Genomic DNA, 57671 nt, shown 5'->3' with positions numbered 1-57671 from the left:
GCTCTGCACCGTGATCACGCCCAGCACGCGGCTGCCGACGAGGATCGGCACGCACAGCAGCGAACGCGGCGCCGCGAGCATGACGTCGTCCGCCTGCGCCGGCTCGGCCCCGAGCACGTCGCGCACGAGGCCCGCGAACCGGGCGTAGTCGCGCGCCAGGTCGCCGATCAGGATCTCCTCGCCCGTCGCCACGCAGTACTCGGCGAGCCCGCGCACGCGCGCCGGAAAGCGTCCCGCCCCGGGCACTCGGCGGCCGTCGGCGACGACGTACGGATACTCGAGCGGGCCGTTCGGGCGCGCCACGCCGATGGCGAACAGCGGCGCGTCCATCAACTGGCGCACCTGCCCGAACACGTTGGCCATGATGGCTTCGCCGTCCAGGTTCGCCGTCAGCTCGCGGCCGATGTCGGACAGCAGCGCGATGTTGCGGCGCGCCTGCTCCACCGCTTCCTTCTGAGCTTCCGCTTCCCGCTTGCGCCGCTCCGCCTGCTCCTTCTGCAGCATCAGTTCCGCCGTGCGCGCGCCGACCTGGCGCTCCAGGCGCTCCTTCTGCTGCACGAGCACGCGCACGCGCAGCCGGTACAGCGCGACGGCGCAACCGGCCAGCACGCTGGCCGCGAGCAGGCGGAACCACCACGTCATCCAGAACGGCGGGGTGATCGAGATCGCAAGCGTGGCCGGCTTGTCGCTCCACACGCCGTCCTTGTTGGCGGCCTTCACCTCGAACACGTAGTCGCCCGGATCGAGGTTCGTGTAGGTGGCGAAGCGCTTGCGGGCATCCGTCTCCGTCCAGTCCTGGTCGAAGCCGCGCAACCGGTAGGCGTAGCGGTTCGCCTGCGGATCGGCATAGTGCAGCGCGGCGAATTCCAGCGTGAACACGGTGTCGCGGTGGCTCAGGCGGATGGCGCGCAGGCGGTCGATGGCCACGGGCAGCGCGCGCGGCCGGTTGAACACGAGGAAGTCGGTGATGACGACCGTGGGCGGAAACGGATTGTCGCGGATGTCCGCCGGCTGGAACGACGTCATGCCGTCGATGCCGCCGAAATGCAGCTCGCCGTCCGCGTCGCGCGCGGCCGAGCCGACGAAGTAGGAGCCGTCCGTCAGGCCGTCCTTCGCGCTGTAGCTCTTGTAGCGGCCCGTCTCCGGATCGACGCGGGTCAGGCCGACCGTCGTGCTGGCCCAGATCCGGCCGTCGCCGTCCTCGAGGATGCCGCCGATCGGCACCTGTTCGCGCATGGCCGTGACCGGAAACAGCCGGAACGCCACCTTGCCGCCGGGCCTGCGCTCCATGCGGAGCAATCCGCCCGCCGTGCCCACCCACAGGTCGCCGCGCGCCGATTCGTACAGGTAGTAGACGCGGTTGTGGCGCAGGCTCCGCGGGTCGTGCGGATCGTGGCGGAAGTGCGCGAAGGTGCCCGTCGCGCGGTCGTAGCGATCGAGGCCATTCTCCGTGCCGATCCAGATCGCGCCCGCGCGGTCTTCGAGCACGGCGAACCCGTAGTTCTCGCCCAGGCTGGACGGATCGGCCGGGTCGTGGCGCCAGCGGCGCAGCGTGCGTCCATCCGGCTCGATCATGAACAGGCCGCCGCGCGTGACGCCCCACAGCGCCCCGACGCGGTCGAGCGCGAGGAACTGGACCCAGTTCGCGCCGGCCTCGCGGCCCAGCGGGACCGGCGTGAAGCGGCCGGTCGCGGGATCGCGCCACGACAGGCCGCTGGGCGAGCCCACCCACAACCGGCCGCGCCCGGGCAGCACGCTGTTGACGACGTCGTCCGGCAGGCTGGCCGGATTCGCCGGATCGTGGCGCAGCACGTCGGCCCGTCCGCTGTCCGGATCCAGGTGGACGATGCCGCCGCCCGTCGTGCCCAGCCACAGGCGGCCGTCGGCGCCCACCGCGATGCTGCGGGTCTTGCGCGCGCTGCGCGGGTCGGCCACCTGGCCAGGCAGCATCGAGAAGCGCGAGAAGCCGCCGCTGGCCAGGTCGGCGCGGTCGACGCCGCCGAACATCGTGCCGGCCCACAGTGTGCCGGTGCGGTCGACCCAGATCGCCGTGACCTGGTTGTCGGACAGCGTATGGCGGTCGAGCGGCTGGCTGATGTAGCCGACGAAGCGGCCGCTCGTCGGGTCCCGCCATTTGAGGCCGTCGAGTTCCGTGCCCACCCACAGGTTGTCGCCCTGGTCGTGGTACAGGGTGCGTACGCGGCCGTCGTTCATGCCTTCGTCGGCGCCGAGATGGCGCCGCCGCGGCGGTCCCTGGCCGATGCGCCATGCCTCCAGTCCGGCGTCGGTGCCGATCCAGAGCGTGTCGCGCGGCCCCATCGACAGCGCCGCCACGGTGTTGCGCTTGCTGTTGCCGCCGGCATCGATATCGAAATGCTCGAAGCGCGCGGCGCCCGCCGGCAGGTGCTCGAGGCCGACGCCCGTGCCGATCCACAGGCCGTCCCAGGGGTCGAGGGCCAGCGCCGTCACGCGGTCGTCGCGCAGGCTGGCGGCATCGCTTGTGTCGTGACGCCAGGCGCGGACGCCGCCCGTCGCCGGGTCGAAGTGCACGAGGCCGTCGCTGGTGCCGATCCACAAGCCGGCGGCGCCGTCGCCGACGATCGCCGTGACGGCGCTGTTGTGCGTATTGCGCTCGCCGCCGGCGGCCAGCGAATTACGCACGAATTTGCGGGCCGCGGGATCGAAGCGCACGAGGCCGCCGCGCGTGCCGAACCACAGGCGGCCCTGGCCGTCCTCGTACGCGGCCTGGACGTAGTTGTCGACCAGGCTGGACGGATCGTTGGGATCGTTGCGGAACACCTGGTTGCGGTAGCCGTCGAAGCGGTTCAGGCCCGCCTGGGTGCCGAACCACATGAAGCCGTCGCGGTCCTGCAGGATCGTGAGGACGGATTCCTGCGACAACCCCTCTTCCAGGCCGATGCGCTCGAAGCGCAGGCTGCGCGGACCGCCCGCCAGGGCCGCCGAGCACAGGCACGCCAGCAGCAGACCGCAGACCATGCGCAGCAGCGCCGCCGCGGACGCCGGCGGACAGGGCTTGCGGTGGACGGGCAGCATGGTTTCGGGTTTCCGGGACACGGTCCCTAATCTACCAGAACGTCCGAAAATGTTGAAAGAAATTAAGACTTCCTCATTCTGCATGCCACTGCTATAATGCGTGCATCGGGCGGCTGTAGCTCAGCTGGATAGAGTACTTGGCTACGAACCAAGGGGTCGTGGGTTCGATTCCTGCCAGCCGCACCAAATGTTTTAAAAGGCCAGATCGCGAGATCTGGCCTTTTCCGTTTCAGGCATCCGGTATCATGGGGTTTTCGATCGCCCATCCGCCGCCATGTCCAGCCAACTCACCATCCGCCCGCTCGCTTCCTCCGACTACGACGGCTGGCGCCCGCTGTGGGACGGCTATAACGCGTTCTACCAGCGCAGCGGCCCCACCGCCCTGCCGGAACCGATCACGCAAGCCACGTGGCACCGCTTCCTCGACCCGGCGGAACCGGTCCACGCGTTGGTCGCCGAGCAATCCGGACGGATCGTCGGCCTCGCGCATTACCTCTTTCATCGCAGCACGACCCGGCTGCACGACGTCTGCTACCTGCAAGACCTGTTTACGGCGCCCGGCCTGCGCGGCCACGGGATCGGACGCCGGCTGATCGAGGGCGTCTATGCGGCCGCGCGCGATGCGGGAAGCTCGCGCGTGTACTGGCACACGCAGACGGGCAACGCGGCCGGCCGCGCGCTGTACGACAAAGTCGCCAAACACCTGGGTTTCATCGTCTACACGCACGAACTCTGAGGCCCGCGCGGCCGGGACTTTGCCAATCATGAAACCGCTGCTATAATGCGTGCCTCGGGCGGCTGTAGCTCAGCTGGATAGAGTACTTGGCTACGAACCAAGGGGTCGTGGGTTCGATTCCTGCCAGCCGCACCAACTTTTTTAAAAGGCCAGATCGCAAGATCTGGCCTTTTTCTTTGCGCTCACGGCGCCTCGTCGCTCCCGTCCTCCTGCCGCACCGGCGCAACCCGGATGCCACGCCGCGCCAGCGCTTCGCGCAGCAGGAATTCGATCTCCGCGTTCACGCTGCGCAGGTCGTTGGCGGCCAGGCGCTGCAATTGCTCCCACAGCGCGGGATCGATACGCAGCGGATAGGACTTTTTACCAGGACTTGCCATCGATACGCGTCAGTTGTACAGCGTGCCGGCATTGATGATGGGCTGCGCGTCGCGATCCGAGCACAGCACCACCAGCAGGTTGCTGACCATCGAGGCCTTGCGCTCGGCGTCCAGCTCGACGATCTCGCGCTCGGCCAGGGCGTTCAAGGCATCTTCCACCATCGAAACGGCGCCGTGCACGATGCGGGCGCGGGCGCTGATGATCGCCTGGGCCTGCTGGCGACGCAACATCACCTGGGCGATCTCGGGGGCATAGGCCAGGTGCGTCAGCTTGGCGTCCAGCGTTTCCACGCCCGCCGCCTCGAAACGCGCCGTCAATTCCGCGCTGAGCGCGTGGCCGACTTCCGCCGCACCGCCGCGCAGCGTCATCTCGCCCGGCGCCAGGTCCTCGCCTTCATCGTAAGCGTATTGCACGGCCAGGTGGCGCAGCGCGGCCTCGGCCTGCACGCTCACGTAGCGCTCGAAATCGTCGACCTCGAACAACGCCTGGGCCGTATCGCGCACGCGCCACACGACGGCCGCGGCCAGCTCCACGGGATTGCCCCGCTTGTCATTGACCTTGAGGATCGACATATTCAGGTTGCGCGCCCGCACCGTCAGCTTGCGCTTGCGGTACAGCGGAAATGCCCAGCGCAGGCCCTCCCCGCGATCCGTGCCCACGTAGCGGCCGAACAGCGTCAACACGGCCGTCTCGTTCGGCTGCAGCATGTACAGTCCCATGCACACGAACAGGCCGGCGACGACGAGCGCGATCCCGCCGAGGGCCGCGCCGCCGGACGCCGCGCCGACCATGGACGCATGCACCAGCCAGGCCCCCGCCAGCACGGCGAGCAGGCCGCCGATGCCGGTCGCGTAACCGTTCAGCGAAGAGTGCGGTATTTCATGACGAGTATGGGTAGACATGCCGGTTTTCCGTTGTTATATGAAAGTGATATCACTTTAGGATCACCCTACCCAGTTGTCAAGCAGAAAAATCCAGGGCCGAGCGGCGCCGTCAGCCAACGGCGGGCCGCCATGACTTTGCCGATCATGAAACCGCTGCTATAATGCATGCCTCGGGCGGCTGTAGCTCAGCTGGATAGAGTACTTGGCTACGAACCAAGGGGTCGTGGGTTCGATTCCTGCCAGCCGCACCAACCTTTTTAAAAGGCCAGATCGCAAGATCTGGCCTTTTTCGTTTGCGGCGCCGGGTTTTGCCAAACCGCCATCCTTGCACTTTTCCAAACGGCAAAGACCCGCTATAATGCGTGTCTCGGGCGGCTGTAGCTCAGCTGGATAGAGTACTTGGCTACGAACCAAGGGGTCGTGGGTTCGATTCCTGCCAGCCGCACCAAATGTTTTAAAAGGCCAGATCGCGAGATCTGGCCTTTTTCATTGGCTGAGCTCGAGCTCATCGATATCCCCGCCTGTTTTCTTATTGATTCCTCAATGTCTGTTCGCCAACAGGAAAAACTCAGCCACAGATTTTCTCGCGTCTTTGCGTAGGAACGAACCTACAAATACCTTGCAATATGGGTCAGTTTCGTCGTCCGTTCATGCCAAATCGGCCATGTCCTCTATGAAGAGCGGGTGAAAAGCGCATCCGGACGGAAAGAATTTACGTTCAGCATCTTTCCCCGAAGAAGCGCACACTTCGGTGAATTTTCGTGCGTTTTATCGTCGATTTGATACGATGAAGTTCCCCGATTCTTGAAAACCAAGCTGCAGGACGCGGCTGTTTCTTTGCGAGGTAAGAAATGAAAAAATCACTGATTGCTGCTGTAGTGTTGGCCTCTGCGTCGTTCGCTTCCACCGCTGCCATGGCAGCTACCGTCGGCAACACCCCGCAGGTCCTCGACCTGACCGACGGCAGCGGCTTCTTTGGCGACACGTTCGCGATGAACAACAACGGCAACACCTTTGCCGACCGCTTCACCTTCACCGTCGGCGACACCGGTGCCGGCTCGAGCCTGGACGCCATCATCTCGTCCGTCAGCCACTCCGCTGACACCGGCCTCGACATCACCGGCGTTTCGCTGTACAACGCCACCGGCGACATGCTGGTCTCGTCGGGCCACTCGCTCCAGTCCGGCAGTATCGACGTCTGGACGGTTTCCACCAACAACCTGGCCGCCGGCAACTACTATCTGCAAGTGAGCGGCAACCTGGTGTCCGACCAGGCCGCCAGCTTCGGTGGCGCCGTCGCGATGGCCGCTCCGGTGCCGGAGCCCGAAACCTACGGCATGATGCTCGCCGGCCTGGGCGTTCTCGGCTTCCTGGCACGCCGCCGCAAGTCGGCCAATCAGGCCTGACGCGCCGGCCGCTTGAGTCGGGCGGAAGCGTTCGCGCTTCCGCTTTTTTTTTGCCCGTCAGGTACGCAGCTTCTTGATGACGCTGCGATTCCCCAGGATTTCCTCGATCTGCTCGAAACGCACGGGTTTGACCATGTGATGGTCGAAGCCCGCCTCGAATGCCAGTTGCCGGTCTTTTTCCTGGCCCCAGCCCGTCACGGCGACCATGACCGTCATCGTGCAGCACGACAGGTCGCGGATGCTGCGCGCCAGGTCGTAGCCGGACATCTGCGGCAGGCCAATGTCGAGGAAGGCATAGTCCGGACAGAAGCGCTTGGCGGCCGCCAGCGCGTCCACGCCGTTGTGCGTGATGACGACGCTGTGCCCCATCGCCGTCAGCAGCGCGCCGATGCTGTTGACGAAGTCGACGTTGTCGTCGGCCAGCAGGATGCGATACGTTTCCGCCGTGATGAACGACATCGGCGTCGGCTTGACGGGCAGCTCCGGTTCGACGACGATCGGCAACCGCACGACGAACTGGCTGCCGTGGCCGATGCCGGCGCTGTGCGCTTCGATGGTGCCGCCGTGCAGCTCGACCAGCTTGCGCGCCAGCGACAGCCCGACGCCCAGGCCGGCGTTCGAGCGCTCCAGCGTGGAATCCACCTGCACGAACATTTCGAACACGGTGTCCAGCATGTCGGGCGCGATGCCGATGCCGGTGTCGGACACGACCAGCGTGAGCGTATGGTCGTCGACAGTCGCCCTGAGGCCCACGCGCCCGCCGCGATTGGTGTATTTGGCCGCGTTGTTCAAGAGGTTCGACAGGATTTGCGCGAGGCGCGTCGCGTCGCCGTTCAGGAACACGGGGCGGTCCGGCAGGTCGATCGTCAGTTCGTGGCCATGCAGTTCGATATACGGGCGCACGACTTCGAGCGCGTCGTTGACGACCGCCTTCAACTCCACGCGGCCGCTCTTGATCGTGAATTTGCCCGTATTGATGCGCGACACGTCGAGCAGGTCGTCCACGAGGCGCACCATCTGGCGCAACTGGCGCTCCATGATGTCGGTGGCGCGCTGGGTCGCCTGGGCGTCGCCGCTGCGCAGGCGCAGGATGTCCAGGCCCGTGCGGATGGGCGCCAGCGGATTGCGCAATTCGTGCGCCAGCGTGGCGAGGAATTCGTCCTTGCGGCGGTCCGCGAGGCGCAGCGCCTCTTCCGCCCGCTCGCGCACCTGCATCTCGTGCTCGAGCGTCGCGTTCGCTTCCTGCAGCGCGTGCGAGCGGCGGCCGATCTCGGCCAGCATGTCGTTGAAGGCGGCGACGAGCACGCCGATCTCGCCGCTGTCGTTGCCCGGCACGCGCAGCGTGAAATCGCGCCGCTGCATCACCTGGCGCGCGACATTGGTCACGGCCGCCAGCGGCCGCGTGATGGCCGCCTGCAGGCGCGACGCGACGAGGCCCGCGATCACGAGCGCGCCCAGCATCACGGCGCCGAGGATCGTGCCGTAGCTGAGCAGGCGGTCGACGACGCCGTAGCGCGAACGCAGGTAGACCGTGCCCACCATCTCGCCGTTTTCCACGATGTTGCGGAATACCGCCACTTCGCCGCCCTCGATGCGGTAGCCGGATGCCCCCGGCCGCGCCGGGATGGCCGTGTTCGGCGCGGCCGCGTACGTGGCGAAGCGCGCGCCGTCGCTCGTGTAGATGGCCGCCGCCAGGATCTGCGGACGCACGCGCAGCACGGCGAGGTTCTGGCGCGCCGTCTCCTCGTCGTTGAACGTCAGCGCCGGCGCGGTCACGCGCGCCATGATGTCGGCCTGCGTCATCAGGTCGTCCGTCCAGTAGCGCTGGAACGCGCGCAGGTCGAACAGCAGCATGGCGACGGATGCCGCCAGCAGCGCCACGAACGTGGTCGATACCGCCATCAGGATCAGTTTGCCGCGGACCGTGCCGCCGTCGCGCACCACCATCACTGCGCTCCTTTCTGCACCCGGTTCGCCACCGTCAGCAGGCGCGAACTGAGTTTGATGCCGTTGCGTTCCGCCGCGTCGAGCGAGACGTCGAAGCGGACGCGCTCATCGATGATGCGGAAATTGATCACACTACCGGCCTGCAGGCCGTTGTCGCACTCGGTCACGACGAGCTTCGCGCCCGTGGCCTGGTGCACGATGCGCGCCACCCGCTGCGGGTCGTTGCCGCCGATGAACAACAGGTGCACGCGGGCCGCCGCGTCCGACTCGCGCAGTTCGCGCACCTCGATGGGACGGTTGTTGACCGTACGGCCCGCCACCACGCGCGCCAGTTCGACGGCCAGGTCGTCCGCGCCGATGACGCCGATCGTCAGCGGCGCCGCAGGGTCGGCAAAGGCGCTGGCGGGAAACTCCGTATAGCCGAGGAATTTGTACAGGAATGCCGCCTTCACGCGCCGCTCCAGCGGCACGCCCGCCACGGCGCTCTGCGCGCGCACCGGCAACGCCAGGCCGGCGCCGGCGCACAGCACGGCCAGGGACGCGAGCGTCCAGACGGCAAACGCCCGGCGCAGACCGCGGTTCGTGGATCGGTTCAATTGACGAGGCATCGGCCGGACGGCAATCCCAGGATTGTAAACGGTGGCAGGGAGCGCCCGGACCGCGGGCGCCCTACGAAACGGCCGGATAAGACATGCCAGGCATCATAGCCGGGCAAGGTCGGCAATGGCAACGCGCGACGCGCCCCGTTGCATGGATGAACCCGAAAAAACGTAAACGACAGCAAGGCGTCTTTAAACATTTTGCTATCGTAGAACATTTTCTTTAGTGCACCAAGAGTGGCACGCCAGCCGTGCGCACGGCTGAGTCATTTATAAATGCAATAGCCGACATTGGAAATATAAATTGGATTTCTTTTTTGCGATGCAGCATTATGAACCTGTCTCCTCTATTCTCCTCCAAGGATAGATTCAGCCCGCTCCCGCAGCGGGCTTTTTTTTGCCCGGCGCGCCCGGGCGCCGCGCAACGGTTCCTACGCGGGGCGCATTATGTTGTGCCGCAATATCGCATGCGCGCCATGTTGTGCTTTTACGACCGATTCGCCCCTCGTTTTCCTGTGCGGCAACGTGCGCAGTCGTGCCGCCCCCTGCCCTGGATTTGGTGTACGATGCATCCTCTTTTCGTTTAGATAACAATCTTTACCCCGCTATGGTCCTTCCCGGCAGGTCCGCACATTCCACCAGTTCGTACGACTGGTCCGCTTCCCGGCTCGGCGATCCGCACCAGTGGCCGCAAGCGCTGAGGCTGGCCGCCGACGTGATGTTCAACACGCCGCTGCCCCTGCTGCTGGTCTGGGGGCGGGACATGACGGTCCTGTTCAACGAGGCGTACGGCGCGCTGGCCGGTCCCGCGTACGGGCGCGTGCCCGGCGGCAGCGTGCCGCCCGTGATGCCGCCCCCGCTGGCGGCGGGCGGCGACGCGCTGGAACGCGCCTGGAGCGGCGAGCCCGCCTCCGCGCCCGACCGCACGCTCGTGTTCGCGGGCAGCGGCGGCGGGCGCTACGACCTGTATTTCACGCCGCTGCGCGGTGAAAGCGATGCCGTGTCCGGCGTGCTGTGCGCGCTGGCACCGGCCGCGCCCGCCACGGAGGACGCCGGCGCGGACGCAAGCGGACCGCTGCGCATCCTCGTCGTCGAGGACAACGTCGACTCCCAGTATCTCGTGTGCGAGATGCTGCGCGCCTTCGGCCACGAGGCGGAAGGCGTCGGCCACCCGGACGACGCGCTGGCGCGGCTGGCCGCCGGGCCCTACGACGTGCTGTTCACCGACGTCAGCCTGCCCGGCATGTCGGGCGTCGAACTGGCGCGGCAGGCGGTGGCGCGCGCGCCCGCCATGCGGGTCATCTTCGCGTCGGGATACGGCGACACCCTGCTGCGCCACGTGGAATTCCCGTATCTGTCATTGCAGAAGCCGTACGAGCTCGACCAGCTCCAGCAGGCCCTCGACAAGGTGGCGCACCCGCTGCCGGCGCACACCTGAGCGATGGGTCAAAGGTGTACGACAAAGCGCCCGGGCTGGGCTAGAATCCATGTACGGCTTGTCGCGCGCCGTGGACGAACGTGCCCGCCCTTTCCGAGCGGCACCGCGGCCCGGCGCCCAGAGCCCAGAACGATGATCGATTTCGAGCCCACCGGCAGCGCACCCCGCCCCACCGAGCCCGCCATTTTGCTCGGCCCGGCGCCGTCCACGGTGATCTCGTGGGGAGACCTCCGGTGAACGACGAGCGCGACCAGCTGCGGCAGCCCTCCGCGCAGCCCGCTGCTGCCGCGCCCCCGTTCGCCCCCGCATCCGATCCGGCGCGCGAACTGCAGGAAGCGCGCGAAGCCCTGCGCCTGGCCAATGCGCGCATGGAAAACATGCTCGAGAGCCTCACCGACGGCTTCTGCGCCGTCGACCACCAGTGGCGCATCATGTACATCAACGGACGCGCGCTGGACATGCTCGCCCCGCTGCAAAAGACGCGCCCCAGCCTCGTCGGCCACGACCTTTGGGCGTCGTTCCCGGAACTGCGCGGCAGCCAGCTGGAAACGGTGTACCGGCGCGTCATGGTCAGCCGCGAGACGGCGATCCAGGAATTCTTCTGGCCGGCGCTGAAGCGCTGGTTCGAGGTGCGCGCCCATCCGTCGCCGGACGGCCTGACCTTGTACTTCCAGGACATCAACCGGCGCAAGGCCGACCAGCAGGCCCTGCAACAAGGCAACAGCCGCCTGCAGGTGGCGCTGGCCGCCGGCCGGCTGGGCGACTGGCGCTGGGACGCCGCCAGCGACCGCGTGATGCTGGGCGAACGCGCGGCCGCCATCTTCGGCCTGCCGGCGGAACAGCCGCTCGCGTGGAGCGAACTGCGCGCCCGCCTCGACCCGGGCGACCGCGAAAGCGTGCGGCGCGCCGTGCTGCAGGCGTTCGCCGGCCACAGCGACCTGGAACTGGAATGCCGCTTGCCGCGCCCCAGCGGCGAGCCGCGCTGGGTGGCGCTCGTGGGCCGTGCCGACTACGCCGACCCGGTCCGCCGCGAAGGCGTGCTGGGCATGACGGGCGTCGTGCAGGACATCACGGCCCGGCGCAGCGCCGCCGACGCCCTGCGCCAGAGCGAGGAAGTGCTGCGCGCGCTGGCCAACACGATCCCGCAGCTGGCCTGGATGGCCCAGGCCGACGGCGCGCTCGTCTGGTTCAACGAGCGCTGGTTCGAATACACGGGCACCACGCCCGACCAGGTCGTCGGCTGGGGCTGGCAAACGACCGTCGAGCCCTCCGTGCTCCCCGCCGTGCAGGACCGCTGGAACGCCAGCATCAAGAGCGGCGACCCGTTCGAGATGGAATACCCGATCCGCGGCGCGGACGACAACTACCGCTGGTTCCTCACGCGCGTGAACGCGGTGCGCGACCGTCACGGCAAGGTCTTGCGCTGGTTCGGCACCAACACGGACGTCGACGAGGTCAAGCGCGCCGAACAGGCCTTGCGCGACGAATCGCACGTCCTCGAACTGCTCAACAGCACCGGCAGCGCGCTGGCGTCCACGCGCGACCTGCGCTCGCTGCTGCAGACCGCGACGGACGCCGCCACCGGCATCGCGGGCGCGCGCCAGGGCGCCTTCCTGTACCACGCGCGCCACGACGGCGAGGAAGGCGGCCGCGGCGGCCGCATGTTCACGCTGTACACGATTTCCGGCGGCAGTCCGGCCGGGTTCGAGGCGTTCGGCGAGACCGGGCCCAACGGCTTGTTCGGGCCGGGGCGCGCGGACCGCCCGGCCGGCCTGATCCGCTCCGGCGACGTCACGCAAGACGCGCGCTTCGGCGAAGCGACGCCGTTCGGCCTGCCCGCCGGCCACCCGGCCGTGCGCAGCTACCTGGCCGTTCCCGTCGTCGCCCCCTCCGGCGAGCTGCTCGGCACCATGTTCTTCGGGCACCCGGAAGCGGACATCTTCAGCGAACGCACGGAACGCATCGTCAGCGGCATCGCGGCCCAGGCCGCCGTCGCCATCGACAATGCGCGCCTGTACGAGGCGGCGCAACGGGCCGCCGAGGAACGCAAGGTCTTGCTGGAAAGCGAACGCCAGGCGCGCGCCGAGGCCGAACGCACGAGCCAGATGAAGGACGAATTCCTGGCCACCCTGTCGCACGAATTGCGCACGCCGCTGTCGGCGATCCTCGGCTGGGCCCAGGTGCTGCGGCGCGGCAGCCGCGACCAGAACGATCTGCAGAAAGGCTTGCAGACGATCGAGCGCAACGCGCGCGCCCAGGCCCAGCTGATCGAGGACCTGCTCGACATGAGCCGCATCACGTCCGGCAAGGTGCTGCTCGACATGCAGGCCGTGGCGCCGGCCAGCTTCATCGACGCCGCGGTCGAGACCGTCCGCCCGGCCGCCGACGCCAAGAACATCCGCATCGACAAGCACTATGCGGCCGACCCCGGCCTCGTCGCGGGCGATCCGGCGCGGCTGCAGCAGATCGTGTGGAATCTGTTGTCGAACGCCATCAAGTTCACGCCACGGGACGGCCTCGTCACCATCGAACTCGCGCGCAACGAGGGCAGCGTGTCCATCACGGTGCGCGACAACGGCGTCGGCATCCGCCCGGAATTCATCACCCACGTGTTCGAGCGCTTCCGCCAGGGCGACGCGTCGATGACGCGGCGCCACGGCGGCCTCGGCCTCGGCCTCGCGATCGTCAAGCACCTGGTCGAGCAGCACGGCGGCACGGTCCGGGCCGAGAGCGCCGGCGAGGGCAAGGGCGCCAGTTTCACCATCGAACTGCCGCTGGCCAAGCAGCAGCCGGGGCAGTCGGCCAGGAGCGCGCGCGCCGCCATGATCCTGCCGACGCCGCCGACGCCGGAAATGACGGTGCTCGACCTGTCCGGCGTCAACGTGCTCGTCGTCGACGACGACCGCGACGCGCGCGAACTCATCAAGCGCATCCTCAGCGATTGCGGCGCCGCCGTGCGCATCGCGGCCAGCGCGCGCGACGCGTTCGCCCTCTTCAAGGAGCGCACGCCCGATCTCCTGATCAGCGACCTCGGCATGCCGGAGGTCGATGGTTTCGAACTGCTCGACTGGGTGCGCCACCTGGATCGCGGACAAGGCGGCCAGGTCCCGGCCATCGCCCTGACGGCGTTCGCCCGCTCGGAAGACCGGTTGAGTGCGCTGGAAGCCGGTTTCTCGGCCCATATCTCGAAGCCGGTCGAACCGAGTGAACTGATTGCAACAGTCGCCTCCGTCGTCGGTCCGTCGGCGCCCCTCGTGAATCGTGCCGCGGCCTCCGTCGCGGGCCGAAATGGCGTACGCTAGCGAAATGAATAATGTTCCTACCCACTGACGCGGCGCTGTCCTACAAGAAATTCTCGGCCATTTGCTAGACTTAGGAATGTTGCGCTAGAGTCGAATTCGCACAGGAATGCGCGGATCCGGCCTTGATTTGATGAGATTACGCATGCCCAGCCGACAAGACATCCTGAACGCGAAGATCCTGGTCGTAGACGATTCCCCCGACAATATCGAGTTGATGGAAGAGATATTGCGCGAGGAAGGCTACTCCGACGTCAGTTCGACGATGCTGCCGGAACAGGTATGCCCGCTGCATCGCGAGCACAACTACGACCTGCAAATGCCGGGCCTGAACGGTTTCCAGGTCATGAAAGGCCTCAAGGAGATCGAACAGGGCGGCTACCTGCCCGTGCTCGCCCTGACGGCACAGCCCAGCTTCAAGATCGCCGCGCTGGAAGCGGGCGCGCGCGACTTCATCAGCAAGCCGTTCGACCTGCTCGAAGTGCACAAGCGCATCCACAACATGCTGGAAGTGCGCCTGCTGTACAAGGAACTCGCGCAATACAGCCGCGCCCAGCAGGAACTCGCCCTGCACGACGCCCTGACCGGCCTGCCGAACCGCCGCCTGCTGGAAGACCGCATCGAAACGGCGCTGCAGCACGCCAACCGCAACCACCACAAGGCGGCCGTCATGTATCTCGACCTGGACGGCTTCAAGGCGATCAACGATACGTACGGCCACGCCTACGGCGACGAGATCCTGAAAATGGTATCCCAGCGCCTGCTGTCGAATTCGCGCAAGGAAGACACGGTGGCGCGCCTGGGCGGCGACGAATTCATCGTCCTGCTGGCCGACGTGCACAGCCTGGCCGACGCCCAGGGCCCGGCCGCCAAGCTCGTCGAGGCGCTGTCCGAGCCGTTCTTCATCAACGACCTGACCTTGCAGCTGTCGACCAGCATCGGCATCAGCCTGTATCCGGACGACGCCGAAAACGTCGTCGACCTGATCAGCATCGCCGACTACGCGCTGTACGAAGCGAAGCGCGCCGGCAAGAACCGCTACTGCGCCAACGGCAGCGCCGCCCGCCAGGCCGCGCTGGCCGTCAAGCCGAGCATGCCGGTCCCGTCGCCGGCCGCCGCGCCGTCGCCGGAGCTCGCGCAGCACCGCTGACGGCACCGCCACGACCACCGGAACAGGGCTGCCGGCGCAGCCAAAAGGCAGCCACCCCGGGCTGCCTTTTTTTCGTCCATCCACTGAGCTGTTGGATATTACCAACAAGGCATCTGTTGCTGAAATCACACGTCAATACGCGTCGCGAAGCGCATCGGCCGCTTCCGCCCGCCGCCTTCCGCGCGCGCTCCCTCTGCCGGCAAAAAACGGATCGGACGCACCGAACCGAGCACTATGCAACATCCGATCATGAAATGGCAAATACCATTTAACTGGGCGATTTATCTGATTTTCAAATAAATATACCGTCATCTTTTCCGAATCCTTTTGCTGCTAGGATGACTATTCTTTGCCAAACGACAAAGAAACAAGAACGAGAGAGTATCGATTTTCCCAAGGTCGACTTGTGTCAATAGCTCCAATAAAAGGAAGATGATCAACATGTACGTACGCCCCACCCGGATGTTTGCCCGCACGCTGCTCGCCGCCGCCGTCGCCGGTACGCTCCCCCTGTATGCCCTGGCCGACGAGCCCGCACAGGCGCCCGACCAGGCCGCCGACCAGGCCGCCGACCAGGCCACCCCGGCCAAGTCCGGTCCGCAACTCGAAACGGTGATCGTGACCGCCCAGCGACGGGCCGAGAACCTCAAGGACGTGCCGATGTCCGTCACCGCCATCAAGGGCGACAAGCTCGACGTGCTGACGTCCGGCGGCGCCGACATCCGTTTCCTGGCGGGCCGCTCGCCCTCGCTGAACGTCGAATCCGACTACGGCCGCTCGTTCCCCCGCTTTTACATCCGCGGCCAGGGCAATACGGACTTCGACCTGAACGCATCGCAGCCGGTCGGCCTCGTCGTCGACGACATCGTGCAGGAAAGCCCGATGCTGAAGGGCTTCCCTGTGTTCGACGTCGACCAGGTCGAAGTGCTGCGCGGCCCGCAAGGTACGCTGTTCGGCCGTAACTCCCCGGCCGGCGTGATCAAGTTCGACTCGGCCAAGCCCGTGTTCAAGACGGAAGGCTATGCCGTGCTGGGCGCCGGCAACTACGGCACGATCAATGCGGAAGGCGCATACAACATGCCGCTGTCGGACACGGTGGCCCTGCGCGTGTCGCTGCAATCGCAACACCGTAACAACCGCGTGCACAATCCGGAGCCGAACGCCTACACGCGCGACTTCGAAGGCTATGACGACAACGCCGCGCGCGTGCAACTGCTGGTCAAGCCCACCCGCGACTTCTCGGCCCTGTTCAACGTCCACGCCCGCGACATGCGGGGCAACGCGACGCTGTTCCGCGCCAACATCATCAAGAAGGGCACGAACGAGCTCGTCGACGGCTTCGACTACGGCAGCTACCCGACCGACGGCGGCAACAACCAGACGCTGCGCACCAGCGGCACCAATATGCGCCTGCGCTGGGACTTCGACGGCATGAGCCTGTACTCGATCACGGGTTACGAGCACGCCTACTTCTACAGCCGCGGCGACGTCGACGGCGGCTTCGGCGCCGTCTACGCGCCGCCGATGGGGCCGGATTATCCGGGCCAGAAGGCGTACATCCCGTTCACGGTCGAAACGGCCGACCTGCTGCCCGAACATAACCAGACGACCCAGGAACTGCGCCTGCAATCGAACACGAAGGATGCGCTGCAGTGGATCGGCGGCCTGTTCTATTTCAACGAGCACATCCGCATCGATTCGATCAGCTTCAACACGCTCGCGCCGGGCAATCCGCAGAACGCGGCCTACGCCACCCAGACCCAGGACGCGCGCTCCTGGGCCGCGTTCGGCACGCTGAACTACAAGGTATCGGACCGGCTGAAGGTGCGCGGCGGCCTGCGCTACACGAGCGACAACAAGGACTTCGTGGCCCAGCGCTTCGAACCGCCGCAGACGAGCGGCCGGCTGCCGCTGCACAGCGATTCGCACAACGTCAGCTGGGACGGCTCCGCCACCTATGCGCTGGATGCCGACACGAACCTGTTCGCGCGCGTCGCCACGGGCTATCGCGCCCCGTCGATGCAGGGCCGCCTGAACGGCCTCGGCGACAAGCCGTCGATGGCCGGCGCGGAAAAGGCGCTGTCGTACGAGGCGGGCATCAAGGCCGACATGCTGGACCGGCGCGCGCGCCTGTCCGCGACGGTCTTCCAGTACCGCGTGAAGGACAAGCAGCTGACGGCCGGCAGCGGCACCATCAACATGAACCAGCTGATCAACGCGGACAAGGTGACGGGCCAGGGCGTGGAGATGGACCTCCAGGCGATCCTGTCGGACGACTGGCGCGCCAGCCTCGGCGCCAGCTACAACGACACCGAGATCAAGGATGCGAACCTGTTCGTGCAGACGTGCGGCAACCAGCCCAACACCAACGGCGTGAACGGCTGCACCCCGACCGGCGTGCCGGGCCCGTTCCCATACACCCAGAAGCTGAACGGCCTGCCGCTGCCCCGTTCGCCGAAATGGCAGACCAACTTCACGCTGCGCTACGCCCATCCGCTGGCCAACGGCGAGCTGTACGCGCTCACCGACTGGTCGTACCGTTCCGAGTACAACATGTTCCTGTACGAGGCGAAGGAGTACCGCGCGAAGTCGCTGCTGGAAGGCGGCCTGCGGGTCGGCTACAAGTGGGACGATGGGAAGTATGAAGTGGCCGCGTTCGCACGCAACATCACCAATCGCATGCAGGTGGTGGCCGCGATCGACTTCGACAACCTCACCGGCATCGTCAACGAGCCGCGCAACTATGGCGCGCAGTTCCGCGTTAACTTCTAAGGCGAACGGGTAGGGTGGGCACCCTGTGCCCACCATGTGCTCGCGGGCCCGCTTGCGTCTGGTGGGCACAGGGTGCCCACCCTACGGCTAGGCTCTAAGTTCAGGGTACGTCCGATTCAATTTCAGGCCGCGCCCGCCCTCTTCTCGCCGCCTTTGCCCAGTGCCCGGCAGCCGACGACCTCCTCGTTGTGCGCCTCGATGGCGGCCGCGTTCTGGTGGTCGGAGCTGGCGTCCACTTTTTCCGGCGGCACCTCGATGCGGGTGATGCTGGACGCGACCGACACCGGGTCGCTGGCCGGGAAGGTCATTTCCACGGCGTCATCCAACAGCGTTTCCTTCGCGACGGCTTCACGCGGCTCGGCCTCGGCGCTGGCCATCGTACGGATCGCGCGCGCCCACTTGACCAGCTTGAGGTCGGCCAACTCGGCGATGGTGTTGATGCCGAACGCGTCACGCAACGCGTCCGCCTGCTGCTGGCTGACGTCGCGCAGCGCCGTCACCGGCTGGTTGACCAGTTCACGGAAACATTTATCGTGATGGGTGTCATTGACGATGATCTGAATGTTCATGGCCGTCCTTTCAAGTGGGTCCCTGACATGATTCCACTATCGCATACGGTCTTGACAAGGTATGTGCGGCAGCGAACGATGCCTGCCCGTGGCCGCGCACGATTGATTTTTAGGGCCGGCCCGGCCGTGCTATCATGACGAATTGCAACAGTATTTATCAATTTATTTTGCAAAGCGGCATGCTCTGTTATTCTGATGAGCTTGTGAATTCGCGTACCGAGCCCCAGTTCAAACGCCGTGTCCCTCACCGAAAAACCAAAGATTCTCGTCGTAAATGACGATGCCGCCAGCCTGCTCGCATTGACGAGCCTGCTGGAGCAATGGGCCGACGAAAGCAACTACGAGGTACTGTCCGCGCGCTCCGGCCAGGACGCGCTGCGCCAGGTGCTCCGTCACGACTTCGCCGTGATCCTGCTGGACGTCAACATGCCCGGCATGGACGGCTTCGAAACCGCCGAGGCCATTCACCTGCGCCCCCGCTCGGCCGACATCCCGATCATCTTCGTCACGGCCTTCCTCGCCGACGAGATCGACCGCCTGAAGGCTTACCAGCGCGGCGCCGCCGATTTCCTGTTCACCCCCGTGATCCCGCAGGTGCTGCGCGCCAAGGTGCAGGTGTTCGTGGCGTTGGCGACGAAGAACGAACAGCTCAAGCGCCAGGCCGAAAAACTGTCCCAGCGCACGACCGAGCTGACGGCGACGAACAAGCGCCTCGTGCGCGAAATGGAAGAGCGCCGCGCGGCCGAGCGCAAGAGCAGCGCCAAGGACGAATTCCTCGCGATGCTGGGCCACGAGCTGCGCAATCCGCTGTCCGCCATCAGCAGCGCGTCGTCGCTGCTGGGCATGCCGGGCGTCGGCCCCGAATCCGCCGGGCGCGCGCGCCTGATCATCCAGCGCCAGAGCCAGCATTTGTCGCGCATCGTCGACGATTTGCTGGATTTGTCGCGCGCCATGTCGGGCAAGATCCTGTTGTCGCGCAAGCGCCTGGACATCGCGACGCTCGTGTCGAGCTGCCTCGACACGTTCCGCGCCACCGGCCGCACGTCCGGCTACGACATCGACGCGCAACTGGAACCGGGCTGGGTCGACGGCGACGCGACCCGGCTCGAACAGATCGCGACGAACCTCATCGACAACGCGCTGAAATACACGCCGGCCGGCGGCCGAATCGCGATCACGGTGACCGCGAACGATGCGGACGTCGTGCTGCGCGTGAGCGATTCCGGCGTGGGCATCGCGCCCGACCTGCTGCCGCACGTGTTCGACGTGTTCGTCCAGGGCGCGATCTCGATCGACCGCTCGCAGGGCGGCCTGGGCATCGGCCTGTCGCTGGTGCGGCGCCTCGTCGAGCTGCATGGCGGGACGGTCAGCGCCAGCAGCCCCGGCAACAGCAACGGCAGCACGTTCGAGATCCGCCTGCCGCGCACGGAACCGGCGGCGGGCGCGGACGCGCCTGCGCGCGCGCCGGCGCCCGTGGCGGTCAAACCCACCGTGCTGCTGATCGAAGACAATGACGACGGCCGCGAGATGATGGCCACGATGCTGACGTCGTTCGGCTATCCCGTGCTGCAGGCCGGCGACGGCCTGGAAGGCGTGCGCGTGGCGTGCACGGAAAAGCCGGACGTGGCCCTCGTCGACATCGGCCTGCCCGGCATCGACGGCTATGAAGTGGCGCGCCGCCTGCGCCAGGAAGCGGCCACGCACGGCATCCGCCTGATCGCGCTCACGGGCTACGGCCTGGCGGAAGACCAGCGCCGCGTGCTGGAAGCGGGCTTCGACCTGCACCTCGTCAAGCCGGTCGACTTGAGCGCCCTGCTCGGCCAGCTGGCCGACCCGGCCCACACGCCCGCGAACGGGCTGCCGCTGGTCCTGCCGGCAGCCGCCGGCTGAACGGGCGGGATTACAGCGTCGCCATCAACTCCTGCTTGCGCATGGCCATTTCCTGGCCCAGCGCGAGCAGGTCCAGCCCGCTCTTTTTGACCTTCGGGAACATCTCCGTCTCTTCTTCCTTGACGTGATGTTCGATCTGTTCGCTGAGCACCTTGACCTTCGCGTCGTACAGCTCGTCGTCCGGCTGCATTTCCTGCAGCTGCTTGATGAGGTCTTTCGCCGCCGCGTGTTCGACGACGGCCTCGTCGACCATGTCTTCCCCCTCCTCGATCTGCCCGCGCACGGCCGGGTAGAAGATTTCTTCTTCGATCGTCGTGTGGGCGATCAGCGCCTTGCAGATCTTGTCCTTGAGCTTTTCCTTGCTGGTCGTGGCGCGGTCGCCCAGTTGCTCGAACTGGTCGAACATGTCCGAGACTTCGCGATGGTCCGCGGTCAGGAGGGCGATCGCGTCCTGGCCCGCGGCCATGGCGTTCGACTGGGTGCCGGCTTGTGCGCCGGAATGCGTTCTCGTGCTCATGTATGACTCCTCGTGTTGGGTTGGCGGCGCTCTGCCGGTGTCCCTAGATTCGCGCGAAATGCAACATCGGACTGTACGGGAACTCACAAAGACGATTCCTGCGCCGCCCCGGCCCAAGCTGTTGTATCATCCCGAGAAACATAATTTGGTTGCCTTCATGAAAGTTTCGGAACCTCATCCGCCGGATTCCGGGGAAGACAGCCAGCATGCGGCGCGCGCCGCCGAGCTGGCCGAACTCCTGGCCCACCTGACGACCTGCTGGGACGAAGAGCGGCGCCAACTGGCCCGCCGGCTGCACGACAGCCTCGGGTCGTCGATGACGGCGCTGACGATGCATCTGGCCCTGTTGTCGCAACACCTGCAGGAACAACCGCAGCGCGACCGCGCCGCGCAGATGAAGCAACTGCTGAACAACATCATCGAGACCAACCGCAAGATGCAGTTGGCGCTCTGGAACGACAAGCTGGAATTCCTCGGCCCGAAGGCGGCCATCGCGGAACTGGTCCAGGAATGGAGCCGCGAACACGGCATCAAGGCCCGGGCCAGCATGCCGGACGACGATCCCGACTACACGCGCGCCCAGGGTGTCGCGCTGCTGCGCTGCGCCGAGGAAGGCCTGCGCAACGTCGCCAGGCACGCGCACGCGACGACGGTCGACGTCATCCTCGACGACGACGGCGACCAGGCCATGCTGACCATTCGCGACGACGGCGTCGGCCCCAGCGCGGACGTCGCTTCCCCCACCTGCCACGGCCTGCGCATGCTGCGCGAACGCGCCCGCGTCTTGCAAGGCACGCTGACCCTCGGCCCCGGACCGGACGGCAAAGGGACTGCGCTGACGCTCGTCTTCCCGAAATAAGCAGTCCTCGCTCCCGCCCACCAATGCAATAATTGGTGAGAATGCCGTCGAGCTATCGTGCTACCTTGTAGGAATTCACTTGGGTGGAGGACCGCATGGACACGCCATCGCAGCAGCAGCCGGGGGCCGCCGACGCCGGATATCGGAATCGCATGAGCCGGGAGCTCGACCGGATCCGCCTGCGCCGCGCCGTGCCGGCCCGGCAGGCGACGTCCGCGTGGGGCCTGTGCCTGTCCGGCGGCGGAATCCGCAGCGCCACCTTCTGCCTGGGCGTGCTGCAGGCGCTCAGCCGCGCACCCCGGCCGCCGGGCGCTGCGGCGCTTCCCTTCGCGGGCGCGGCGGAACCCGAGAAGAGCCTGCTGGGCCAGTTCGACTACCTGTCGACGGTCAGCGGCGGCGGCTACATCGGCACCTTTTTCGCCAGCCTGTTCGTGCCCGGACGCGCCGACCCGACGAAGGACGAGGCCGTCAGCGCCGCCAATGCCTACGCCACCCTGCGCAAGGAACCGCCGCGACTGCGCACGGGCGCCGTCAAGGACGCCGGCTGCGCCTACCGCGCGATGGCCTGGCTGCGCGAGAACGGCCGCTACCTGGCGCCGTCCAGCGCCGGCGATCTCCTGTACGGCGTCGCCACCGCCCTGCGCGCATGGTTCGGCCTGCACCTGGTGCTCGGCCTGCTGCTGCTCCTCGCGCTGGCCCTGCTCAACGTCGTCAAGAATGCCCTCCTGTACGCCGCCGGCCGCTGGCCGTGGACGCAATTCGTCGTCGACCTGTCCAAGCCGGGCACGTGGCTCCCGGACGTCTGGCTCAGCGGCCTGTGGATGTTTCCCGTCGCAGTGCTGGCGCTGCTGGCCGTGCCGTGCGGCTGCGCCTACTGGATGACGTATCCGCCCCGCAGCGCGCGCGTCGACGCAAAGGCCCGGCAATCGACGCGGTACTGGCTCGCGTTTGCGCTGTGCGCGGCGTGCGTGGCCGTCGCGATCGCCGTTGCGGCGGGGGTGCTGCCGTGGCTCTGGATCGCACCGGCCGCGTCGTGGGACCAGGCCGGGACGCCCTTCGCCGTCGTGCTGGCCCAGATGGCGCTCGGCACGGTGTGGTTCCTCGCGGCCGGCGCCGGCCAGTCGTTCGCGGCCCTGCGCCTGCACCTCACGCGCCAGCTGACCCGGACGCTCAAGCTGGCCGGCGTGCTCGCCTTCCTCGCGCTCGTCGACACGATCGCCCAGAGCTTTTACGCGCACGACTGGACGCTCGGGCCGCCGCTGACGGCCACGGCCATCCTGACGTGGCTGACGCGCCGCCTCGCCCCGCACCTGGCCAAGCTGGGCGGCGTGCACCGCACGCGCATCCCGGTCGACGTCCTGCTCGGGCTGGGCGCCGCGGCGCTCGCCATCCTGCTCGTGTCCGTGTGGGATTACGGCGTCATCTGGCTGCAGTGGCAGGGTGTCTACCTGCCATGCCGCTACGATTTCGCCGCCGCCGACCTGCTGAAGGCCCAGTGCGGCTGGCTGTTCCTGCTGCTGCTGGCTGCCGGCGGGCTTACGGGCATGATCGGCCCCTTCCCGCAATTCCTCAACCTGTCGTCGCTGCAGGGCCTGTACAGCGCGCGCCTGACGCGCGCCTACCAGGGCGCCAGCAACGCCGAACGCTTCCAGGACGGCGATAAAACGCTGAGCTCGGCGGAGCCGCTCGATTCCGACCACATCAAGCACGACAAATACAACGCGAACCGCTACGCGCCGCTTCACCTCATCAACGTGTGCCTGAACCAGAACGTCGACCCGGCCGAGCAACTGGTCCAGCGCGACCGCAAGGGCCGGCCGATGGTCGTCCTGCCCGCCGTCGCCGGCGACGGGCCGGCCCTGCCGTTCGCCATCGACGGCAAATGCTACCCGGCCGGGGACACCGGTCCCAGCGACCCGCTGACGATCGGCGAATGGATCGGCGTCTCCGGCGCGGCCGCCGCCACGGGCAGCGGACGGCGCACGTCGGCCGCCATGGCTCTGCTGCTCGGGCTGGCCAACGTGCGGCTGGGCCGCTGGTGGCGTTCCGGCCTGAAGGGCGACGCGGAGCGCAGCCTGGCGCGCCTGTTCCGCCGCGCCCTGCCGACCCAGGCCTACCTGGTCGACGAACTGGGCGCGCACTTCTACGGCACCCGCCGTCCCCTGCACTACCTCAGCGACGGCGGACATTTCGACAATACCGGCATCTACGAACTGCTGCGGCGCGAGCGCGACGTCAAGTTCATCGTCGCCTGCGACTGCGGCGCCGACCCGGGCTATCGCTTCGACGACCTCGCCGACCTGATCCGGCTGGCGCGCATCGACTTCGACGTCGACATCGAAGTCGACGAGACCGTCACGAACTCCCTGTCGCGCCTGCGCCACGTGTTCGGCACCCCAGAAGAACTGGCGCAGCGCCGGCCCGGCAGCAACAAGTGCGCGCTGTTGCTGAACGTGTTCCGCAGCGACGCCGCGCGGCGCGGCAACGTGCCGGACATGCGCATCGTCCTCATCAAGCCCATCCTGATCGCGGACGCCCCGCTCGACGTCCATAACTACGGCGCCATCAACCAGCAATTCCCGCAGCAGACCACGGGCGACCAGTTCTTCGACGAAGCGCAGTGGGAATCGTACCGCAGGCTGGGCGTCGAGATCGGCCGGCGCATCTTCGATCCGGACGACGCCGACCAATACAAGCAGTTGTGGGACATCCTGGCGTGCGCTGACGGCGTGAGGTTTTCTTGATCGGGCCGAACACGGCTGCGCGTGCCCGTGCGAGCATCGGCGGGTTGCCAACCATCGTGGAGCCGCGCATGGACCCGACGCCCCCGTTCGCCAGCGTGCCCGACGCGCTCAGCCCGACCCTCGAACAGCTCGCCCCCGACCAGCGCCCGGCGCCGATGCCGGCCTGCGGGCATTGCCGGCTCGCCCTGTGGTTCCTCGTCGACGCCGACCTCGCGTGCCATTGCACGGCGATGGCACGCGTCGTGTGGGATGGGGTCCAGCCCGGCGTGCGCTGCTGCGACGTCCCCCTGCTCGACCGCCGCGGGCTCAGTGCAGCTTGACGAGCGGCGTCGTCCTGCGGATCAGGAAGCGTCCCAGCGCCATGAGGCCCGTGCGCAGCGAACCCAGCACGGCCTTGTGGTGCATCAGGTGCAGGCTCATGTACATGATGCGCGCCATGAAGCCTTCCACGAACAGGCTGGCGCCGCGTAACGATCCCATCAGGTTGCCGACCGTCGTCTCGCGGCCGATCGACACGAGCGAGCCGTAGTCGCGATAGACGTACGGATCCTTCTGCGGCGCTCGGCCGGCGGCCTGGTCGACGAAGGTCTTGCACAGGTAGTCGGCCTGCTGGTGCGCCGCCTGGGCGCGCGGCGGGACGGGCTTGCCATTGCCGTCCGTGCAGGCGGCGCAATCGCCCAGCGCGTACACGTCCGGCACGCCCCGCACGCGCAGGTGCGCGTCGACGTCGACCTGGCCGCCCTTGGCGACCGGCAGCCCGAGCGAGCCGAGGAATTCCGGCGCGCGGATGCCCGCCGCCCACACGCACAGGTCGGCCGGATAGACATTGCCCTTGTTGTCGCTGACCTGTTTCTTGTCGATACGATTAACGCGGCAATCCGTCACGACGCGGATGGCCCGCTCGTCCAGCAGGCGCGCGGCGGCGTTCGACACGCGTTCCGGCAGCGGCGCCAGGATGCGCGGCGCGCCTTCGAGCAAGGTGATGCGCACGTCGCGCTTGACCTGCAGCCGGCGAAAGCCATAGGCGGCGTAGACGCCGGACGCTTCGCGCAATTCCGCCGCCAGCTCGACGCCCGTGGCGCCGCCGCCGATGATGACGATGTCGAGCCCGGAGTCGGCCGCACCGTCCTCCTTCTGCTGCTCGGCCTGGGCCAGCAGGCGCAGGAGGCGCAGGCGGAAGCGCTCCGCGTCCTCGGTGGCGTTGAGGGAAATCGTGTGCTCGCGCGCGCCGGGCACGCCGAAATAATTCGACGTGCTGCCGACGGCGATCACGAGCGAGCGGTAGCCCAGCGTGCGCGCCGGCAGCACCTCCTCGCCGTCCGCCGCCGCGTTCACGGCGCCGATCGTGATGCGGCGCGCGGTGGCGTCGAGCGACGTCATGGCGCCGTACACGAAGGCAAAGCCGCTGTCGTGGGCCAGCATCTGGTACGACAGGCCTTCCTGGTGGACGTCCAGGGTGCCGGCCGCCACTTCGTGCAGCGACGGCTTCCACACGTGATAGAGCCGGCTGTCCACCAGCGTCACCTTCCCGGGCCCGAGTTTCCGGCCCAGTTTGCAGGCCAGTTCCAGCCCGCCCGCCCCGCCGCCCACGATCACGATGTCGCTCTGCAAACCTGCCTCCGTCGGTCGCGCCCGCTGCCGGGCTCACCGGGACAGTCTACTACGGCAGGGCGAAGGCGCCCGTCACGGATCAGGCGTGATCAGTCGTGGCCGTGGCCGTGGCCATGACCGTTGCCGTGGCCTTCGCCATGGCCGCGGCCGTGTTCCCAGCCTTCACGGCGGTCATGGTCGTCGCGGTCGCGGTATTCCACGCGCTCGACGACGCGCACGTCGCGCGGGGCACCGCGATAGTCCTCGCGATAGCCAATGTGCTCGCGGTAGCGCGGCACATACGTGTTCGTGTACCACTCGTCGCGCACGAACAGCACCGGACGGCCGCACGCGCCGTAGCGGCCGCAGAACTTGGCCCAGTGCTTGCGGTGGCCGGGCGGCACGCGCAGGTAGATCGGTTCCGCCACGTAACGCGGCGCCGGCGCGATGATCACCGGTTGCGGCGCGTACACGACGGGCGGCGGCGCGAAGTCGCCGATGTCGATACGGCCATAGAAGCCGGGCTGGCCGACGCTGATGGACACATTGGTCTGCGCCAGGGCCGGGAAAGCGGCGGCGCACAGGGCGGCGCCCAGGATCAGGGATTTCATAGGATGACCTCGTTGTAATGTTTAAGCTGAGTTTATCAAACGAAACGTTGCGTACAATTCGCTGCAACACATGCTTACACAGTCATCCGGGCGAGATTACAACAACCCGGAACGCAGTATTTCCTCTAGAGCAAGTACACAGCTACAATCCCCGCCTCTATCCACTGAAAGGTCATTCGATGTTCGCGAAACACACCGTGCTGGCCGCGGCCGCCCTGCTGGCGGCAGCTGCCGCCAACGCGCAAGTCGGCGCAACGGCCGACGTCGGCACCACCGGCGTGGGCTTCCACGTCGTCGTGCCGATGGAAACGTATTTGAACGGACGCTTCGGCGCCAACTATTTCAAGCACGACTTCACCAAGACGTCCGGCCTCGTCGACTACGACATCAAAGGCAAGCTGCAGACGTTCGACATCCTGTTCGACTGGTACCTGACCGAAGGCAGCAGCTTCCACCTGACGGGCGGCGTGGTCTACAACGGCAACAAGTTCAACGCCAAGGCCAAGCCGAACGGCGCCGGCGTCTTCACCATCAACGGCAACACGTACACGGCGGCCGACGTCGGCCAGTTGACCGGCCGCATCGATTACCGCAAGGCCGCGCCCTATGTCGGCATCGGCTGGGGCAATGCGCTGGCGCCGTCCTCGCGCTGGACGAGCAATATCGACCTCGGCGTGTTCTACCAGGGCAATCCGAACGTCCAGCTGGCCAGCATCGGCTGCACGACGTCGACGACCGTGTGCAAGGCACTGGCCAGCGACGTCGCCGCCGAACGCCAGATCCTGCGCGACGACATGAATTCCTACAAGCTCTATCCGGTCGTGCGCGCGAGCATCGGCTACCGGTTCTAAGCTTCGCCAGCGGGGCGCCGCCTCCGATGGCATTCGACTACGATGACGCCAAAGGAGGAACGCGATGAAACGCCATCGTACACGCTGGAGCCTGCTGCTCCTGGCCTGCCTCATGCTGGTGGCCTGCCAGGACCGGCGCGAACCGGTGAAACCCACCGTCGACCTGGCCTCGGCCACCGCCGCCATCCCGGCCTGACGCGCGCCCGGCGCGCGTCGCCGTCCCCGCCCGGCCGCATCCGCGCGCCGGCGCCCTTCTGCATCCATCGCCCGCGCTTTACCGCCGCACCCCGCACCGGTTAGAATTCTCCCTGCCACAAGGCAACGCTAGGGGTCCTGCAGCCGCAACCGCGGCCCGCGGGTGAGAAACACCCTCCGAACCTGATCTGGGTAATGCCAGCGAAGGGAAGCATGCGGACACCGTTCATCCCGGGTCCTTGTCCTCCTTTGCCGGCTCCGCCCGTCACCACGACGCCAACGAGGAGCGGCATGCATCTTCCAGTTTCGAGAACTTCCCGTCCCGCCGCCGGGGTGCGACTATGAACGTCGTCGTCCTGGGCGCCGGCATCGTCGGCACCGCCACCGCGTGGTATCTGCGCGAGGCCGGCCACGACGTCACGGTGATCGAGCGCCAGCCGGGCCCCGCGCAGGAGACGAGTTTCGCGAACGGCTGCCAGATCTCCGTGTCGCACGCGGAACCGTGGGCCACGCCGGCCGGCCTGGTCAAGGCGATGCAGTCGCTGGGCCGGGAAGACGCGCCGCTGCTGTTCCGCCTGCGCGCCGATCCGCTGCAATGGCGCTGGTGCCTGCGCTTCGTGCGCGAATGCGCCCCGGGCCGCGTGGCCGCCAACCTGCGGCAGATCGTCGCGCTGGCCGACTACAGCCGCCGCTGCCTGCAGGCGCTGCGCGCACACACCGGCATCGAGTACGACCACCTCACGCGCGGCATACTTCACTTCTACACGGACGAACGGGAATTCGAGCACGCCCGCCGCGCCGCCGCCGCGATGCGCGACCTGGGCTGCCCGCGCATGACCGTCGACGCCGACGAGGCGGTCCGGATCGAACCGGCGCTGGCGTCCATCCGCCGCCGGCTCGTCGGCGGCGACTTCACGGCGAGCGACGAATCGGGCGACGTGCACCGCTTCACGTCGCAACTGGCCGCGCGCGGCGCGGCGGCCGGCATCCGCTTCCTGTACGACACGACGGTGACGCGGCTGCTGGCCGAAGGCGACCGGATCGGCGGCGTGGAAATCATCGACGCCGCAGGCCGCCACCGCGCGCTGCGCGCCGACGCCGTCGTCGTCGCCCTGGGCAGTTTTTCGGTCGGCCTGCTGGCGCCGCTGGGCATCCGGCTGCTGATCTATCCGGGCAAGGGGTATTCCGCCACGTATCCGGTGATCGATGCCGACGCCGCGCCGACCGTGTCGCTGACGGACGACGGCCACAAGCTCGTCTTCTCGCGCCTGGGCGCGCGCCTGCGCGTGGCGGGCACGTGCGAGCTGAACGGCTACACGCGCGACCTGAATCCCGTGCGCTGCGCCGCGATCACCCGGCGCGTGCGCGCGCTATTCCCCGGCGCCTGCGACTACGACGCCGCCACGTACTGGGCCGGCCTGCGGCCGCTGACGCCGGCTAACGTGCCATACGTCGGCCGCACGCGCTTTTCGAACCTGTACCTGAACACGGGCCACGGCACGCTCGGGTGGACGATGGGATGCGGCTCGGGCCGTGCGATCGCGGACATCGTGTCGGGGCGCCGGCCGGACGTCGATTTCGCGTTTACCGGCGGCGGGACCGCGTGACAATCGGCGTGTTTTCATGGGCATCCGGGCTGCTACACTCGCGTCCATGAATCACTCGAAAGACGTCGTCATGAAAAGGAATGTCCTGAGCCGCTGGTGGATCGACCTGCCGTGCTATTTCTTCGCGGTCATGGTCGTCCAGGCGTTGCTGCGGTCCGCCGGCATGGGGGACTTCACATCGACCGCCAACTTCTCGTTCGCCAGGTTCGCCATCTGGGCGTGCTGCTTCTACGTCGTCGAGCGGGTCATCAAGTTCGCGTTGTGGGCGGCGGTGCTGGCGGTGGCGCCTGAGCGGGCGCGCGAGATGCCCTGACGGGTCCGGCCCGGGCGGGCAAGCCTGATCGCACAACATCAATAACTCCAGTCGACTTGAAACCACGCTTCCAGCCGCTGCGCGAGCCAGAACCAATTGACGGGAAACGCCCCGGCCGCAAGAAACACCGCCGCACCGGACAGGCCGTCGATGGGCTTGCCCGTCGCACGAAAGCGCCGTTTCAGATACGCGCCGGCAAAGGCTGCAACACCGGCGACGCAGGCCGCCGCCATGAACACGAATCCCCACGCGGACACCCGGCTCGACGCGACGAGCGCGAACGGCACGATCACGGCAACGAGGCCGAGACCGGCGCTCGCCGCCACCAGCAGCAAGGCGGCGGTCGACCGTCCCCGCGCCTGCATGACGGCCGTGAGACCCAGTTTGATCCCCTGATAAAAAAACCCGAGCAGCATCGCCAGAAACACGGGTAGCAAGATAAGTCCCATCGCACGAGTGTACAGCACAGGCAGGGGCCCGACAGGTTACACTGTCGCCTTTTCCAACCCGCCGTCACCCACCATGTCGTTCGCTTCGCTCGGCCTGATCGACCAGATCACGCGCACCCTCGCCTCGCTTTCCTATCACACGCCCACCGCCGTCCAGGCGCAGGCGATTCCCGCCGTGCTGGCCGGACGCGACGTCATGGCCGCCGCCCAGACGGGCACCGGCAAGACGGCCGGTTTCGCGCTGCCCCTGCTGCAGCGCCTCGTGATGGATGGCGGCCAGGTCGCGAGCAATTCGGCGCGCTCGCTGATCCTCGTGCCCACGCGCGAACTGGCCGAACAGGTGCACGAGAGCGTGCGCGCCTACGGGGCCGGGCTGCCGCTGCGCACGATGGTCGCGTACGGCGGCGTCAGCATCAATCCGCAGATGATGCGGCTCCGTAAGGGCGTCGACGTCCTCGTCGCCACGCCGGGCCGCCTGCTCGACCTGCAGCGCCAGAACGCGGTGCGCTTGAACCAGGTGCAGACGCTCGTGCTGGACGAGGCGGACCGCATGCTCGATCTCGGCTTCGCGCGCGACATCGACAAGCTGCTCGCGCTGCTTCCCAAGCGCCGCCAGACCTTGCTGTTCTCCGCGACGTTCTCCGACCCGATCCGCGCATTGGCTGAAAAGCTGCTGGTCGACCCCGTCGGCATCGAGGCGGCGCCGCGCAACACGACGGTCAAGGCGATCCGCCAGTGGATCGTCCCCGTCGACAAGAAGCGCAAGCCCGACCTGTTCCTCCACCTGCTCGAGCGCCACGACTGGCCGCAAGTCCTGGCCTTCGTGAAGACGCGCAAGGGCGTCGACCAGCTCGTCGACTTGCTGGCCGCGCAGGGCATTTCGGCCGACTCCATCCACGGCGACAAGCCGCAGCCCGCCCGCCTGCGCGCGCTCGACCGCTTCAAGGCGGGCGAGGTCCGGGTGCTGGTCGCGACGGACGTCGCCGCGCGCGGTCTCGACATCGAGGAGCTGCCCGTCGTCGTCAACGTCGACCTCCCGATCGTCGCGGAAGACTATGTGCACCGCACCGGGCGCACCGGGCGCGCGGGCGCGTCGGGCGACGCCGTGTCGCTCGTGTGCGCGGACGAAGTCCAGCAGTTGGCCGCCATCGAGGCGCTGACGAAGCAGACCTTGCAGCGCAAGGAGGAAGCGGGCTTCGAGCCGGAGCACCGCGTGCCGCAGACGAATGCGGGCGGGCAGATCGTCAAGAAGCCCAAGAAACCCAAGAAGCCGAAGGGTGCCGACCGCGACGCGCCCGTCGTGCAGGAAGACGTGCGCTTCCGGCGCTGATGTGGCCCTGATGCGGCCTCGATGCGCCGCTACCACAGCGGCAAGTGGAACTTCCGCACGCCCTCGTCCTCGTCCACCGGCCCGACGATGAACCCGAGCTTTTTCACGAGGCCGATGACGGGCGCGTTCTGCGGCAGCGCCTCGCCCACGATCTCGCGGGTGCCGCGCGCGCGGCAGTAGGCGATCAGCTTATTCATCAGCATGATGCCGAGTCCCTTGCCTTTCAGGTCCGAGCGCACGGTCACGGCGAATTCGGCGCTCATATTGTCCGGATCCGCGACGACGCGGGCCACGGCCAGCGTCTCCGGATGGCCGTCCGGCCCGGGGCGCGTGGCGATGAAGGCCATTTCGCGGTCGTAGTCGATCTGCGTGAAGCGCGCCAGCTGCGCCGGCTGCAGCTCGCGCACGCGGACGAACATGCGGTAGCGGACGTCGTCCGGCGTCAGCGCATTGAAGAAGGCGACGTGCGCGGCGCCGTCCTCGGGGCGGATGGGGCGCAGCAGGATGGTCCCGCCCTGCCACGGGACAACCTCTTCCAGCTCGGCCGGGTACGGGCGGATCGCCAGCCGGTCGAGGGCGTCGCCGGCGCGGTCGGCCATCGCGATGCGCATGCGCGCGTCCAGCACGACGGCTTTCCCCCCGTCGGCCAGCAGCGGGTTGATGTCCAGTTCGACGATCTCCGGCACTTCGGCCACGAGGCGCGACACTTGCACGAGCACGGCGGCGATGGCGTCCAGGTCGGCCGCCGGATGGTTGCGGTAGCCGGCCAGCTGGCGCGCCACGCGCGTGCGCGAGATCAGGTCGCGCGCCAGCACCGTGTTCAGCGGCGGCAGGCCGACCGCGTAGTCGTTCACGGCTTCCACGCCCAGGCCGCCCTGGCCGAACAGGATCACGGGTCCGAACACGGGGTCGGTGGCGGCGCCCGCGATCAATTCGTGCGCCTCGGGATTGCGCGCCATCGCCTGCACGATGAAGCCGTCCAGGCGCGCGTCCGGCTTCAGTTCGGCCAGGCGCCGGGCCATCCGTTCGGTCGCGGCGCGCACGGCGTCGGGCGTGTCCAGGTCGAGCGAGACGCCGCCGACGTCCGACTTCTGCACGACGTCCGGCGACAAAATCTTTACCGCGACCGGATAGCCGATCTCGCCGGCCATCGCGACGGCGTCGTCCGGCGTCGCGGCCGCGCGCGTGGGCACGGTGGGGATGCCGTAGGCGTCCAGGATCGCCTTCGTGTCCGGATCGTCGATCAGGTAGCGGCCCGTCCTGCGGCCCCGCGCCAGCAGGTCGCGCACCAGGGCGCGGGCGCGTTCGCGGTCCGGTTCCCGGTCGCCGACGGACGCCGGCACTTCCATCAGCAATTGCTGGTTGCGGCGGAAGTGGACGATCTGCAGGAAGCCGTTCACCGCCGCTTCCGGCGTGCGGTACGCCGGCATGCCCGCCTCGTACGCGATGGTGCGCGCCTCGCCCACCGACTGCAGGCCGAGCCAGCAGGCGAGCACGTTGCGCGACGACGCCTTCGCCAGCGGCGCCACGGCGCGCGCCACGTCGGCCGGATCGACGACGGCGTTCGGCGCGTGGATCATCACGACGGCGTTCGCGTCCGGGTCGTGCAGCAGCACGTCGACGACGTCGCGGTAGCGTTCCGGCGGCGCGTCGCCGCGCAGGTTCAGTTCACCGCTGCCGCTCCATTCGGGCACGAGGTCGCGCAGCCGTGCCACCGTCTCCGGCGCCAACTCGGCCTGCTGGCCGCCGCCGTATTGCAGGGCGTCGGCGGCCAGCACGACGGGGCCGGCGCCGTTGCCGAGGAGCGCCAGCCGCTCGCCGAACAGCGGCTTGGCGCGGGCCAGGGTCTCGACGGCCGCGAACAGCTGGTCCGTCGTGTACACGCGCAGCATGCCGGCGCGGCGGATGGCGGCGTCGTACACGTCGTCGGGCCGCGCCAGCACGCCGGACAGGCAGGCGCCGGCCGTCGCCGCCTCCAGCGAGCGTCCCGCCTTGAGCATCAAGGTGGGCTTGCTGCGGGCCGCCGCGCGCGCGGCCGACATGAATTTGCGGGCATAGCGCACGCTCTCCGCATGCAGCAGGATCGCGGACGTGCCCGGGTCGCTGGCCAGGTAATCGAGCACGTCGCCGAAGTCGACGTCGCATGATTCGCCCAGCGCGACGAACGTGGAAAAGCCGACGTTGCGCGTGCGCGCCCAATCGAGCACGCCGGCCATCAACGCGCCCGATTCGGACACGAAGGCGATCCGTCCCGCCGCCGCGCCGCCGACGGCGATGCTCGCGTTCAGGCCGATGCCCGGCGCCAGCAGGCCGGAGCTGTTCGGTCCCAGGATGCGCAGCAGGTAGGGATTCGCCGCGTCCAGCATCGCCTGGCGGATCGTGCGCCCGCGCGCGTCGCGCGCCGTCGACACGCCGGCGCTCATCACGATGGCGGCGCGCGTCCCCAGTTCGCCGAGGCTGCGCACGATGCCGGGGATGGTGGCCGGCGGCGTGCAGATGATGGCGAGATCGGGCGCCTGCGGCAGGCGCGCCACGTCGGACCAGACCTGCAGGCCGTCCAGCGTGTCGTACTTCGGATTCACGGGGAACAGCCGGCCCCCGAAACCGCCCTCTCTCAGGTTGCGCAGCATGGTCGCGCCGACGCTGCCGGGACGCTCGGACGCGCCGACGAGGGCGACCGACGCCGGCGCAAACAGTTGCTTGAGATTACGTACGCTCATCCACACGCCCCCAGCCGTGCAAGCCGCCCGCGGCGGATTGGCTACACTTGGTTCCACACATAGCCTGCAACCTTACACCATGACGGACACAAACGAGAAGGAAGGAGGCTCGCGCAAGGTCATTTACGCGGCCATCCTCGCGAACCTGGGCATCGCCGCCGCCAAATTCGTCGTCGCGGCCATCACCGGCAGCGCCGCCATGCTGGCCGAAGGCATCCACTCGGCGGTCGACACGGGCAACGAATTCCTGCTGCTGATCGGGGAACGCAACAGCGAGAAGCCGGCCGACAAGAGTCACCCGTTCGGCTACGGCAAGGCGCTGTACTTCTGGGCGCTGCTCGTCGCGCTGTCCGTGTTTTCGCTGGGCGGCGGCCTGTCGATCTACCACGGCATCAGCGCGCTGCGCCATCCGGAGCCGCTGGAAGACCCGCTGTGGAACTACGTCGTGCTGGCCGTTTCCGCCTGCTTCGAGGGCTATAGCTGGAACGTGTCGCGGCGTGAACTCAACAAGCGGCGCAAGCCGGGCGCCTCGCTGTGGCAGACCGTCCATGCGAGCAAGGACGCCTCCGTATTCACCGTCTTCATCGAGGACACGGCCGCGCTGAGCGGCCTCGCCATCGCCGCCGTCGGCATCACGCTGGGCCAGGTGTTCGACAGCCCGTATTTCGATCCGGCCGCGTCGGTCATGATCGGCCTGCTGCTGGTGGGCGCCGCGTTCGCCCTCGCGCGCGAGACGGGCGCGCTGCTCGTCGGCGAAGGCATCGGCGCGGACGCCACCCGGCGCGTATGCGAGATCCTGCGCGCCGATCCGTCCATCCAGAACGTCGGCAAGCTGCTCAGCATGCAACTCGGGCCGGACGAGGTCCTGCTGACGGCGGCCGTGCAGTTCAACCGCGGCATGCGCATCGACGAAGTGGAGGCGGCGATCGAGCGGCTGGAGAAGGCCGTGGCGGCCGCCTATCCGATGATCCGCCACATCTATTTCGAGTCCGGCGCGCTGCGTTCGGCGATGCGCTGACATGGGCGCGTCCTCATTCCGCGATGGTCAGCGCAGGCAGCGCGGGCAGCGCGCGAAAGCGCGGCGAGCGGGCCTCGAACTCCCGCAGCAGGCCGGCGACGACGGCATCCGTATGGGCCCGCAGCGCCCGCGGATCGGGATCGCGGCCGGCCGCCGCCGTGAGCGCCGCGCATTCGGCCAGGTGCGCCAGCGCCACCGCGACGCCGTCGCGGCCGGGCGCCACGCAGGCGCTCGAGAAGTGGGGACGGCAGTGGCGATCGAGCCTGAACGTGCCCTGCACGAAGCGGTCGACGCCCATGTCGAAGATCACCCGGTCGACGACCTGCGCGGCCCGTTCGCCCACCTGGCGCCGGCTGTGCATGGTCCGTGCCGCAAACATGCGCCTCAAGATTCCCATACTTGCCCGTCATCTTCTTGTAATGACAATATGCTACCACGTGTGTTCATTTTTGCATCACTTCAGGCGCACATGTCGCATCGACACGCAACAGTGCCGTGCTAGAATGCGCGCGTGAATAACGTCCTGCGCGCACTCTTCGTCTGGCTGCTGGTGCTGGCCCTGCCCGTCCAGGGCCTGGCCGCGGCGCGCATGCTGCCGTCCGTGAGCGCGCCCGCCGCCGTGACGGCGCAGCGGGCGATGCCGGCGGCGCACCACTGCCACGACGTTCCCGCGGTCCATGCGGGCAAAGCCGCAGACGGCGACCACCGCGACAAGCACCGCGGCGCCTGCCCCGGTTGCTGCATCGTCGTCGCGCTGATGTCCGCGCCGCTCGTCCCGCCGGCCTTCGCGCCGCCCTCATTCGCGATTCCATTCCGCGCCGGCCATGTGGCCAGCGTCGATCCCGTCCTGCCCGAACGCCCTCCCCGCCGCCGCGTCGCCTGAACGGCGGGGCCAAGCGGCCCGCGCCCGTCTCACGCCGCCGGCGCCCGCGTGCGCCGGCGCCATTCACGCATACGAAACGAGGACGACATGAAACGACTTCTCCCGACATCCGCCCTGGCGTGGCTGCTGGCCGCCGCGTGCGCGCACGCCGCCGCCCAGACGCCCGCGTCCGGCGTCGCCGACCCGCAGGCGCCGGTGCCCGACACCGTCGCTCGGCCGGCCATCGACTACCGCACCGAGCCCGCGCCGGCCGCGCGTCCCGACGCCGCCTGGCGCGCCGGCAATGCCACCGTCGGCGCCCGCAACGCGATGAGCCTGACCATGCCCGACCATCACCCCGGCATGGACATGGATTCGAAACCGCGCCACAAGGAGGGCATGTGAGCCCGCGCCCCCGACTCCTCGCGGCGGCCTTAGTGGCGCTGCTGTCCGGCTGCGCGGCGGTCACGCCGGACGGCGGCTTCGGCGACGTCGCGGCGCGCGAACACGCCCGCATCGGCGTGACGCCGCAACTGACGCGCGCCGGCGCCGGCCAGGGAACGCTGCCGGCGTCGTTGCGCGACCTCCCGGTGTTCAAGGACGGCAAGCCGCTGGACATGGACACGGCCGTGCGCATCGCCCTGGTCAACAATCCGGGCCTGCAGGCCACGTACTGGAACGTCGGCATCGCCCAGGCCGACCTGGCCCAGGCCTCACGTCCGCGCAACCCGTCGTTCGACTTCAAGCGCCTCGCCGGCGGCGGCGCCCTCGAGATCGAACGCGGCATCACCTTCGACCTCGTCGGCCTGTTGACGACGCCGCTGGCCACGCGCATGGAGACGCGCCGCTTCGAGCAGGTCAAGCGCGAGGTGGGCAGCGCGATCGAACGCCATGCCCTCGAGACGCGCAGCGCGTGGGTGGAGGCGGTCGCCAGCCGGCAGGCCCTCGACTACGCGCGCCGCGTGCTGGCGTCCGCCGAAGCGGGTGCCGAACTGGCCGGCCGCATGGCGCGGGCCGGCAACACGAACCAGCTCGAACTGGCGCGCGAACAGGTCTTCCATGCGCAGGCCGCAGCCGACGTGGCGCGCGCCGACAAACGCGCGCAGGCCGCGCGCGAGCGACTGACGCGCGCACTGGGCCTGTGGGGCAAGGACGCCGGTTACGCCCTGCCCGACCACTTGCCGGACCTGCCGGCCGCACCGGCGGAGCTGCACGACGTCGAACGCATCGCGCTCGCGCAGCGCCTCGACGTGCAGGCGGCGCGGGCCGACGCGCAAGCCACCGCCGCGGACCTGGGCCTCACGCGCACGACGCGCTTCATCAACGTGCTCGACGCCGGCTACGCCGACAAGTCGGCCAGCGACGCGCCCAAGGAACACGGCTACACCCTGTCGCTGGAACTGCCGCTGTTCGACTGGGGCGGCGCACGCGTCGCCCGCGCCGAGGCCACGTACATGCAGGCCGTGAATCGCGTGGCGCTGACCGCCGTCACCGCGCGCAGCGAGGCGCGCGAACGCTATCTCGCCTATCGCAACGCGTACGACGTGGCGAAGCATTACCGCGACACGATCCTCCCGCTGCGCAAGAAGATCGGGCACGAAGTCCTGCTGCGCTACAACGGCATGCTGGCCAGTCCGCAGGACCTGCTGGCCGACGCCCGCGCGCAGGCCGAGGCGGTCGGCGCCTACATCGAGGCGCTGGACACGTTCTGGACCGCCCACGCCGAGCTGGAAGCCACGCTCGGCACCCGACTGAACCCGTCGCACGAGGAACACGCACAATGACCAGCCGTAGACATTTCATCACCGGCGCGGCCGGCGCCATGGTCGGCGCCTCGCTCGTGTCGAAGGCCGGCGCGGCCGCGATCCCGGAAGCGCCGGTCCAGTCCTCCGCCGCCACGCAGCCGCCGCTGCATCCGGCGAGCGGGCGTCCGTACAACCCCGTCGTCACGCTCAACGGCTGGAGCCTGCCGTGGCGCATGAAGGACGGCGTCAAGGAATTCCATCTCGTCGCCGAACCCGTCGTGCGCGAGATCGCGCCCGGCATGAAGGCGAACCTGTGGGGCTACAACGGCCAGAGCCCGGGGCCGACCATCGAAGTCGTCGAGGGCGACCGCGTGCGCATCTTCGTGACCAACAAACTGCCGGAGGCGACGACGATCCACTGGCACGGCCAGATCCTCCCGAACGGGATGGACGGCGTCGCCGGGCTCGTGCAGCCGGCCATCGCGCCCGGCAAGACCTACGTCTACGAATTCGTCGCGCGCCACGCGGGCACCTTCATGTACCACCCGCACAGCGACGAGATGACGCAGATGGCGATGGGCATGATGGGCTTCTGGGTCACGCACCCGAAAGACCCGCGCCGGCACGCCGTCGACCGCGACTTCGTGTTCCTGCTGAACGCGTACGACATCGCCCCCGGCAACTACACGCCGAACGTCAACACGATGCTGGACTTCAACCTGTGGACCATCAACAGCCGCGCCTTCCCCGGCACGGACCCGATGGTCGTGCGCAAGGACGACCGCGTGCGCATCCGCATGGGCAATCTGACGATGACGAACCACCCGTTCCACATCCACGGCCACCGCTTCGAGGTGACGGGCACGGACGGCGGCTGGATCCCGCCGGCCGCGCGCTGGCCCGAGGTGACGGTCGACATCGGCGTGGGACAGATGCGCGCCATCGAGTTCGTCGCCGACAATCCGGGCGACTGGGCCTTCCACTGCCACAAATCGCACCACACGATGAACGCGATGAGCCACGACGTGCCGCCCCTGATCGGCGTCGACCAGGCCGGCGTCGCGAAAAAGATCAACGATCTCGTGCCGGGCTACATGGTGATGGGCGACAAGGGCGGATCGATGGGCGGCATGCGCATGCCGCTGCCCGACAACACGCTGCCCATGATGGCGGGACGCGGCCCGTTCGGCGACATCGAGATGGGCGGCATGTTCACCGTCATCAAGGTGCGCGACGGACTGGCGCGCGGCGACTATCGCGACCCGGGCTGGTACAGGCATCCGGCCGGCACGGTGGCGCGCGAGTGGACCGGCCCCGTGCCGGACGCCGTGAGCGCGCCGGCCGCGCCGGCGCAGGGTGAAGTCATCGGGACCGCCAAGCGCGGCGGACACGAAGGCCACTGACCCCGCTACGTCCCGCCGAACGGAGGGTTGGTCACACACCCCGTTCGGCCGCGTCGAATGTCCCCGACAATCCGGTGCATCGGATGAAAGGACAAACGTGCTCAAGACAATTCTCGCGACGATCCTGTGCGGGCTCGGCACGTTGCCGGCGGCGGCGCGCGCCGGCGACGGCGACGGCACCACGCCCGCCCCGACGGTCACCGTCACCGCCAGGAAAGCGGCCGTCGCCAGGCAGCTCGACAAGACCATCTATCGCGTCGCCGACACGCCGCGCGCGGCCAACGGATCCGCGCAGGACGTGCTGCAGGCGACGCCCGGCGTGTCGGTGACGGCCGACGGGCAGATCGCGGTCCAGGGCAATACGCAGGTCACGGTGCTGGTCGACGGCCAGCCGACGGCGCTGCTGTCCGGCTCCGGCGAAGAACGCGCGCTGGCGCTGCAGACCATGAGCGGCGCCGACATCGCCGGCGTCGAAGTCATCACGAATCCATCCGCCGCGCACAACGCGAACGGCGGCGCGATCCTGAATATCGTCCTGAAGCGCAACCGCAAACCCGGCGCCCACGCGCAGATCCGCGGCAGCGCCACGGACCAGGGCTTGTGGAATACCGGCGCGTCGGGCGACGCGACCCGGGGCCGCCTGAGCGTGCACGGCAACGTGGCGCTCCGCCACGACGGCACGCTCAAGATGCGCGGCGCCCAGGTCGACTGGAACGATCCGCGCACCGGCCTGGCCGGCCGCACGCGGCAAACGTCGACCGTGTTCGTGCGCCGCGTCGTCGACAGCGCGGCGCTGGGCGCCGATCTCGCGCTCACCGACGCGGACAGCATCGGCGTGTCCGTGCGTCACAACGGGCGCCGCTCAGGCCCGCTGTTCGACGTCCTCAACGAAGATCGCACGGGCGCCGCCGAGACGATCTATCACCGCATTTCCAACGGCCCCAACGAACAGTCCGACGACGGCGCCAGCCTGGCCTACCGCCACCGGGCGGCCGGCGCGGCGCTCAAGGCGACCGTCCAGCACAGCGCCACGACCACCCTGGTCGACAAATCGTATCGCGACGTATTCGTCGAACCCGCGCGCGCCACGGACTACAGCCACGGCGCGACCCGGTCGGCGCGCCGTCTCGACCAGGCCACGGTCGACTGGTCGCGCGCGACGGCGCACGGCCAGTGGGGCATGGGCGTGGATATGCGGGACCGGACCGACGACATCGGCAATTATCAAGCGCGGATCGATCCGGCGACGGGCTTCGAAACGCCCGATCCGGCGACCACCAACGCATACGCCGTGACAACGGCCGTGCGCGCCGCCTACCTGACCGACCGGATCCGGCACGGCAAATGGGAGGCGCTCCTGGGCGGACGGGTCGAACACACGACGCTGCGCGTGCGACCCCGGGACAGCGGCGCCCCGGCCGGCCACTGGCGGGCATTCGATCCCAGCCTGCACCTGCAATACGCGTTCGACGACGACACCGACCTGACGCTCAGCTACCGCCGCAGCCTGCAGCTGCCCGATCCGCGCGACCTCGATCCGTTCACGACCTATGTCGATGCGCAGAATCTCAGCCGCGGCAATCCCGGCCTGGGGCCGCAGCGCCTGACGGCGTGGGAGACCACGTTCCACGCGCAGAGGGACCAAGTGGACGGCACTATTGGCGCCTTCTACCGCGCCAGTCGCGACACCGTGTTCGACGCGCGCAGCTTCGCCGACAATGTGCTGGTCACGTCGAAACGCAACGGCGGGCAAGCCCGTTCGGCCGGCGTCACGGGCTCGTTCGACTGGACGCCGTCCGCAACGCTGCGCCTGGGCGTCGACGGCGGCGCGAATCGCGTGACGCTCGACACGCCCGACGTGGGCGGGACCGTGCGCCGGGACGGTGTCGCGGGGTATGCGAATTTCCGAGCCTCGTACGGCAACGGCCACGACGACGTGGCGCTCGACGCGCATGCGCAGTCGGCCATCATCACGCCCTTCGGCCGCCAAGGGGCGACGAGCAGCGTGAACCTGACGTGGAAGCATGCGCTCGGCAAGACGCTCAGCCTGACGGTCAACGCGAACGATATCTTCGACGGCAGCAGGCGGACTTATCGGACGGACACGGGCACGTTCCGCCAGGTCGGGTTCGACCACTTCGTCGCGCGGCGCATCTACGTCGGGTTCGTCAAGAAGATCGGGTGATCAGATGCCGCAAATCATTCGCATTGATGACAATTGGTTAGAAAACCGCAAACTCGCCTGTTTACAATGACCAAAACGGGCATCGATCTGGCAAAGAGCATGTTTCCAAGGTGCTTACTTCCCGGACGCCACTTGTATTGCCGAAGCGATTTCGTCTTCGCTACGGCCTCCATTGATGGCAATGCCTCGGCCGAAGACAAAGTGTGGAACCGAACGGACGCCGGCATTCGTCGACTTGATCGCTTCCTCCTCGACGCGATGGTGCTGTGCAGGATCAAGCGCGATAGCCCGAGCCCGATCACGGTCAAAACCGTAGTCGGCTGCGATGTCGGCCAGTACATCGGCATCGGAAATATTCTTCGCTTCGATGAAGTAAGCGTCAGTGATTGCCACTGCGAGCCTGTGCTGCGTGTCAAGCCCAGCGGCTGCCAGAATCACGGCATGAGCAGCTTGAGTCGGATAGGCCCAGAGCTGGCGGCCAAGATCCAAGTCGAAGCCCGAAGCGCGAGCTTCTCCTTCAGGGCGAGCAAAGGCGATTTTTGGATCGGTTATGCCGTAGCGCGAGCGCAGCAGATCAGGAATGTAGAGGCCGTCTTCCGGCGCATCTGGCAGTAGCAGCACTGGATGCTGTCGAATGTCAACGGCCAAGTTGGGGAAACGCTCCGCCAGCACTTTATCGAGACGGTGATGCCCGACGAAGCACCATGGGCATGTGATTTCAGTATAGAGGTCTATTTGCATAACCATGTTCTCGTGATCTGATCTTCGCGCTATGAATTTGAAGGGTGTTCGGCATTGATTCCGGACAGTTGAACCGAGTATCAGAGGTTGTCATTGGAGTGTTCCTCCAGAACCTTGTCGAGACGTTCCCGCCTCAATGGTCAGCGATGCCTGGCGCGGCACGCACGAACTTCTTGTCGGTCGCTTGGTCAACCAAGAACTTCGCAAGATTGCCTCTGGAGAGCGTCATGCCGAGTTTGGTCTTTCCATACCAACCCACATCCACGCTGCCATCGGCGGGGCCATCCTTGAGGTTCGGGATGCGTACCAGTGTCCAGTCCAAGTCCGAATCGGCGATCAATTCGCCAGTCGCCTTGATGTCCTCATACCCCTTGCGCGCGATAACCCTGAACAACAGCACGAACGCATGGGTTTTGAAGGCAGAGCCATCCTTGGGATCACGATAGGCAGCCGTAGAAATCTGGACAAGACGGCGCACGCCTGCGTGCTTCATCGCGGCGATGATGTTGATCAAGCCGTGCATGATCGGCTTATCGCCTCGCACCTTGAGACTGTTGGGACCAAGGGCGCTAATGACCGCATCGGCACCTTGGACGCACTTTGCAATGGCACTTTGGTCTTGCAGGTCGCCGACAACGATTTCGACACTTCCGGCGAACGACGCGAGTTTCTTTGCGTCGCGCGTATAGACCGACAGGTTGTAGCCTTGCTTCAAGGCTTCCTCGATGATGTACCTTCCGGTCGGCCCGGTTGCACCGAACAGCGCGATGGTTTTTTTCCCGGCCATGCGGTCACGCGGCCTTCGCCAACAAGGCTTTGACGGCCGTTTCGGTGTTGGCGATTGCGGCCTTCGCCGCATCGGGGCCGAAAACCGTGCCTTCGACACGCACCACTTCAACGTCGGTCAGGCCGATGAAACCAAGCAGATGCAGCAAATAGTTGGTCTGGAAGTCGAACGGCGCCCAAGCACCTTCCGAAAACACGCCGCCAGTAGCGGTAACGAGATAGACCTTCTTGCCGGTCAACAGCCCTATCGGCCCAGCGTCGCCATAGCTGAAAGTGACGCCCGGCCAAGTGACGTGATCGAACCACGCCTTGAGCTGTGAGGGCGGACCGAAGTTGATCATGCCCGAACCGAGCACGATCACATCGGCGACCTTCAACTCATCGACGAACTCTTGCGCGACCTTCACCGCCTTGCCCTGTTCCGGTGTGCGATCTTCGGGCGACGTGATCCGGCCCTGGATGTAGGCCGGCGTGATGTGCGGCGGCGGATTCGCGGCGAGGTCGCGCACGGTCAGCGGGCCGCCCGAGCGGGCCTGGATGCCATCGGCGATTTCGGTGGCGAAGCGGGTGGAAAGGCTGTCAGACTCGCGCGGACTGGAAGTAACAAGCAGGATATGGCTCATCGATGCTCCTAGGTATAAAAAGAGAACCAGGTAAGTAATTCATTCTTACTTACCAATTCATACGAAGGATGGTATTGTTCTTCCGGTCTCCACACAAGAAGGTACATGTATGTCACCTAGTCACACCGAGCCATGTGCCGATATGCCTTCACCGAACACTGGCGGCTGTCTGGCAACTCGTGAAATCCTGGATCGCATCGCCGACAAGTGGAGCCTGTATATTGTCGCTGTGCTAGCGAATGGCCCGCGACGCTTCAACGAATTGAAGCGTGGGATCGATGGCATTTCCCAGCGGATGCTGACGCTGACTTTGCGGGGACTGGAACGTGACGGACTTCTAACGCGAACGATGTATCCGACGATTCCTCCGCGCGTCGATTACGAACTAACCGACATGGGAAGAACGCTGCTGAAGCCTGTCATGGCGCTGGTAAACTGGGCGAACGACAACCAAGTCGCCATTGCCGAGGCGCAGACCCGTTTCGACGATAAGCCAGAACCAGATCAGGTGTCGATTCATGGCGTTGTCTACCACCGTCGATAAACGAGCCTGAGCCTGCTGGACCTGGGCGGTCAACATTCTCTTGCAGTCTCAAGCTCATGATGAAACGTAGCGAGGTCAGCTGTATCAGAGTCATGCTCTGACCAAGAATAATTGGTTTTGTTAGGCGTAACGCAGCGCTCTTCCGGCCGATGACGCCGGATTCGGTCAGGCACTCCTGGCCGTCACCGGATACCCCGTCGCATCGATCGCCTGGACGATCCTGTCGAGGTCCGCGCTGCTGTCGATCTTGACTTTCTTGGTCGGCAGGTCGACCTCGACCTTCGCATTCTGGTCGATGGCCTGCACGGACTTCGTGACGCGGCCCACGCAGTGGCCGCAGCTCATGTCTTCGACGGTCAATTCATACATCGTGTGTGCTCCTGGTACTTGGGGCAGCTCCGCCCCGTTGGTTGAAATCGGATCGCTTACAAAGGGGCGCGGCGCTGGCTGCCAGCGCCGCAGCAGCAGCGCGTTGGTGACGACGCTGACGGAACTCAGCGCCATCGCCGCGCCGGCCAGCACGGGATTCAACAGGCCGAACGCCGCGACGGGAATGCCGACGACGTTGTAGACGAACGCCCACATCAGGTTCTGGCGGATCTTGCGCCACGTGCGGCCGGAGATGTCGATGGCGTCCGCCACGAGCAGCGGATCGCCCCGCATCAGCGTGAGGCCGGCCGTGTGCAGCGCGACGTCGGTGCCGCCGGCCATGGCGATGCCGACGTCGGCCGCCGCCAGAGCCGGCGCGTCGTTGATGCCGTCGCCCACCATGCCCACCTTACGCCCTTCCCGCATCAGGCCGCGCACGACGTCGGCCTTGTCCTGCGGTTGCACGTGCGCGACCCAGCGCGTCAGCCCCAGCGCCTCGGCGACGGCGCGCGCGCTGCCTTCGTTGTCGCCACTGAGCATCATGGTGTCCACGCCCAGTTCCCGCAGGCGGGCGATGGCGGCGCGGCTCGTCGGTTTCAGGCTGTCGCCGAACGCCAGGACGCCGTCCACGACGATGGCGCCGCCCTGCGCGCGCGCCAGCCACGACACCGTGCGGCCGTCCGCTTCGTGGCGTTCGGCCGCGGCGGCCAGCGCGGGCGGCAGCGCGTCGCCCGCGCCGACCTCGTCCAGCATCCGGCGGTTGCCGAGATAGACCGTGGCGCCGTCCACGCGGGCGCGCACGCCGCGGCCCGGCAGCGCCGCGGCGTCGCTCGCCCTCGGCGCGGCCACGTCGCGGGCGGCCGCCAGTTCCGCCACGGCCCGCGCCAGCGGGTGCGCGCTGCCCTGCTGCACGGCCGCGGCCAGCGCCAGCAGCCGGCGCGTGTCGCCGCCTTCCAGCGCGACGACGCGCGGGCGCCCTTCCGTCAACGTGCCCGTCTTGTCGAACACGACCATCTGCAGCGCGTGCGCCGTCTCCAGCGCTTCCGCGTCCTTGATCAGGATGCCGTGGCGCGCCGCGGCGCCGGTGCCGACCATGATCCCGGTCGGCGTGGCGAGGCCCAGCGCGCACGGGCACGCGATCACCTGCACGGCGACCGCGTTCAGCAACGCCTGCTGCCAGTCGCCGGTGGCCAGGCCCCAGCCCAGCAGCGTGACGAGCGAGATCAGCAGCACGACGGGCACGAACACGGCGCTGACCTTGTCGACGAGGCGCTGGATCGGGGCCTTGGCGGCCTGCGCGTCCTCGACCATGCGGATGATCCGGGCCAGCATGCTGTCCGCGCCGACCGCCGTCGCTTCGACCAGCAGCATGCCCTCACCGTTGACGGCGCCGCCCGTCACGCGGTCGCCTTCGCGCTTCGCCACCGGCAGGCTCTCGCCCGTCAGCAGCGATTCGTCCAGGTGGCTCGCGCCTTCCGTGACACGGCCGTCGGCCGGCACGCGCTCGCCCGGCCGCACGACCATCAGGTCGCCGCCGCGCAGGTCGGCCAACGGGATCGTGACGTCGCGGCCGTCGCGGCGGACGATGGCTTGCGTCGGCCGCAGCGCTTCCAGCGCGCGGATCGCGGCGACGGTCTGGTGCCGCGCGCGGCCTTCCAGCCATTTACCCAGCAGGACGAGCGTGATCACGACGGCGGCCGACTCGAAATACAGGTGCCCGCCCGCGCCGTTGAGTAATTGGTAGAGCGACAGGAAATAGGCGGCCGACGTGCCGATCGCGACCAGCAGATCCATATTGCCGGCGCCCGCGCGCAGGGCCTTCCAGCCGGCCCGGTAAAAGCGCGCGCCCAGCCAGAACTGGACCGGCGTCGCCAGCAGCAGTTGCAGCCAGCCGGGCAGCATCCAGTCGATGCCGAACGGGGCCAGGAGCATCGGCGCGATGAGCGGGAGGCTGAGCAGCGCGGCCGCGGCGACCGGCCACCATGTGGGCAAGCCGGTCGCGGCGGGCGCCTCGGCCTGCGGCGCGCCCGTCGGCCGCGCCGTGTAGCCGGCCTGCTCGACGGCGGCCACGATGGCCTGCGGATCGAGCCCGTCGCCCTTCACGGCCGCCCGTTCCGTCGCCAGGTTGACGCTGGCGTCGCGCACGCCCGGCACGGCCTTGATCGCCTTTTCCACGCGCGCGACGCACGATGCGCACGTCATCCCGCCGATGTCGATGTCGAATCCCGTCCTGTCGTCCATGCTTCCTCCTGTGATCGCCAACACAGGATATGGCTTCCCACCATGGGAAGGTCAAGGGGATTTTTTGACGGACAGCGGCGGCAACGGGTCCAGCGGGCGCAATTCGTAGCAGAGATCGGCCCGGTCGGACGCGGCGGGCGCCGACAGGAGATAGCTGTCCAGGCCAAGCCGGCGCCCGGACGGGCTCAGCTGCACGGGCGCCAGGTCGGCCCGGCGCAGCACGAGCACGATGTCGTAGGCGAGCGTGGGGACGGCGAACAGGCCCAGCAAGGTGCGCAGCGCGCGGGCGCCGGGCGCGCCGGGCAGGAAGTGATCGTAGCGGGCGCGGTCGAGGGGGCCGATGCGCACCAGCACGCGCAGGTCCGGACGCCAGCTGCGCGCGCCCAGCAGCGCGCGGCGGCCGAGCAGCGCGTTGGCGCCGAGGACGCTCTGCTCGAACGGCGCGAGCCGGTCCCAGCGGCCGGCGCCTTCCTGCACGCGCACGGCCACGCCGAAATGGCTGGCCAGCACCCGGCCCAGCACGGCCGCCGACACGGGCCGGCGCCGCAGCAGGCCGGCGAAGGCGGCCAGCGCGGTATCCGGCACGCCGTCGGGCGCGAACGTCCCGCCGGCCGGCACGCCCGCCAGCGCCAGCAGCAGGGGCAGGAACGCGTCACGCGGGCCGGCCACGAGATGTTCGACGCGGTACTTCTGCCAGGCGCGATACCACAGCGCGAGCATCCGCGTGCTGAACATGTCGAGGAAGGCGCGGGCCGCTTGCGTGTCCGGCTCGCCCGGCGGCAGCGCGAGGAGGCGTTCCGTCACGTGCAGCGGCAGCGCCCCGTGCGCGCCCAGGAGGCCCATGAAGCTGGGCGTGAGCCGATAGCCGTCGGCGTCGCGCGCGGCCGCCTCGATCTGGCTGGGCGGGAACGCCAGAGCGAGGCTGTTGGCGAAGCGCAGGTGGCGCTCGAGGGCGCGGCGCTCGGGGATGCCGCGCTCGCCCAGCGCCAGCAGCAACAGGCGCACGGCCTGGACGAAGTCGAAGCGCTGGGGTTCGGCCAGCAGGCGGGCGATCAGGTCCATCCGCCGCTCGTGCGCGGGGCACAGACGAGGATGTCGCGCCCCGTCTGGTGCGACACGACCTGCAGCCGGGTGAAGCAATTGAGCTGGCCGTTCAGGGCAAAATAATGGTCGAGCACCTGCATGAACGGATACAGGCCCGTGCCCGCGAACGCGTCCTCGTCGACGGTCAGGCGGATGCCGATGCCGGGCATGAGGCTCGCGACGGGCGCCGCGCCGATCCACGCCCGCACCGTGCCGTGTTCGAGGCCGACGATACCCGCGATCTGGCGCTGGGCCACGGGTGAGCGCGGCAAGTCGTACAGCGCGAGCATCTTCTGGAAGTCGGCCAGCCCCGCCATCGTCAGGCCCGCGTGGTTCAGCGACAGGTGGGCGATCAGGCGCCAGTGCGTGCCGCGCGCGTCCGCGAAGCGCCAGCCGGGCGTCGGTTTGCGCAGCATCCGGATGGGGGCCAGCGCGGACAACTCGTCGCTGCGCAGGTCGCCCTGCGGCTGGCCGTACGGCAGGCGCGACGGCAGGTCGCGGTTGCTGCACGTGAGTTCCGTGGAGAGGGTCGCGCCGGCCGCGTCGAACGGGCGGAAATCGCCGTCGACGAGGGCGACGCGCATCCCGTGCCCGGGGCTGACGGCGGCCGTGGCGTGGTCGCGGCGGGCGATCCAGTAGTGCGAGCCGGGCGCGCCGCCCTCCGCGCCCGGGGCGTACAGGGGCGCGAACGGCGTCACCGTGCCCGTCCCCTCGCGCACGAGGCGCACGGCGTCCACGCTGTGGATCTCGTATGCGCCCGCGTGGGCGCCGTCGGCCAGCACCGGATAGTCGGCGCTCGTGTACGCGAGCTGCAGCGGCGCGCCGGCCTTCGGGAACAAGTTGATGACGGGCGTGCAGCCGGGCAGCAGGTTGCGCGCGTCCAGGCCGCCCAGCAGGTGGGCCGCGTCGGAATCGGGCGCGATGCCGGACAGCGCCACGTGCAGCGTGAAGCGCCGGCAGCGCGGCGGCAGCAGGTCGCGCAGCGCGGCCAGGTCGACGTCGATGAAGTGGAATTTTTCGGGATAGCAGAAATACTCCGTCAGCAGGCGCGGCGCTGGGTGCGAGCGCGGCGGATACGGCAGCATCGCGTCGTCGTCCGCGAAGCCGGCCAGCCGCAGCGGCGCGCGCGCCAGGGGCAACCACCCCTTGTCGCCTTCCGGCTGCAGCCAGGCCGCGGCGCGGCGCAGGAACAGCGCATCGATCAGCGCCGCGCGGGTCGACGCGTCGCCATCGGCGAACAGGCGCAGCGTCTGTGGAAGATTCGGTGCCAGGCGGTCGAACGCGAGCCCGGCGCGCGTCGTCTCGATCGTCAGGCTGATGCCGCAGGCGGCCCCGCGCGGCGCCCGCGCGGCGCGCGGGACCTCGAGCAGCGGCACGAACGCGAGCCGCGCCACCGCGAGCGGCGCCAGCAGCACGTCGTAGACGGTACGGAACAGGCAGGGGGCGTCCGCGCCGGCGCTGGTCCGCAGCATCGTGCCGCGCGCGAGCACGAACGGGTTTTCCGGCACTTCGGCGGGCGTGCGGTAGCCCACCTGGACGACGGAATACGACGGCAGCGGCCGCAGGTAATGCGGATACAGGCTGTCCAGCAAGGCTTCCGTGAACTTGGGATAATCGTCGTCGAGGCGCTTGTTGATGCGGGCGGACAGCAGCGCGACGGACTGGATCAGGCGTGCGACGCCGGGATCGTCCCACGTGTCGCCGGTCACGTGCAGGTCGCTGGCCGGCTTGGGGTAGCGGGCCCGGAATTCGCGCGCGAACTGGCCGAACAATCCCAGCTCTTCCTCGTAGTAGCGCAGCAGCTCGTCCATGGCTCCCCATCGTTGCCCAAGACCAAGATGTATGCTCCCACCCGCAGCGAAAGCCTATGTTGAGTACAATCAACGCAGTCCAATCGACAGGAGATTCCCAGTGACCGACCTGAACCCATTCCTCATCACGCAGCGCTGGCCCGCCCGGCACCCCGACCGCCTGCAGCTGTATTCGCTGCCGACGCCGAACGGCGTCAAGGTGTCGATCATGCTCGAAGAGATCGGGTTGCCGTACGAGGCGCACCGCATCGCGTTCGACCAGAACGAGCAGACGACGCCGGAATTCATGTCGCTGAACCCGAACAACAAGATCCCCGCGATCATCGACCCCAACGGCCCGGACGGCAAGCCGCTGCCCTTGTTCGAATCGGGCGCGATCCTGCTGTACCTGGCGGAGAAGACCGGCAAGCTGCTCCCGGCCGACCCGGCGCGCCGCTACGAGACGATCCAGTGGCTGATGTTCCAGATGGGCGGCATCGGCCCGATGTTCGGCCAGCTGGGGTTCTTCCACAAGTTCGCCGGCCGCGAGTACGAGGACAAGCGCCCGCGCGACCGCTACGTGCACGAAGCGAAGCGCCTGCTGGGCGTGCTGGACGCGCACCTGGCCGGCCGCGACTGGATGGTGGGCGACGAGTACACGATCGCCGACGTCGCGACCTTCCCGTGGGTGAACAACCTGATCGGCTTTTACGACGCGGGCGAGATCGTCGGCTTCGACCGCTTCCCGGAAGTGGGCCGCGTGCTGGAGGCGTTCCGCGCCCGCCCGGCCGTCATCGAAGGTCTGCAGATCCCGCGCGCGCCGGCCGCGTAAGCGCGCTCAGGACAAGGTGCGCAGGTCGGCGATCACCTCGGCCCCGAAACCGGCGCCGAGCAGATAGTCGACCAGGTGTTCGGCGCATTCGTCCGGATCGAGGAGCGCGCCCGTCGCCTTGAGGTCGACGAAGCGCTGGCGCATGGGGAAGCGTTCTTCCGACACGGCGCGGATCTCGGCCTGCATGCCCGTGTCGATGACGCCGGGCGCCAGGCTGCAGATGCGCACGCCCCGTTCGCGGTCCAGCGCCACGGCGCGCGCATGATGATCGAGCGCCGCCTTGGTGGCGCAGTAGACGCTCCAGCCCGGATAGGCGTTGCGGCCCGCGCCGCTTGAGATGTGCAGGATGCGCCGCTGCGCGCCGTCGCTGGCGCGCACGACGGCCGCCGCCAATGCCATCGGCGCCGCCACGTTCAGCTGCACGGCGCGCAGCACGGCCTGCGGATCCTGGGCGTCGAGCGGTCCCACTGGGCTGACCATGCCCGCATTATTCAACAGCAGGACGGCGCCCGTGCCGTCCAGGTAATCGCCGAGCGCCCCGCTCGCGAGCCAGCCGGCCAGCGCGGCGCTGTCGGCCAGGTCGAGTTCCACTTCTTCGAACAGGTCGGGATACGCGTCCGCCAGATCGGGCGCGCGGCCGCGGGCCAGGCCGAGCACAGGCACCCCGCGCGCCAGCAGGTTGCCGGCGAGCGCGGCGCCGAGGCCCCTGGTGTGGCCGGTGATGATCGCTTTCATGGTGGTCTCCCTGGTGCCCGCCGCGGGCCGTCCTGCACAAATGTTAACCCAAGGACGTGACTCCAGCCAATCGTGCGCGCCCTGCCCCTCGGTTCGGGCCGCCGTTTCTCTGCCGGGCCAATTGTTATCACAAACGGAATACTAAAGCCATCCTACGGCAGATTATCCACTAACGAAAATCAATCATCATGACCTCACTGTCAACCAAGGAGGTCACCATGAACACCCAACACACCCAGGCTCGGCAAACCACCCGCGTCGCACTCGTCACCGGCGCCTCGCGCGGCATCGGCGCCGCCGTCGCCAAGCGCCTCGCCGCCGACGGATACGCCGTCGCCGTCAACTATGCCGGCAACGAAGCGGCGGCCAACGCCACCGTCGCCGCCATCGAACAGGCCGGCGGCCGCGCCATCGCGGTGCGGGCGGACGTCGCCAGCGTCGCCGACGTGCACGCCATGTTCGCGACGATCGAGAAGACGCTCGGCCGCATCGACGTCCTCGTCAACAACGCCGGCATCCTGCCCTACGTGACGATCGCGGAGACGAGCGACGAGGTGTTCGAGCGCACGATGGCCATCAACGTCACCGGCACGTTCAACACGATGCGCGCCGCCGCTTCGCGCCTGGCCGAGGGCGGGCGCATCGTCAACTTCTCGACGAGCATCCTGCACATGGCGCCGCCCACCTACGGCGTGTACGCGGCCACGAAGGGCGCCGTCGAAGCGCTGACCCGCGTGTTCGCGAAAGAGCTGCGCGGCCGCGGCATCACCTGCAACGCCGTGGCGCCGGGCCCCGTCGCCACGGAGCTGTTCCTGAACGGGAAATCCGACGAGCAGGTCGAGCACTTCGCGAAGATGGCGCCGCTGGAACGCCTGGGCGAGCCCGAGGACATCGCCGGCGTCGTGTCCTTCCTGGCCGGCCCGGACGGGGCTTGGGTCAATGGCCAGGTCCTGCGCGCCAACGGCGGCATCGCCTGAGGGGACGGCCATGAACCAGGCAATCATCCTCATCACGGGCGCCGGCAGCGGCATCGGCAAACTCTCGGCGCAGGCGCTCGCGCTGGCCGGCCACACGGTCTACGCGACGATGCGCGACATCGAAGGCCGCAACCAGCACCGCGCGGCCGAGGCGCGCGACTGGGCGCGGGCGCACGGCGCCGACCTGCGGCCGCTCGAACTCGACGTGCTGTCGCAGGCATCGTGCGACGCGGCCGTGGCGGCGGTCGTCGCGGACCAGGGGCGGCTGGACGTCGTCGTGCAGAACGCGGGCCACCTCGTCGTCGGGCCGGCGGAAGCCTTCACGGCGGAGGAAGTCATGCACGTGCTGGACACGAACTTCCTCGGCGCCCAGCGCGTGCTGCGCGCCGCCCTGCCCCGCCTGCGCGCCCAGGAGTCGGGCCTGCTCCTGTGGGTCTCCAGCACGACGGCCAAGGGCGGCTTCCCGCCTTTCATCGGCCCCTACGGCGCCGCGAAGGCAGCGATGGATTCGCTCGCGGTGTCGCTGTCGTACGAGGTCGCGCGCTTCGGCATCGAGACGGCGATCATGGTCCCCGGCGCCTTCACGCGCGGCACCGAGCACTTTTCCAGCGCCGGCAAGCCGGGCGACGCCGACCGCGCCGCCGCGTACGCCCGCTACGACGGGGTGCTGGACCAGGTGGGCGAACGGCTCGACGCGCTCACGCCGCCGGAAGCCGATCCGCAGGCAGTGGCGGACGAGTTGGTACGGGTCGTCGGCCTGCCGCGCGGGCAACGGCCGTTCCGCACGGTAGTCGACTTCGTCGGCGACGGCGCGCGCGAAGTGCTGGAGGTGGCGGAAGCCGTGCGCGTGGACTTCGCGCGCCGCATCGGCATCGCCGACCTGCTGCGCCCCACCGTATAATCGGGCGTCAACGTCAGGAGGTGGCACGCATGTCGGCGCAGATGGACCGGTTCCAGGAGATGCAGATTTTCGTCCGTATCGTCGAACGCCGCAGTTTCACGCAGGCCGCCGAGGACCTCCTGATCCCGCGCGCCACCGCCACCAACGCCATCAAGCGGCTGGAACAGCGTCTCGGCACGCGCCTGTTGGAACGCACGACGCGCGCCGTCGCGCCCACGCAGGACGGCGCCGCGTACTACGAACGGTGCGTGCGCCTGCTGGCCGACCTCGATGAAGCGGAAGACGCGTTCCGCGGCAGCGAACCGGCCGGCCTGCTGCGCGTGAACCTGCAGCCGACGCTCGCGCGCTACTTCGTCTTCCCGGCGCTGCCCGCCTTCCTCGCCCGCTATCCGCGCATCCAGCTGTACGTGGGGGAGGACGACCGCCTCGTCGACCTCGTGCGCGAAGGCGTCGACTGCGTGCTGCGCGCCGGCCAGTTGCACGACTCGTCGATGGTGGCGCGGCGCGCCGCCGACCTGGAACAGGTTACGGTCGCGAGCCCCGCCTACCTGGCGCGCTGCGGCACGCCCGCCACGCTGGCCGACCTGGCGCGCCACCAGGCCGTGCACTACGTGTCGACGGCGACGGGCCGGCCGTATCCGCTGGAATTCATGACGGACGCGGGGCTGAAACTGGCGACGCCGCCCGGCGTCGTCTCCGTCACCGGTACGGAAGCCTACACGGCGGCGGCCCTCGCCGGCCTGGGCCTCGTGCAGGTGCCGCGCTACCGCATCGCCGAGCAGCTCGCGGGCGGGCAGCTCGTCGAGGTGCTCGCCGACGTGCCGCCGCCGACGATCCCCGTCTCCGTGCTGTATCCGCAGGCGCGCCAGTTGTCGGCACGCGTGCGGGTGTTCGCGGACTGGCTCGTGCAGCGCTTCCGTCCGGCCTGAACATACCGGGCGACAACGCCGCGCCAAGCTCGTGCCTCGGCTTTGCCGTCCATGGCAGAATGTGGCGTAGAACAGCACGAACAAGTCACGTCATGCAGACCCCATCCATACCGCTCGACGAAGCGCGCCGGCTGACGGCGCTGCACGCGACCCGCCTCCTCCACAGCGCCCCGGAAGACGCCTTCGACCGCATCACCCGCATGGCCAGCCGGCTGTTGAAGATGCCGATCGCCCTCGTGTCGCTGGTCGACAAGGAAGACCAATGGTTCAAGTCGCGCTGCGGCATCGACATGACGGGTTCGTCGCGCGAGGTCTCGTTCTGCGGCCACGCGATCCTCGACCACGAACCGCTGATCGTCCCGGACGCGACGCAGGACCCGCGCTTCGCCGACAACCCGATGGTCGTGAACCCGCCGCACATCCGTTTCTACGCCGGGGTGCAGCTGTATTCGATCGACCGGATGCCGCTGGGAACCCTGTGCGTGCTCGACCGCGTGCCCCGCACGCTGTCCGACGAAGAACTCGACATCCTGCGCGACCTGGGGCACATGACGGAACAGCTGATCCACTTCCGGCAACTGGCGACGGCCGCGCAATCCCTGCACTCGCACGTCTACGTCGACAACGCCAATCCCGACCTGGCGGCGGCGGCGGGCCAGGTCGAGTTCCTGCTCACGCACGATGCGCTGACGGGCCTCGCCAACCGCCAGGCGCTCGTGCAGACGATCGCCGACAACCTGGACAAGTGGAAGAACGACGCCCGCCACACGCTCGTCGCGACGGTCAACGTCGACAAGTTCAAGCGCCTCAATGAGCTGCTGGGCCACCACGCGGGCGACAAGGCCCTCGTCGCGATCACGTGGAGCCTGCAGAACCTGCTGCGCCCGGGCGACGTGCTGGCGCGCGCGGGCAGCGACGAATTCGTCGTGCTGCTGCCCGGCCTGGGCGACGACAGCGTCGCGCGCGACCGCCTGCGCCAGTTGCTGCAGGCGGTCACCCGCGAATTCAAGGCGCCCGGCGGCGCGATCCCGCTCACGTGCAGCATCGGCTACGCGATCTTTCCGGAAGACGGCGCGGACGGCGACGTCCTGCTCAACAACGCGACGATGGCCGTGCGCCGCGCCAAGGCCCTGGGCGGCGGCCAGATCCAGCGCTATTCGGAAGAGCTGTACCAGGCGTCGCAGCGCAAGCTCACGCTGGAAAACCAGCTGCGCCACGCCATCGAACGCAACGAGCTGTCGCTGAACTACCAGCCCAAGACCGACCTGCACACGGGCGGCGTGGCCGGCCTGGAAGTGCTCGTGCGCTGGAAGCATCCGGAACACGGCGCGATCTCGCCCGCCGAATTCATCCCGATCGCCGAGGAGTCCGGCCTCGTCGTCCCGCTCGGCGAATGGGTGCTGCGCACGGCCGTGGCCCAGCGCCGCGCGTGGAGCGAAGCCGGCGTGCCGGACGCGCCGGTGGCCGTTAACCTGTCCGGCAAACAGTTCCTCGGCACGGACGTCGTGGCCCTCGTGTCCACCGTGCTGCGCGAATCCGGCCTGCCCCCGCGCCTGCTGGAACTGGAACTCACGGAGAGCATCTCGATGGACGACCCGGGCCGCGCCGCAGACCTGATGCGCCAGTTGCGCGACCTCGGCACCACCCTGAGCATCGACGACTTCGGCACCGGCTACTCGAGCCTCAGCTACCTCAAGCGCCTGCCCGTCGACAAGCTCAAGGTCGACCGTTCCTTCGTCCTCGACGTGCACCAGAGCGCCGAATCGCTCGCGATGATAAAAGCGATCGTCGCCATGGCGCATACCCTGCACCTGGAAGTCATCGCCGAGGGCGTCGAAACGGACGAGCAGCTCGCGGCCCTGCGCAGCGCGGGATGCGACCAGATCCAGGGCGACTACTTCAGCAAGCCGCTGGACGCCGACGCCAGCGCCGCCTACCTGCGCCGGCACGGAGCCGCCTCGGCGCCGCTGGCGGCGGCCGAAGCAGCCAAATAGCCACACAGAAACATATGTACGTACGGTGCAATGCAACACCAAATCCGGCAAATTGATGGCCGGAATTGTGGAATCCCACGCAAGGGCTTAAAATCGTGACACGGGACGTTGCCAAATTTAATTGACGCGCCCGCGCCAATGGGTCCGTCGTTCTCGGCCGCACGGACCGTATCCAATCACTGCATACCAACCCCATAAGCATGCGTTACTCGAGTAACCATAAGGCCGAAACGCGCCAGCGCATCATCGGCGAAGCCGCGCGCCGCTTCCGCAAGGACGGCATCGAGGGCACCGGCCTGGTGCCGCTGATGAAGGCGCTCGGCCTGACCCACGGCGGCTTCTACGCCCATTTCCAATCCAAGGACGCGCTCGTGCAGGCTTCGCTGGAAGCTGCCGCCGAGCAGACGCTGGAACGCTGGCAGGCGCCAGCGGCCGCCACGCCCGCGCGCGCCGTCATCGACCATTACCTGTCCGCCCAGCACCGCGACGAGCCGGGCGAAGGCTGCCCGCTGCCCACGCTGGCCGCCGAACTGGGCCTGCGCGGCCAGCCCAGCGCCACCGCCGACGCGATGGTGGCGCGCATGACGGCCCTGCTGGCCGACTGCAAGCTGGCTGCCGCCCCCGGCGACGAGGGCATCGTGGCGCTCGCCGCGATGGTCGGCGCCCTCACGCTGGCGCGCGCCGTGTCGGATCCGGCCGCGTCGGACGGCATTCTCGCCGCAGTACGGGCCGCCCTGCAGCCGCCGCCCGAGGCTTGAAGCGCCGGCCGTTCGCCCCTGTGGCGCAGGCGCGCGGCGCGCCCCCTTCATTGGATCGTTGCCGTCCGTCGTGACATTCGGCGACTTTTCCGATTCGGCAACCTGTTATGCTCGTGCCGGAGACATGGCGAACGGACTTTAACGTCGCGCGACGCCTGCCTGACCAACACACCATGACACGGGGGTCGACGTTTTCGATGAGCGATACAGGCGGTTTGCACTTCATGTGCGGAAAAATGGGCGCCGGGAAGTCGACCCTGGCGAAAGCATTGGCCGTATCCCATGCGGCGGTCCTATTGTCCGAGGATGAGCTCCTGCGCCGGCTGTATCCGAAGGAAGTGGTCGACTTGGCAGCTTATGTCGCCTTGTCCGGCCGCATCAAGCTCGCTTTGACCGACCACGTCTGCGAACTCCTGCGCCATGGCGTCCCCGTCGTCCTCGATTTCCCCGCCAATACGACAGGCCAGCGTGCCTGGTTCCGGCAACTGATCGAACAGTCGGGTGCGCCCCACCGCCTGCACTATCTGGTTGCGTCCAACGACACCTGCAAGCGCCAGCTCAAGCAGCGCCGGGCGGGCAATCCCGACGATACATTGCAGGATGAGGCGACCTTCGATGCGCTGTTGGCTTACTTTACCGAGCCTTGTCCTGAAGAGCAGTTCACGGTCGTTCGCCATGAGCGACAGTAATGGTCGTCCGACCGATGCCCGACCTCGAGAGTGTCTTTCGATTTGAAAACATCCGTCGGCGGCCGCAGAGGGTTTGCGATGCGGTCTCGGCTTCGAAGCGGGAACATATTGATGGCCAGGGGGCGCACGATCGCGTCTCTCGTTAGTGCAAATTCGAATAAATGAACCGCATGGAAACCAGCGTCGACTTTGAGTCAAAAATGTTTGCCCCGTATCTGCCTGACGAAGCCCAAGTCAATCCCGGCAGATACGGGGCTGAGCTTGCCTTCTGGCTTTCCCGAAAGCTTACACAACGCGGGACGTTGACGTCGTATCCTCAGCACGAGGATTGGGGCTGGTTCATCGAATACGTCACCGAAGATGATGACGAATACTGGTTGTGTTGTGCCAACAGGGACCGCGCCCAGGACAAGTGGCGGTGTTATCTTGAGGGACCTGTCAGAAATTCTGTGTGCGGGGCCAGAATTCGTAGTTAGGTAATTGCGTTTGTGAAGCGTTCGCCGAACATGATGGCGAATTGGTTGGCGGCCTGCTTCCACGTACGCTGCGGCATCTTCC

48 protein-coding genes, 4 tRNA genes and 1 riboswitch (1 of these 53 running past the window's edge) are annotated in these 57671 nt (G+C 67.9%); of the genes, 33 read left to right on the top strand and 19 right to left on the bottom strand.

The annotated features are described in order from the left end of the window. A protein-coding gene (locus ISF28_RS00255; protein ID WP_229518779.1) for a sensor histidine kinase crosses the window boundary here: on the bottom strand, window positions 1–3054 show its 5' portion. Its footprint begins 897 nt before the window's first position; the window shows 3054 of its 3951 coding nt (coding positions 1–3054); its start codon is at window positions 3052–3054; its stop codon lies beyond the left edge, outside the window. Window positions 3055–3163: 109 nt separating this feature from the next. Between ISF28_RS00255 and ISF28_RS00250 the strand changes: the two genes are divergently transcribed. The 3 genes from ISF28_RS00250 to ISF28_RS00240 all read left to right on the top strand — a co-directional run bounded on the left by ISF28_RS00250 (window position 3164) and on the right by ISF28_RS00240 (window position 3925). Then, window positions 3164–3240 (top strand) — tRNA-Arg (locus ISF28_RS00250). Window positions 3241–3328: 88 nt separating this feature from the next. Then, a complete protein-coding gene (locus ISF28_RS00245) occupies window positions 3329–3790 on the top strand; it encodes a GNAT family N-acetyltransferase (protein WP_198115147.1) in 462 nt (153 codons plus the stop codon). A gap of 58 nt (window positions 3791–3848) precedes the next feature. Next, window positions 3849–3925: transfer RNA gene (locus ISF28_RS00240), tRNA-Arg, on the top strand. Window positions 3926–3972: 47 nt separating this feature from the next. Here the strand turns inward: ISF28_RS00240 and ISF28_RS00235 are convergent. Then, window positions 3973–4167, bottom strand: coding sequence for a type II toxin-antitoxin system antitoxin (locus tag ISF28_RS00235; RefSeq protein WP_198115146.1), 195 nt, complete (start codon window positions 4165–4167; stop codon window positions 3973–3975). Between the two features lie 9 nt (window positions 4168–4176). Next, window positions 4177–5070, bottom strand: a complete 894-nt coding sequence (locus ISF28_RS00230) for an SPFH domain-containing protein (RefSeq protein ID WP_198115145.1) — start codon at window positions 5068–5070, stop codon at window positions 4177–4179. Window positions 5071–5226: 156 nt separating this feature from the next. Here ISF28_RS00230 and ISF28_RS00225 point away from each other — a divergent pair. The 3 genes from ISF28_RS00225 to ISF28_RS00215 all read left to right on the top strand — a co-directional run bounded on the left by ISF28_RS00225 (window position 5227) and on the right by ISF28_RS00215 (window position 6458). Further along, window positions 5227–5303, top strand: a tRNA-Arg gene (locus ISF28_RS00225). Between the two features lie 120 nt (window positions 5304–5423). Next, a tRNA-Arg gene (locus ISF28_RS00220) sits at window positions 5424–5500 on the top strand. 403 nt (window positions 5501–5903) lie between these two features. Further along, window positions 5904–6458: an FxDxF family PEP-CTERM protein gene (locus ISF28_RS00215; RefSeq protein WP_198115144.1), complete on the top strand. Its 555-nt coding sequence runs from the start codon at window positions 5904–5906 to the stop codon at window positions 6456–6458. A gap of 57 nt (window positions 6459–6515) precedes the next feature. Here the strand turns inward: ISF28_RS00215 and ISF28_RS00210 are convergent, their stop codons facing one another. Both ISF28_RS00210 and ISF28_RS00205 read right to left on the bottom strand, forming a co-directional pair. Next, window positions 6516–8405, bottom strand: coding sequence for a sensor histidine kinase, YfiR-like protein-associated (locus tag ISF28_RS00210; protein WP_198115143.1), 1890 nt, complete (start codon window positions 8403–8405; stop codon window positions 6516–6518). Beyond that, window positions 8405–9001, bottom strand: a complete 597-nt coding sequence (locus ISF28_RS00205) for a TOL_0243 family YfiR-like periplasmic protein (protein WP_198115142.1) — start codon at window positions 8999–9001, stop codon at window positions 8405–8407. The genes ISF28_RS00210 and ISF28_RS00205 overlap by 1 nt, the downstream gene beginning before the upstream one ends. A 610-nt stretch (window positions 9002–9611) precedes the next feature. On the opposite strand from ISF28_RS00205, the gene ISF28_RS00200 reads away from it, so the two are divergent. The 4 genes from ISF28_RS00200 to ISF28_RS00185 all read left to right on the top strand — a co-directional run bounded on the left by ISF28_RS00200 (window position 9612) and on the right by ISF28_RS00185 (window position 17663). Continuing rightward, window positions 9612–10442 (top strand): response regulator, encoded by an 831-nt coding sequence (locus tag ISF28_RS00200; RefSeq protein WP_198115141.1) that lies wholly within the window; start codon window positions 9612–9614, stop codon window positions 10440–10442. 233 nt (window positions 10443–10675) lie between these two features. Beyond that, window positions 10676–13744, top strand: a complete 3069-nt coding sequence (locus ISF28_RS00195; protein WP_370663356.1) for a hybrid sensor histidine kinase/response regulator — start codon at window positions 10676–10678, stop codon at window positions 13742–13744. A gap of 142 nt (window positions 13745–13886) precedes the next feature. After that, the gene (locus ISF28_RS00190) at window positions 13887–14891 is read left to right on the top strand and encodes a diguanylate cyclase domain-containing protein (RefSeq protein ID WP_229518777.1); all 1005 of its coding nucleotides are present in this window, start codon (window positions 13887–13889) and stop codon (window positions 14889–14891) included. Window positions 14892–15332: 441 nt separating this feature from the next. Beyond that, window positions 15333–17663, top strand: a complete 2331-nt coding sequence (locus ISF28_RS00185) for a TonB-dependent receptor (RefSeq protein ID WP_198115140.1) — start codon at window positions 15333–15335, stop codon at window positions 17661–17663. A gap of 122 nt (window positions 17664–17785) precedes the next feature. Here the strand turns inward: ISF28_RS00185 and ISF28_RS00180 are convergent, their stop codons facing one another. Beyond that, on the bottom strand, window positions 17786–18232 hold the full coding sequence (locus ISF28_RS00180; RefSeq protein ID WP_198115139.1) for a hypothetical protein: 447 nt from the start codon (window positions 18230–18232) through the stop codon (window positions 17786–17788). 237 nt (window positions 18233–18469) lie between these two features. Between ISF28_RS00180 and ISF28_RS00175 the strand changes: the two genes are divergently transcribed. Then, window positions 18470–20122 carry a response regulator gene (locus tag ISF28_RS00175; RefSeq protein WP_198115138.1) on the top strand — a complete coding sequence of 551 codons (1653 nt, stop codon included), beginning with the start codon at window positions 18470–18472 and terminating at the stop codon, window positions 20120–20122. Between the two features lie 10 nt (window positions 20123–20132). On the opposite strand, the gene ISF28_RS00170 is transcribed toward ISF28_RS00175, so the two are convergent. After that, a complete protein-coding gene (locus tag ISF28_RS00170; RefSeq protein WP_307727409.1) occupies window positions 20133–20639 on the bottom strand; it encodes a hemerythrin domain-containing protein in 507 nt (168 codons plus the stop codon). Between the two features lie 157 nt (window positions 20640–20796). Here ISF28_RS00170 and ISF28_RS00165 point away from each other — a divergent pair, with 157 nt between their 5' ends. From ISF28_RS00165 to ISF28_RS00155, 3 genes are all read left to right on the top strand, one after another. Then, window positions 20797–21498, top strand: a complete 702-nt coding sequence (locus ISF28_RS00165) for a sensor histidine kinase (protein WP_198115137.1) — start codon at window positions 20797–20799, stop codon at window positions 21496–21498. Window positions 21499–21593: 95 nt separating this feature from the next. Beyond that, window positions 21594–24242 carry a patatin-like phospholipase domain-containing protein gene (locus ISF28_RS00160; RefSeq protein ID WP_198115136.1) on the top strand — a complete coding sequence of 883 codons (2649 nt, stop codon included), beginning with the start codon at window positions 21594–21596 and terminating at the stop codon, window positions 24240–24242. 68 nt (window positions 24243–24310) lie between these two features. Continuing rightward, window positions 24311–24562: a hypothetical protein gene (locus ISF28_RS00155; RefSeq protein ID WP_198115135.1), complete on the top strand. Its 252-nt coding sequence runs from the start codon at window positions 24311–24313 to the stop codon at window positions 24560–24562. On the opposite strand, the gene ISF28_RS00150 is transcribed toward ISF28_RS00155, so the two are convergent. Together ISF28_RS00150 and ISF28_RS00145 are read right to left on the bottom strand one after the other, a co-directional pair. Then, window positions 24549–25853, bottom strand: coding sequence for an NAD(P)/FAD-dependent oxidoreductase (locus tag ISF28_RS00150; RefSeq protein WP_198115134.1), 1305 nt, complete (start codon window positions 25851–25853; stop codon window positions 24549–24551). The two genes, ISF28_RS00155 and ISF28_RS00150, sit on opposite strands and share 14 nt — an antisense overlap. Before the next feature lie 89 nt (window positions 25854–25942). Next, window positions 25943–26443 (bottom strand): hypothetical protein, encoded by a 501-nt coding sequence (locus ISF28_RS00145; protein WP_198115133.1) that lies wholly within the window; start codon window positions 26441–26443, stop codon window positions 25943–25945. Window positions 26444–26622: 179 nt separating this feature from the next. On the opposite strand from ISF28_RS00145, the gene ISF28_RS00140 reads away from it, so the two are divergent. From ISF28_RS00140 to ISF28_RS00130, 4 genes are all read left to right on the top strand, one after another. After that, complete coding sequence (locus ISF28_RS00140) at window positions 26623–27294, top strand: hypothetical protein (protein ID WP_198115132.1); 672 nt, start codon at window positions 26623–26625, stop codon at window positions 27292–27294. A 64-nt stretch (window positions 27295–27358) separates the two neighbouring features. After that, window positions 27359–27490 (top strand): hypothetical protein, encoded by a 132-nt coding sequence (locus ISF28_RS30835; RefSeq protein ID WP_267876928.1) that lies wholly within the window; start codon window positions 27359–27361, stop codon window positions 27488–27490. A 120-nt stretch (window positions 27491–27610) separates the two neighbouring features. Then, window positions 27611–27716: riboswitch (TPP riboswitch) on the top strand. A gap of 114 nt (window positions 27717–27830) precedes the next feature. Further along, window positions 27831–29096, top strand: coding sequence for a D-amino acid dehydrogenase (locus tag ISF28_RS00135; protein ID WP_198115131.1), 1266 nt, complete (start codon window positions 27831–27833; stop codon window positions 29094–29096). 70 nt (window positions 29097–29166) lie between these two features. Beyond that, complete coding sequence (locus ISF28_RS00130) at window positions 29167–29409, top strand: hypothetical protein (protein ID WP_198115130.1); 243 nt, start codon at window positions 29167–29169, stop codon at window positions 29407–29409. A gap of 38 nt (window positions 29410–29447) precedes the next feature. Here ISF28_RS00130 and ISF28_RS00125 read toward each other — a convergent pair whose 3' ends face one another. Further along, window positions 29448–29837 carry a hypothetical protein gene (locus tag ISF28_RS00125; protein WP_198115129.1) on the bottom strand — a complete coding sequence of 130 codons (390 nt, stop codon included), beginning with the start codon at window positions 29835–29837 and terminating at the stop codon, window positions 29448–29450. A gap of 94 nt (window positions 29838–29931) precedes the next feature. Here ISF28_RS00125 and ISF28_RS00120 point away from each other — a divergent pair, with 94 nt between their 5' ends. Then, on the top strand, window positions 29932–31188 hold the full coding sequence (locus tag ISF28_RS00120; RefSeq protein WP_198115128.1) for a DEAD/DEAH box helicase: 1257 nt from the start codon (window positions 29932–29934) through the stop codon (window positions 31186–31188). Between the two features lie 29 nt (window positions 31189–31217). Here the strand turns inward: ISF28_RS00120 and ISF28_RS00115 are convergent, their stop codons facing one another. After that, window positions 31218–33908, bottom strand: coding sequence for a bifunctional acetate--CoA ligase family protein/GNAT family N-acetyltransferase (locus ISF28_RS00115; protein ID WP_198115127.1), 2691 nt, complete (start codon window positions 33906–33908; stop codon window positions 31218–31220). A gap of 79 nt (window positions 33909–33987) precedes the next feature. Between ISF28_RS00115 and ISF28_RS00110 the strand changes: the two genes are divergently transcribed. Next, the gene (locus ISF28_RS00110) at window positions 33988–34926 is read left to right on the top strand and encodes a cation diffusion facilitator family transporter (protein ID WP_198115126.1); all 939 of its coding nucleotides are present in this window, start codon (window positions 33988–33990) and stop codon (window positions 34924–34926) included. A 13-nt stretch (window positions 34927–34939) separates the two neighbouring features. Here the strand turns inward: ISF28_RS00110 and ISF28_RS00105 are convergent, their stop codons facing one another. Beyond that, complete coding sequence (locus tag ISF28_RS00105; RefSeq protein WP_198115125.1) at window positions 34940–35305, bottom strand: hypothetical protein; 366 nt, start codon at window positions 35303–35305, stop codon at window positions 34940–34942. Between the two features lie 132 nt (window positions 35306–35437). On the opposite strand from ISF28_RS00105, the gene ISF28_RS00100 reads away from it, so the two are divergent. The 5 genes from ISF28_RS00100 (at window position 35438) to ISF28_RS00080 (ending at window position 41121) form a co-directional block, all read left to right on the top strand. Continuing rightward, window positions 35438–35809 carry a hypothetical protein gene (locus tag ISF28_RS00100; RefSeq protein WP_198115124.1) on the top strand — a complete coding sequence of 124 codons (372 nt, stop codon included), beginning with the start codon at window positions 35438–35440 and terminating at the stop codon, window positions 35807–35809. A gap of 87 nt (window positions 35810–35896) precedes the next feature. After that, the gene (locus ISF28_RS00095; protein WP_198115123.1) at window positions 35897–36193 is read left to right on the top strand and encodes a hypothetical protein; all 297 of its coding nucleotides are present in this window, start codon (window positions 35897–35899) and stop codon (window positions 36191–36193) included. After that, window positions 36190–37572: a TolC family protein gene (locus tag ISF28_RS00090; protein ID WP_198115122.1), complete on the top strand. Its 1383-nt coding sequence runs from the start codon at window positions 36190–36192 to the stop codon at window positions 37570–37572. Before ISF28_RS00095 ends, ISF28_RS00090 begins: the two co-directional genes overlap by 4 nt. Further along, complete coding sequence (locus ISF28_RS00085; RefSeq protein WP_198115121.1) at window positions 37569–38936, top strand: multicopper oxidase family protein; 1368 nt, start codon at window positions 37569–37571, stop codon at window positions 38934–38936. The genes ISF28_RS00090 and ISF28_RS00085 overlap by 4 nt, the downstream gene beginning before the upstream one ends. A gap of 97 nt (window positions 38937–39033) precedes the next feature. Beyond that, entirely contained in the window at window positions 39034–41121 is a 2088-nt protein-coding gene (locus ISF28_RS00080) for a TonB-dependent receptor (protein WP_198115120.1), read from the top strand. Window positions 41122–41235: 114 nt separating this feature from the next. Here the strand turns inward: ISF28_RS00080 and ISF28_RS00075 are convergent, their stop codons facing one another. From ISF28_RS00075 to ISF28_RS00065, 3 genes are all read right to left on the bottom strand, one after another. Continuing rightward, window positions 41236–41862 (bottom strand): DsbA family oxidoreductase, encoded by a 627-nt coding sequence (locus tag ISF28_RS00075; RefSeq protein ID WP_229518776.1) that lies wholly within the window; start codon window positions 41860–41862, stop codon window positions 41236–41238. Between the two features lie 133 nt (window positions 41863–41995). Beyond that, window positions 41996–42649, bottom strand: coding sequence for an NAD(P)-dependent oxidoreductase (locus ISF28_RS00070; RefSeq protein WP_198115118.1), 654 nt, complete (start codon window positions 42647–42649; stop codon window positions 41996–41998). A 4-nt stretch (window positions 42650–42653) separates the two neighbouring features. Next, window positions 42654–43271 (bottom strand): FMN-dependent NADH-azoreductase, encoded by a 618-nt coding sequence (locus ISF28_RS00065; RefSeq protein ID WP_198115117.1) that lies wholly within the window; start codon window positions 43269–43271, stop codon window positions 42654–42656. Between the two features lie 109 nt (window positions 43272–43380). Here ISF28_RS00065 and ISF28_RS00060 point away from each other — a divergent pair, with 109 nt between their 5' ends. After that, window positions 43381–43815 carry a winged helix-turn-helix transcriptional regulator gene (locus tag ISF28_RS00060; protein ID WP_198115116.1) on the top strand — a complete coding sequence of 145 codons (435 nt, stop codon included), beginning with the start codon at window positions 43381–43383 and terminating at the stop codon, window positions 43813–43815. 165 nt (window positions 43816–43980) lie between these two features. On the opposite strand, the gene ISF28_RS00055 is transcribed toward ISF28_RS00060, so the two are convergent. The 3 genes from ISF28_RS00055 to tssF are packed head-to-tail and all read right to left on the bottom strand — an operon-like array spanning window position 43981 to window position 49319. Then, a complete protein-coding gene (locus tag ISF28_RS00055; protein ID WP_198115115.1) occupies window positions 43981–46425 on the bottom strand; it encodes a heavy metal translocating P-type ATPase in 2445 nt (814 codons plus the stop codon). Window positions 46426–46476: 51 nt separating this feature from the next. Beyond that, on the bottom strand, window positions 46477–47487 hold the full coding sequence (tssG, locus tag ISF28_RS00050; RefSeq protein ID WP_198115114.1) for a type VI secretion system baseplate subunit TssG: 1011 nt from the start codon (window positions 47485–47487) through the stop codon (window positions 46477–46479). Beyond that, the gene (tssF, locus tag ISF28_RS00045; RefSeq protein WP_229518775.1) at window positions 47478–49319 is read right to left on the bottom strand and encodes a type VI secretion system baseplate subunit TssF; all 1842 of its coding nucleotides are present in this window, start codon (window positions 49317–49319) and stop codon (window positions 47478–47480) included. Before tssF ends, tssG begins: the two co-directional genes overlap by 10 nt. A gap of 100 nt (window positions 49320–49419) precedes the next feature. On the opposite strand from tssF, the gene ISF28_RS00040 reads away from it, so the two are divergent. After that, complete coding sequence (locus ISF28_RS00040) at window positions 49420–50130, top strand: glutathione binding-like protein (RefSeq protein ID WP_198115113.1); 711 nt, start codon at window positions 49420–49422, stop codon at window positions 50128–50130. A 6-nt stretch (window positions 50131–50136) separates the two neighbouring features. Here the strand turns inward: ISF28_RS00040 and ISF28_RS00035 are convergent, their stop codons facing one another. Further along, window positions 50137–50865, bottom strand: coding sequence for an SDR family oxidoreductase (locus ISF28_RS00035; RefSeq protein WP_198115112.1), 729 nt, complete (start codon window positions 50863–50865; stop codon window positions 50137–50139). A gap of 218 nt (window positions 50866–51083) precedes the next feature. On the opposite strand from ISF28_RS00035, the gene ISF28_RS00030 reads away from it, so the two are divergent. The 6 genes from ISF28_RS00030 to ISF28_RS00005 all read left to right on the top strand — a co-directional run bounded on the left by ISF28_RS00030 (window position 51084) and on the right by ISF28_RS00005 (window position 57113). Then, window positions 51084–51842, top strand: a complete 759-nt coding sequence (locus ISF28_RS00030) for an SDR family oxidoreductase (protein ID WP_198115111.1) — start codon at window positions 51084–51086, stop codon at window positions 51840–51842. Window positions 51843–51852: 10 nt separating this feature from the next. After that, entirely contained in the window at window positions 51853–52743 is an 891-nt protein-coding gene (locus ISF28_RS00025) for an SDR family NAD(P)-dependent oxidoreductase (protein ID WP_198115110.1), read from the top strand. A 41-nt stretch (window positions 52744–52784) separates the two neighbouring features. After that, window positions 52785–53672 carry a LysR family transcriptional regulator gene (locus ISF28_RS00020; RefSeq protein WP_198115629.1) on the top strand — a complete coding sequence of 296 codons (888 nt, stop codon included), beginning with the start codon at window positions 52785–52787 and terminating at the stop codon, window positions 53670–53672. 92 nt (window positions 53673–53764) lie between these two features. Next, the gene (locus ISF28_RS00015) at window positions 53765–55666 is read left to right on the top strand and encodes a putative bifunctional diguanylate cyclase/phosphodiesterase (protein ID WP_198115109.1); all 1902 of its coding nucleotides are present in this window, start codon (window positions 53765–53767) and stop codon (window positions 55664–55666) included. A gap of 200 nt (window positions 55667–55866) precedes the next feature. After that, complete coding sequence (locus ISF28_RS00010; RefSeq protein ID WP_198115108.1) at window positions 55867–56424, top strand: TetR/AcrR family transcriptional regulator; 558 nt, start codon at window positions 55867–55869, stop codon at window positions 56422–56424. Between the two features lie 197 nt (window positions 56425–56621). Beyond that, a complete protein-coding gene (locus tag ISF28_RS00005; protein ID WP_198115107.1) occupies window positions 56622–57113 on the top strand; it encodes a P-loop nucleotide/nucleoside kinase family protein in 492 nt (163 codons plus the stop codon). Window positions 57114–57671 lie beyond the last annotated feature (558 nt).

Source organism: Massilia rhizosphaerae, assembly GCF_016093545.1.
Lineage (GTDB): Bacteria > Pseudomonadota > Gammaproteobacteria > Burkholderiales > Burkholderiaceae_D > Telluria > Telluria rhizosphaerae.
Note: the sequence above shows the minus strand (reverse complement) of the source record. Positions and strands in the feature narration are given on the sequence as shown.

Coding starts and splice junctions, on each gene's coding strand:
- ISF28_RS00245 (WP_198115147.1), top strand. CDS start 3,329: ATGTCCAGCCAACTCACCATCCGCCCGCTCGCTTCCTCCGACTACGAC.
- ISF28_RS00235 (WP_198115146.1), bottom strand. CDS start 4,167: ATGGCAAGTCCTGGTAAAAAGTCCTATCCGCTGCGTATCGATCCCGCG.
- ISF28_RS00230 (WP_198115145.1), bottom strand. CDS start 5,070: ATGTCTACCCATACTCGTCATGAAATACCGCACTCTTCGCTGAACGGT.
- ISF28_RS00215 (WP_198115144.1), top strand. CDS start 5,904: ATGAAAAAATCACTGATTGCTGCTGTAGTGTTGGCCTCTGCGTCGTTC.
- ISF28_RS00210 (WP_198115143.1), bottom strand. CDS start 8,405: ATGGTGGTGCGCGACGGCGGCACGGTCCGCGGCAAACTGATCCTGATG.
- ISF28_RS00200 (WP_198115141.1), top strand. CDS start 9,612: ATGGTCCTTCCCGGCAGGTCCGCACATTCCACCAGTTCGTACGACTGG.
- ISF28_RS00190 (WP_229518777.1), top strand. CDS start 13,887: ATGCCCAGCCGACAAGACATCCTGAACGCGAAGATCCTGGTCGTAGAC.
- ISF28_RS00185 (WP_198115140.1), top strand. CDS start 15,333: ATGTACGTACGCCCCACCCGGATGTTTGCCCGCACGCTGCTCGCCGCC.
- ISF28_RS00180 (WP_198115139.1), bottom strand. CDS start 18,232: ATGAACATTCAGATCATCGTCAATGACACCCATCACGATAAATGTTTC.
- ISF28_RS00170 (WP_307727409.1), bottom strand. CDS start 20,639: ATGAGCACGAGAACGCATTCCGGCGCACAAGCCGGCACCCAGTCGAAC.
- ISF28_RS00165 (WP_198115137.1), top strand. CDS start 20,797: ATGAAAGTTTCGGAACCTCATCCGCCGGATTCCGGGGAAGACAGCCAG.
- ISF28_RS00160 (WP_198115136.1), top strand. CDS start 21,594: ATGGACACGCCATCGCAGCAGCAGCCGGGGGCCGCCGACGCCGGATAT.
- ISF28_RS00155 (WP_198115135.1), top strand. CDS start 24,311: ATGGACCCGACGCCCCCGTTCGCCAGCGTGCCCGACGCGCTCAGCCCG.
- ISF28_RS00145 (WP_198115133.1), bottom strand. CDS start 26,443: ATGAAATCCCTGATCCTGGGCGCCGCCCTGTGCGCCGCCGCTTTCCCG.
- ISF28_RS00140 (WP_198115132.1), top strand. CDS start 26,623: ATGTTCGCGAAACACACCGTGCTGGCCGCGGCCGCCCTGCTGGCGGCA.
- ISF28_RS30835 (WP_267876928.1), top strand. CDS start 27,359: ATGAAACGCCATCGTACACGCTGGAGCCTGCTGCTCCTGGCCTGCCTC.
- ISF28_RS00135 (WP_198115131.1), top strand. CDS start 27,831: ATGAACGTCGTCGTCCTGGGCGCCGGCATCGTCGGCACCGCCACCGCG.
- ISF28_RS00130 (WP_198115130.1), top strand. CDS start 29,167: ATGAAAAGGAATGTCCTGAGCCGCTGGTGGATCGACCTGCCGTGCTAT.
- ISF28_RS00120 (WP_198115128.1), top strand. CDS start 29,932: ATGTCGTTCGCTTCGCTCGGCCTGATCGACCAGATCACGCGCACCCTC.
- ISF28_RS00115 (WP_198115127.1), bottom strand. CDS start 33,908: ATGAGCGTACGTAATCTCAAGCAACTGTTTGCGCCGGCGTCGGTCGCC.
- ISF28_RS00110 (WP_198115126.1), top strand. CDS start 33,988: ATGACGGACACAAACGAGAAGGAAGGAGGCTCGCGCAAGGTCATTTAC.
- ISF28_RS00105 (WP_198115125.1), bottom strand. CDS start 35,305: ATGTTTGCGGCACGGACCATGCACAGCCGGCGCCAGGTGGGCGAACGG.
- ISF28_RS00095 (WP_198115123.1), top strand. CDS start 35,897: ATGAAACGACTTCTCCCGACATCCGCCCTGGCGTGGCTGCTGGCCGCC.
- ISF28_RS00085 (WP_198115121.1), top strand. CDS start 37,569: ATGACCAGCCGTAGACATTTCATCACCGGCGCGGCCGGCGCCATGGTC.
- ISF28_RS00075 (WP_229518776.1), bottom strand. CDS start 41,862: ATGCAAATAGACCTCTATACTGAAATCACATGCCCATGGTGCTTCGTC.
- ISF28_RS00070 (WP_198115118.1), bottom strand. CDS start 42,649: ATGGCCGGGAAAAAAACCATCGCGCTGTTCGGTGCAACCGGGCCGACC.
- ISF28_RS00065 (WP_198115117.1), bottom strand. CDS start 43,271: ATGAGCCATATCCTGCTTGTTACTTCCAGTCCGCGCGAGTCTGACAGC.
- ISF28_RS00060 (WP_198115116.1), top strand. CDS start 43,381: ATGTCACCTAGTCACACCGAGCCATGTGCCGATATGCCTTCACCGAAC.
- ISF28_RS00055 (WP_198115115.1), bottom strand. CDS start 46,425: ATGGACGACAGGACGGGATTCGACATCGACATCGGCGGGATGACGTGC.
- tssG (WP_198115114.1), bottom strand. CDS start 47,487: ATGGACCTGATCGCCCGCCTGCTGGCCGAACCCCAGCGCTTCGACTTC.
- tssF (WP_229518775.1), bottom strand. CDS start 49,319: ATGGACGAGCTGCTGCGCTACTACGAGGAAGAGCTGGGATTGTTCGGC.
- ISF28_RS00035 (WP_198115112.1), bottom strand. CDS start 50,865: ATGAAAGCGATCATCACCGGCCACACCAGGGGCCTCGGCGCCGCGCTC.
- ISF28_RS00030 (WP_198115111.1), top strand. CDS start 51,084: ATGAACACCCAACACACCCAGGCTCGGCAAACCACCCGCGTCGCACTC.
- ISF28_RS00025 (WP_198115110.1), top strand. CDS start 51,853: ATGAACCAGGCAATCATCCTCATCACGGGCGCCGGCAGCGGCATCGGC.
- ISF28_RS00020 (WP_198115629.1), top strand. CDS start 52,785: ATGGACCGGTTCCAGGAGATGCAGATTTTCGTCCGTATCGTCGAACGC.
- ISF28_RS00015 (WP_198115109.1), top strand. CDS start 53,765: ATGCAGACCCCATCCATACCGCTCGACGAAGCGCGCCGGCTGACGGCG.
- ISF28_RS00010 (WP_198115108.1), top strand. CDS start 55,867: ATGCGTTACTCGAGTAACCATAAGGCCGAAACGCGCCAGCGCATCATC.
- ISF28_RS00005 (WP_198115107.1), top strand. CDS start 56,622: ATGAGCGATACAGGCGGTTTGCACTTCATGTGCGGAAAAATGGGCGCC.